The organism is Lysobacter silvisoli (assembly GCF_003382365.1).
GTDB lineage: Bacteria > Pseudomonadota > Gammaproteobacteria > Xanthomonadales > Xanthomonadaceae > Lysobacter > Lysobacter silvisoli.
Genome location: NZ_QTSU01000001.1, coordinates 2,153,491 through 2,211,161 on the forward strand (window position 1 = coordinate 2,153,491; position 57,671 = coordinate 2,211,161).

General features: G+C 69.5%; 42 protein-coding genes (2 of these 42 only partly in view). 22 read left to right on the top strand and 20 right to left on the bottom strand.

The genetic code is table 11. From position 1 onward, the window contains the following. Positions 1–24: the 5' portion of a DUF1801 domain-containing protein gene (locus tag DX914_RS09540; protein ID WP_115858743.1), read on the bottom strand. It extends 366 nt beyond the left edge of the window; only the first 24 of its 390 coding nucleotides appear in the window; it begins with the start codon at positions 22–24; its stop codon lies beyond the left edge, outside the window. Positions 25–210: 186 nt separating this feature from the next. On the opposite strand from DX914_RS09540, the gene DX914_RS09545 reads away from it, so the two are divergent. After that, complete coding sequence (locus DX914_RS09545; protein ID WP_115858744.1) at positions 211–1,506, top strand: PQQ-dependent sugar dehydrogenase; 1,296 nt, start codon at positions 211–213, stop codon at positions 1,504–1,506. A 157-nt stretch (positions 1,507–1,663) separates the two neighbouring features. Here DX914_RS09545 and DX914_RS09550 read toward each other — a convergent pair whose 3' ends face one another. Further along, positions 1,664–2,698: an NADP-dependent oxidoreductase gene (locus DX914_RS09550; protein WP_115859208.1), complete on the bottom strand. Its 1,035-nt coding sequence runs from the start codon at positions 2,696–2,698 to the stop codon at positions 1,664–1,666. A 286-nt stretch (positions 2,699–2,984) separates the two neighbouring features. On the opposite strand from DX914_RS09550, the gene DX914_RS09555 reads away from it, so the two are divergent. Both DX914_RS09555 and DX914_RS09560 read left to right on the top strand, forming a co-directional pair. Continuing rightward, positions 2,985–3,605, top strand: a complete 621-nt coding sequence (locus DX914_RS09555) for a hypothetical protein (RefSeq protein WP_115858745.1) — start codon at positions 2,985–2,987, stop codon at positions 3,603–3,605. A gap of 9 nt (positions 3,606–3,614) precedes the next feature. Then, the gene (locus DX914_RS09560) at positions 3,615–5,192 is read left to right on the top strand and encodes a hypothetical protein (RefSeq protein ID WP_147300641.1); all 1,578 of its coding nucleotides are present in this window, start codon (positions 3,615–3,617) and stop codon (positions 5,190–5,192) included. A 35-nt stretch (positions 5,193–5,227) separates the two neighbouring features. Here the strand turns inward: DX914_RS09560 and DX914_RS09565 are convergent, their stop codons facing one another. The 3 genes from DX914_RS09565 to DX914_RS09575 all read right to left on the bottom strand — a co-directional run bounded on the left by DX914_RS09565 (position 5,228) and on the right by DX914_RS09575 (position 7,436). Further along, complete coding sequence (locus DX914_RS09565; protein ID WP_115858747.1) at positions 5,228–5,698, bottom strand: hypothetical protein; 471 nt, start codon at positions 5,696–5,698, stop codon at positions 5,228–5,230. Positions 5,699–5,896: 198 nt separating this feature from the next. After that, on the bottom strand, positions 5,897–6,367 hold the full coding sequence (locus tag DX914_RS09570; RefSeq protein ID WP_115858748.1) for a hypothetical protein: 471 nt from the start codon (positions 6,365–6,367) through the stop codon (positions 5,897–5,899). Between the two features lie 784 nt (positions 6,368–7,151). Then, positions 7,152–7,436 (bottom strand): XAC0095 family protein, encoded by a 285-nt coding sequence (locus tag DX914_RS09575; RefSeq protein WP_115858749.1) that lies wholly within the window; start codon positions 7,434–7,436, stop codon positions 7,152–7,154. 404 nt (positions 7,437–7,840) lie between these two features. Here DX914_RS09575 and DX914_RS09580 point away from each other — a divergent pair, with 404 nt between their 5' ends. Further along, positions 7,841–8,011, top strand: coding sequence for a YegP family protein (locus DX914_RS09580; protein WP_115858750.1), 171 nt, complete (start codon positions 7,841–7,843; stop codon positions 8,009–8,011). On the opposite strand, the gene DX914_RS20015 is transcribed toward DX914_RS09580, so the two are convergent. The 4 genes from DX914_RS20015 to DX914_RS09595 form a co-directional block, all read right to left on the bottom strand. Continuing rightward, positions 8,001–8,249, bottom strand: coding sequence for a hypothetical protein (locus tag DX914_RS20015; protein WP_147300642.1), 249 nt, complete (start codon positions 8,247–8,249; stop codon positions 8,001–8,003). The two genes, DX914_RS09580 and DX914_RS20015, sit on opposite strands and share 11 nt — an antisense overlap. Before the next feature lie 176 nt (positions 8,250–8,425). After that, entirely contained in the window at positions 8,426–12,106 is a 3,681-nt protein-coding gene (locus DX914_RS09585) for an OmpA family protein (protein ID WP_196778857.1), read from the bottom strand. Between the two features lie 10 nt (positions 12,107–12,116). Then, the gene (locus DX914_RS09590) at positions 12,117–24,236 is read right to left on the bottom strand and encodes a CARDB domain-containing protein (RefSeq protein ID WP_115858751.1); all 12,120 of its coding nucleotides are present in this window, start codon (positions 24,234–24,236) and stop codon (positions 12,117–12,119) included. 19 nt (positions 24,237–24,255) lie between these two features. Further along, on the bottom strand, positions 24,256–25,578 hold the full coding sequence (locus DX914_RS09595; protein WP_147300643.1) for a prealbumin-like fold domain-containing protein: 1,323 nt from the start codon (positions 25,576–25,578) through the stop codon (positions 24,256–24,258). 520 nt (positions 25,579–26,098) lie between these two features. Here DX914_RS09595 and DX914_RS09600 point away from each other — a divergent pair. Beyond that, positions 26,099–27,097: a polyprenyl synthetase family protein gene (locus DX914_RS09600; RefSeq protein WP_115858753.1), complete on the top strand. Its 999-nt coding sequence runs from the start codon at positions 26,099–26,101 to the stop codon at positions 27,095–27,097. Between the two features lie 678 nt (positions 27,098–27,775). Here the strand turns inward: DX914_RS09600 and DX914_RS09605 are convergent. The 4 genes from DX914_RS09605 to DX914_RS09620 all read right to left on the bottom strand — a co-directional run bounded on the left by DX914_RS09605 (position 27,776) and on the right by DX914_RS09620 (position 33,981). Then, complete coding sequence (locus DX914_RS09605; protein ID WP_115858754.1) at positions 27,776–28,564, bottom strand: dienelactone hydrolase family protein; 789 nt, start codon at positions 28,562–28,564, stop codon at positions 27,776–27,778. A gap of 77 nt (positions 28,565–28,641) precedes the next feature. Continuing rightward, positions 28,642–30,030 carry a UDP-N-acetylmuramoyl-L-alanine--D-glutamate ligase gene (murD, locus tag DX914_RS09610; RefSeq protein WP_115858755.1) on the bottom strand — a complete coding sequence of 463 codons (1,389 nt, stop codon included), beginning with the start codon at positions 30,028–30,030 and terminating at the stop codon, positions 28,642–28,644. Further along, entirely contained in the window at positions 30,011–31,372 is a 1,362-nt protein-coding gene (gene murL / locus DX914_RS09615; protein ID WP_115858756.1) for a UDP-N-acetyl-alpha-D-muramoyl-L-alanyl-L-glutamate epimerase, read from the bottom strand. The genes murD and murL overlap by 20 nt, the downstream gene beginning before the upstream one ends. Further along, positions 31,372–33,981, bottom strand: a complete 2,610-nt coding sequence (locus tag DX914_RS09620; RefSeq protein WP_231118188.1) for a bifunctional aspartate kinase/diaminopimelate decarboxylase — start codon at positions 33,979–33,981, stop codon at positions 31,372–31,374. The genes murL and DX914_RS09620 overlap by 1 nt, the downstream gene beginning before the upstream one ends. A 263-nt stretch (positions 33,982–34,244) precedes the next feature. Here DX914_RS09620 and DX914_RS09625 point away from each other — a divergent pair, with 263 nt between their 5' ends. From DX914_RS09625 to DX914_RS09635, 3 genes are all read left to right on the top strand, one after another. Next, on the top strand, positions 34,245–35,132 hold the full coding sequence (locus DX914_RS09625; RefSeq protein WP_115858758.1) for a PhzF family phenazine biosynthesis protein: 888 nt from the start codon (positions 34,245–34,247) through the stop codon (positions 35,130–35,132). Between the two features lie 43 nt (positions 35,133–35,175). Beyond that, entirely contained in the window at positions 35,176–36,051 is an 876-nt protein-coding gene (locus DX914_RS09630) for a PhzF family phenazine biosynthesis protein (RefSeq protein ID WP_115858759.1), read from the top strand. 291 nt (positions 36,052–36,342) lie between these two features. Beyond that, a complete protein-coding gene (locus DX914_RS09635) occupies positions 36,343–37,080 on the top strand; it encodes an SRPBCC family protein (protein WP_115858760.1) in 738 nt (245 codons plus the stop codon). A gap of 63 nt (positions 37,081–37,143) precedes the next feature. On the opposite strand, the gene DX914_RS09640 is transcribed toward DX914_RS09635, so the two are convergent. The 3 genes from DX914_RS09640 to DX914_RS09650 all read right to left on the bottom strand — a co-directional run bounded on the left by DX914_RS09640 (position 37,144) and on the right by DX914_RS09650 (position 39,059). Then, positions 37,144–37,824 carry a glycine zipper 2TM domain-containing protein gene (locus tag DX914_RS09640; RefSeq protein WP_115858761.1) on the bottom strand — a complete coding sequence of 227 codons (681 nt, stop codon included), beginning with the start codon at positions 37,822–37,824 and terminating at the stop codon, positions 37,144–37,146. Positions 37,825–37,926: 102 nt separating this feature from the next. Further along, complete coding sequence (locus DX914_RS09645) at positions 37,927–38,622, bottom strand: alpha/beta fold hydrolase (protein ID WP_158549234.1); 696 nt, start codon at positions 38,620–38,622, stop codon at positions 37,927–37,929. Positions 38,623–38,627: 5 nt separating this feature from the next. Next, entirely contained in the window at positions 38,628–39,059 is a 432-nt protein-coding gene (locus tag DX914_RS09650) for an OsmC family protein (protein ID WP_115858763.1), read from the bottom strand. A 263-nt stretch (positions 39,060–39,322) separates the two neighbouring features. On the opposite strand from DX914_RS09650, the gene fusA reads away from it, so the two are divergent. From fusA to DX914_RS09710, 11 genes are all read left to right on the top strand, one after another. After that, a complete protein-coding gene (gene fusA / locus DX914_RS09655) occupies positions 39,323–41,395 on the top strand; it encodes an elongation factor G (protein ID WP_115858764.1) in 2,073 nt (690 codons plus the stop codon). A gap of 121 nt (positions 41,396–41,516) precedes the next feature. Continuing rightward, positions 41,517–42,770, top strand: a complete 1,254-nt coding sequence (locus DX914_RS09660; RefSeq protein WP_115858765.1) for a mechanosensitive ion channel family protein — start codon at positions 41,517–41,519, stop codon at positions 42,768–42,770. A gap of 76 nt (positions 42,771–42,846) precedes the next feature. Continuing rightward, positions 42,847–43,230 carry a thioredoxin family protein gene (locus tag DX914_RS09665; protein WP_115858766.1) on the top strand — a complete coding sequence of 128 codons (384 nt, stop codon included), beginning with the start codon at positions 42,847–42,849 and terminating at the stop codon, positions 43,228–43,230. A gap of 249 nt (positions 43,231–43,479) precedes the next feature. Next, positions 43,480–44,118, top strand: a complete 639-nt coding sequence (locus DX914_RS09670; RefSeq protein ID WP_115858767.1) for a LysE family translocator — start codon at positions 43,480–43,482, stop codon at positions 44,116–44,118. A gap of 94 nt (positions 44,119–44,212) precedes the next feature. After that, on the top strand, positions 44,213–44,938 hold the full coding sequence (locus DX914_RS09675; protein WP_115858768.1) for a tellurite resistance TerB family protein: 726 nt from the start codon (positions 44,213–44,215) through the stop codon (positions 44,936–44,938). Positions 44,939–45,137: 199 nt separating this feature from the next. Beyond that, on the top strand, positions 45,138–45,719 hold the full coding sequence (locus DX914_RS09680) for a DUF1439 domain-containing protein (RefSeq protein WP_115858769.1): 582 nt from the start codon (positions 45,138–45,140) through the stop codon (positions 45,717–45,719). A gap of 1 nt (position 45,720) precedes the next feature. Further along, complete coding sequence (locus tag DX914_RS09685) at positions 45,721–46,425, top strand: hypothetical protein (protein ID WP_115858770.1); 705 nt, start codon at positions 45,721–45,723, stop codon at positions 46,423–46,425. After that, a complete protein-coding gene (locus DX914_RS20020; protein WP_147300644.1) occupies positions 46,422–47,150 on the top strand; it encodes a hypothetical protein in 729 nt (242 codons plus the stop codon). Before DX914_RS09685 ends, DX914_RS20020 begins: the two co-directional genes overlap by 4 nt. Positions 47,151–47,156: 6 nt before the next feature. Continuing rightward, positions 47,157–47,621: a PIN domain-containing protein gene (locus DX914_RS09700; RefSeq protein WP_115858773.1), complete on the top strand. Its 465-nt coding sequence runs from the start codon at positions 47,157–47,159 to the stop codon at positions 47,619–47,621. 85 nt (positions 47,622–47,706) lie between these two features. Next, positions 47,707–48,531 carry an AraC family transcriptional regulator gene (locus DX914_RS09705; protein ID WP_115858774.1) on the top strand — a complete coding sequence of 275 codons (825 nt, stop codon included), beginning with the start codon at positions 47,707–47,709 and terminating at the stop codon, positions 48,529–48,531. Between the two features lie 55 nt (positions 48,532–48,586). Then, complete coding sequence (locus DX914_RS09710) at positions 48,587–49,546, top strand: DMT family transporter (protein ID WP_115858775.1); 960 nt, start codon at positions 48,587–48,589, stop codon at positions 49,544–49,546. Between the two features lie 219 nt (positions 49,547–49,765). Here DX914_RS09710 and DX914_RS09715 read toward each other — a convergent pair whose 3' ends face one another. The 4 genes from DX914_RS09715 to DX914_RS09730 all read right to left on the bottom strand — a co-directional run bounded on the left by DX914_RS09715 (position 49,766) and on the right by DX914_RS09730 (position 55,119). Beyond that, positions 49,766–52,021 carry a DUF5916 domain-containing protein gene (locus DX914_RS09715; RefSeq protein ID WP_115858776.1) on the bottom strand — a complete coding sequence of 752 codons (2,256 nt, stop codon included), beginning with the start codon at positions 52,019–52,021 and terminating at the stop codon, positions 49,766–49,768. Positions 52,022–52,271: 250 nt separating this feature from the next. Next, positions 52,272–53,459: a DUF3734 domain-containing protein gene (locus DX914_RS09720; protein ID WP_115858777.1), complete on the bottom strand. Its 1,188-nt coding sequence runs from the start codon at positions 53,457–53,459 to the stop codon at positions 52,272–52,274. A 5-nt stretch (positions 53,460–53,464) separates the two neighbouring features. After that, on the bottom strand, positions 53,465–54,250 hold the full coding sequence (locus DX914_RS09725; protein WP_115858778.1) for a 3-hydroxybutyrate dehydrogenase: 786 nt from the start codon (positions 54,248–54,250) through the stop codon (positions 53,465–53,467). 317 nt (positions 54,251–54,567) lie between these two features. Further along, positions 54,568–55,119: an SET domain-containing protein gene (locus tag DX914_RS09730; protein ID WP_115858779.1), complete on the bottom strand. Its 552-nt coding sequence runs from the start codon at positions 55,117–55,119 to the stop codon at positions 54,568–54,570. Positions 55,120–55,271: 152 nt separating this feature from the next. Between DX914_RS09730 and DX914_RS09735 the strand changes: the two genes are divergently transcribed. The 3 genes from DX914_RS09735 to sufC form a co-directional block, all read left to right on the top strand. Further along, positions 55,272–55,727 (top strand): SUF system Fe-S cluster assembly regulator, encoded by a 456-nt coding sequence (locus tag DX914_RS09735; protein WP_115858780.1) that lies wholly within the window; start codon positions 55,272–55,274, stop codon positions 55,725–55,727. Between the two features lie 15 nt (positions 55,728–55,742). Then, positions 55,743–57,227: a Fe-S cluster assembly protein SufB gene (gene sufB / locus DX914_RS09740; protein WP_231118189.1), complete on the top strand. Its 1,485-nt coding sequence runs from the start codon at positions 55,743–55,745 to the stop codon at positions 57,225–57,227. Between the two features lie 176 nt (positions 57,228–57,403). Continuing rightward, on the top strand, positions 57,404–57,671 hold the 5' end (the start) of the coding sequence (sufC, locus tag DX914_RS09745; protein WP_115858781.1) for a Fe-S cluster assembly ATPase SufC. It continues 497 nt past the right edge of the window; 268 of the gene's 765 nt are visible here — the first part of the coding sequence; the start codon lies at positions 57,404–57,406; its stop codon lies off the right edge, out of view.

Sequence of the window (57,671 nt, forward strand, 5' to 3'; positions counted from 1 at the left end):
AGCGGCCGGGACGGTCTTTTGCATGGTCTTATCCTTTGGGAGCCCTGCGAACGCCGCCCGCAACTTAACGCGGGACCGGGCGCGAGGAAAGCCGTTCGTCACCGGCCGCGGGCGCATCGGTCCGTCGCCCGCCGGAACCGCCGCCGCCGTCACGTCTATTTAGCCGCCGCTGCGCTACAACCGCGCCTAGTTCGCGACGGAGTGCCCCCCATGGTCCGTTACCCGACCGCCTTGTCCGCGCTGGCGCTGCTGCTGGCCGCCTGCAATCCGATCAGCGCCGAACTCGCGCCCGAGCGCAAGGACGATCCCGACGCGCCGGCGCGCTTCGTCGCCGTCTACGGCAACCCGCCCGCGCAGACGCCGGCCGCAACGAACCCGCAAGCGCCCGCCGCCGATCCGCAACCGCTGGCCGATACGCCGCCACAAACCGGCGGGCCCAACCAGGCCGCGGTCGAGCCCAACCCGCCGTTCCTGGCCAGCGAGTTCGCCCGCTTCAACGAACCTTGGGCGATGACCTTCCTGCCCGACGGCCGCCTGCTGGTCACCGAGAAAAACAGGCGCCTGCGCCTGTTCGATACGAACTCGCGCCAGACCAGCGAGATCACCGGCCTGCCCGGCGTGGCCTACGGCGGCCAGGGCGGCATGGGCGACGTGGTGCTGCACCCGCAGTTCGCCAGCAACCGCTACGTCTACTTCAGCTACGCCGAAGGCGGCGCCAACAACGTGCGCGGCGCGGTGGTCGCGCGCGCGGTGCTGAACCTCAACGCCGACGGCAACGGCGGCCATCTGTCGGGCATGCAGGTGCTGTGGCGGCAGACGCCCAAGGTCACCGGCGAAGGCCACTACAGCCACCGCATCGCCTTCGGCGGCGACGGCAAGCTGTGGATCACCTCCGGCGACCGGCAGAAGTTCGATCCCGCCCAGGACCTGTCGCAGAACCTGGGCAAGGTGATCCGGCTCAACGACGACGGCAGCGTGCCGGCCGACAATCCCTTCGCCAGCAGCGGCGGCGTGGCCGCGCAGGTCTGGACCCTGGGCCACCGCAACCTGCTCGGCATCGCCTTCGACAATGCCGGCCGTTTGTGGACGCACGAGATGGGCCCGCAGGGCGGCGACGAACTCAACCTGATCGAACGCGGCACCAACTACGGCTGGCCCATCGTCTCCAACGGCGACCACTACGGCGGCGCGCCCATCCCCGACCACCCCACCCGCCCGGAATTCAACGCGCCGGAAACCTGGTGGACGCCGGTGATCGCCCCGGCCGGCTTCGTGATCTACAACGGCGACCTGTTCCCTTCGTTCCGCGGCCACGGCTTCATCGGCGGCCTGGCCTCGATGGCGCTGGTGCGCATCCGCTTCGACGGCACCAGCGCGGTGGAGCATGCGCGCTATCCGATGGGCGCACGCATCCGCGAGATCGAACAGGGGCCCGACGGTGCTCTGTGGGTGCTGGAAGACAGCACCAATGCGCGGCTGTTGAAGCTGACGCCGCGGCCGTATTGACAGCGGCCCTCACCCCAACCCCTCTCCCGTGAACGGAAGAGGGGCTAAACGCAGCAAAACGGTGTTTCTGCTCCCCTCTCCCGCTTGCGGGAGAGCGGCTAGGGTGAGGGGATGAGCGCGCAGCGCGAATGCTCGTAGCTTTCGAGCCCTACAAACATCACTCCTCCCCGACCCGCACCACCACCTTGCCGAAATTGCGCCCCTGCAACAGGCCGATGAACGCCTCCGGCGCGCGCTCCAGACCTTCCACCCGATCCTCGCGCAGCTTGATCTTTCCCTGCGCCACCCAAGCCTGCATGTCGCGCTGGAACTCCTCGTAGCGCGTGCCGTAGTGGTCCAGGATCACGAAGCCCTGCATCAGGATGCGCTTCTGCACCATCGCCGTGGTCAGCAGCGGCAGGCGGTTCGGACCGGCCGGTACGTCCTGGTCGTTGTAGTGCGCGATCACGCCGCACACCGGCACGCGCGCGCCGATGTTGAGCCGCGGCAGCACCGCGTCGAACACCTCGCCGCCCACGTTCTCGAAGTACACGTCGATGCCGTCCGGACAGGCCGCGGCCAGGCGCTGCGCGAACGGCGGATCGTGCCGGTCCAGGCAGTCGTCGAAGCCCAGCTCCTCGCGCGCATAACGCACCTTGTCCGCGCCGCCGACGATGCCGACCACGCGCGCGCCGCGCAGCTTGGCGATCTGCCCGACCATGGACCCCACCGCGCCCGTGGCCGCCGCCACCACCACCGTTTCGCCGGACTGCGGCCGGCCGATGTCGAGCAAGCCCACGTAGGCGGTGAAGGCCGGCATGCCCAGCCCGCCCAGGGCCAGCGAGGGCTGCGCCATGTCGCCCAGCGGCGCCAGGCCTTCGCCGTCGGACAGCGCGTAGTCCTGCCAGCCCGCACCGGACAGCACCACCTCGCCGGCGCGGAACTGCGGATGGCGCGACTCGACCACGCGGCTGACCGTGCCGCCGGCCATCGGCTGGCCCAAGGCCACCGCGGGCGCATAGGTCGGACCGATCTCGTTCATCAGCTGGCGCATGTACGGGTCCAGCGACAGGTACAGCGTGCGCAGCAGCACCTGGCCTTCGCCGGGCGTGGGCACTTCGCCTTGTTCGATGCGGAAGTTCTGCGGCGTAGGCAGGCCCTGCGGCCGCGCGGCCAGGACCACGCGGCGGTTGACGGTATCGCTCTGCGACATGAGTTGCTCCGGTGTGGGGTACGGCCGCAGCGACGCGCCGATGCGGCGACGGGCGGTGCGGCCGGTGGGCATACGCTAGTGACCGCCGCGGCCGCGATCCAGGCGCATGGGATCAACACATCGTTGCCCGGATGCAGCGGCCGATACGGCGGCGCAGCATCGTGTATAACCGCAGCACAGGGGAAATCGAAACGCGCTGTCCCGGGATCGGGATTTCGTTGTCCATTTCCTGCGAACACCGTTGTCCACGGAACGGAACCCCGACCCACCACTCTCGGGAGCAGCGATGTCCAGCGAATCCATTGCCGCCAATGCCGTCGGTTTTCTGCGCGCGCACGACCGCCACGAACTCGAACGCATGCGCGGCGCCTACACCGGCACGGCCGAGCGCGCCTTGCTCGACGAGGAACTGGCACCGGTCTCGCCGCTGCTCAAGGCCCAACTCGAAATCACCGTCGCCGCGCTCAACGCCTTTCTGGCCACGTGGAACGAGCGCTCGGCCGCCTTGCGCGCGCGCCTGGAGCGCGCGGGCCGCTGGTCGTTCTGGGGCGCGGTGATCGCCACCTTGGGCAGCGGCTCGGCGCTGAGCCTGATGCTGGGCAAAGCCTCCGGCCTGGCGGTACCGCTGGCCGCGGCGGTCGGACTGGCCGGCGGCCTGATCGGCCTGATCGAGAAGTTCCTGCGCCGCGACCTGTACGGCGGCGACAACGCGCTCACCGACCGCATGCGCGACCTGTCCGCCGGCGCCGCGACCGCATCGGCTTACATTCGACAGTTCATGCCGCACCTGCAATCCGACGATGCCGGCGAGGATCCGGAGGCGTTGAAGGACGCGCTGCGCCGCGCCAACGAGCACATCGGCCAGATGCAGGCCCTGCTCGACGCCCTGCCCAGCCTGAGCCGCTGAGGCGCCGGCATGCGCCGCGCTGCCTGCGCCGTCGCGTTGGCGCTGCTGCTGGCGCCGTTGGCGGTGGGCGCGCAGAAGTACCGCCCTTCGCCGCACGCATCACGGCCGCCAATCCACACCGATGTTGTGCGCGAACCGCTCCGCGATCCGCATGCGGAGGCCGTAACCGGCACTGCGGCCCCCGCAACGTCCCGCTTGCGGTATATCGAGGATCTGCTGTCCTATCAGCACACCTTGGAAAGGCTGTCCGCGCAGGGCCTCAAGCCCAGCAACGCGTCTCATCAGCCTTCCGTGCAACGCCTGGCCACGCATTACGCCCAAGCCAAACGCAGCGACCGAGTCGAAGCGTTAGCGGACGATCTGGCCTGGCTCAGCATGCGCGCCACTGGCCAGCGCCAGATCGATGGCGAACTGCGCGCCCACAGCCAGGCCGTGGCCCGGCGCCTGTTCGGCCAGCCGTGGCGCCTGGACCAGGTCAAGGTGCTGGCCACCGGCCTGTCCGCTCCCACGGTAGCCAGCATCCGCCGATCGAGCCGGACAGATGCCAGGACCGACGCCGATCTGCTGGCGATAGAACGGGCACTGGGAGACGGCGCCCAGCAAGGCACCGCCTCTTGGAACCTCGCCCTGGAGCGAGCGCTCAGCCCGTTTCGCGGGCAGCTGTTGATCCTGGTCGCGCACCATCAAGCCGGCACCGGCGAGCACAACAGCCACGTCTCCATAGGCAGCGAAAACGGCCGCACCGTGCAAGTACCGGTCGACTTGCTGATGAAAGCCGCCAAGGCCAGCTCCGTGCATGTGTTCCTGCTCGGCTGCGCGACCGCGGCGTCCAGCCCGTTGGGCACCCACCGCCCGATCAAGGCCGAGCAGGCCGAAGCCGGCATCGCCGCGCTGTTCGCTCGCGACATCGCCACCTATGGCGACATCTACCAGCGCCTGTCGGGCGACCGCATCACCCTGATCTTCGATATCACCCTGGCCATGCAGGGGCTGTTCCCGGTGCTGCCGCCGAACGCAACCAGGCCCGCCGACGAATGGCGCATTCCGCTACCGCACTGGAACATCGCGCCGGCCGGCATCGCCAGCAGTCGCGATCAGGACTGCATGCGCGACCTGGACTGCGCGCCCGCCGGCTACGGCGACAGGCCGCTGATCATGGCGGACTTTCCAATGACCGCTCAGGACAGGCAGGCCACGAGCGATCCCGTCGACGACTCCGGCCCCTCGTTCTGGGACACGCTCGGGCCCTTCCTGCTCTTGCTGCCGCCGGGCTTGGCGATGCTGATCCTGTTCGAGCGCATCCATCAGGAATCCAAGAAGCCCCAGGAGCTCAACGAGAACGGCGAGGACACCCTCACCAGCAGCTTGCGCTGGTTCAAAGCGATCTGCGTGGCCACCGTGACCTACGTGGCCGCCCTGGGCGTATTCCTGTTGTATCGGGCTGTCACCGACATCAACGTCGACAGCCTGCTCGGCGCGCTGCTGGCGGCCTGGCTCACCTGGTGGTTCGCCAGGAATCTCTCGGCAGGGGTGCGCTCGTCCGAGCAGGCCATACGCAAACGGGCGCCGCGCGGATTCCTGCCCTGAATTCCGCCTCGAGCGCGAAGGCTCGCCTGCCAGGGCTACTTCACCGGAATAACGACGGAACAAGCATTGGTGACGCCACGCCGATCCAACAGCAGCACCTCCAGCTGCGCGCTGTTCGCGTCGTCTGCGTAGCTCATGCCCGTCAGGTACACCTGCGAGCGGTAACGCCGCACCGCGATATGCGGAAACGCACGCTCCTCGTTCCGGCCGCTGGCGGAGAAGACCACCTGGGCCTCGGCCAAGTCGGCGGGAAAGCGGCTGGGCGAATCGCTGCGCCACAGCACGATGCGGTCGCTGATGCCGTCGCCGTCCAGATCGACGTTGGGCACCTGCACGCTGCCTTCGCGGCTGGAATCCGGGAACTCCTCCAAGCGCTCGCCCAGGCGGCCCGCCTCGGCCGGTTTGGCGCGCAAGGCCGCGCACAGCGCCGGTTCGGCGGCCATGGCCGCGCCGGTCGCGAACCAGAGACCCAGGCCGAGAACGGCGAAGTAGGTGTCGCGGCGCATACGGTTCCATCCTGGAGGACCGACGGGTGTCGCCAGCATAGATCACGGCGCGCGCCGGGACGAAGGCTTTGATTTCGACGGTGGTCAGGTCCATGCGTGGCGTTCCAGTCGAAGCTTGTGTCGCAAGGGTAGGTTCGCGGTCGCAGCTTGCGCAGCTCCTACAGGGAGCGGGCGAAGCTTGGGCCTGGCTGGGTGGATCTACTGGCAGGGATCGAGGGCTTTCATCATGGCCTTCTGGATCAGCGGGTCGCCCGAGCCGCCGACCTCCTGCAGCTTGATGTAGGACGGCATGCTGACGATGACACGGATGCGCTCCAGTTCCTCCCGATCGAACTCGCCATGGGACGCGCCGTCGGTCCGCGAATACAGGATGTTGTCGTCGGTCCAGCGTGCGCCCAACGGGGTGCTGAAGAACGCGTCCAGCACGACCAGGTCGGCGGCGGGCACGACCCGGGCGATGATGGCCTGGTAGGCCTCGCTGTAGGCGTAGTTGCTGATCTGGTCGAGGCAGCCCTTCATGGCCGGGTGGCTCTGCGCCAGCCCATGCTTCATGCCCGCGATGCTGAGCCGGGAGAACTCGTCGGCGGTGGGGTGCCGGACCTCTTGAGCCTGTGCGGCGGAACCGAGCGCCAGCGCAAGCGCGGCGGCGATGCATGGCGCTTTGAACATGGAACCCCCTGTGGGTGTACGGCGGTCGGCCGCGAAATGGTCTGACCGGCCCCCAACCTTGTCAATGAAGCACCACAACGGCCATCCCGCCATAGCTGCGCCGGCCTGCGCGCAAGGGTCCGCAACACGCGCAAGCCTCCAATTGCGGGGCGCAAGCCGCCCTGGCTCAATCGCAAGGCAAAAAGGCGGGCCGGCCCGGGTGCGGACCTTGCGCGCAAGCCGTGGAGGCTTGCGCGTGCGCACCGTCGGGCTCGGCGCGCAACGCTTGAAGGCTCGTGCGCAAGGCAAATCGGTTCACGCCCGCCCGCCGCGGCTTGCCCGCAAGGCTCGGCAGCTCGCGAGCGCAAGCCTCGGAACGTCGCGCGCAAGGCTCGGCGCTCTGCGAGCCGCGGTTGACGCCTTGCGGCCGAGTTGCGCGACCTCGCGGGCCGGGCGAGCGGCTCGACGCTCCAGGCCATGACGTTCGCGCTTGCGGCTCCCCCCATCGCGCCCGCGTCAAACATCCCCGCGCACGGCCCTACCCCACCCGCTCCCCGGTTTCCCAGCGCCCGCGCCAGAGCACAAAGAGCGGCCCGAGCCCGCAACCGCCTTGGGGTAGGAGCGGCGTAAGCCGCGACCCGCGCAGGCGCCCCTAGCAGCGCAATCGCGGCTCACGCCGCAAAGGCCACCCACCTCCCGGGCAGGAGCGGCGCAAGCCGCGACCCGCGCAGACGGCCGCAGTGGCGCGGTCGCGGCTTACGCCGCTCCTACCCCAAAGCCCGTGCGGCGCGGGGGCGCAACCGCGCTAGTGCAGCCGCTTGCCCGCCCCAAGGCACCACTGGTCGCAGGCCGCCGGCAACCACTCGCAGGCGTCCATCACCGGGTCCAGCTGCCGGGCCATCGCGGTGAAGATCTGGTGCAGGTTCTGATGATGGCGCGTGTTGCGGTACCCGATCTGCGCCAGCACCTCCGGCTGCAGCGTGCGGACGATGCCCTGCAGTTCCTGGTGGAACCGGTACAGCTGGTGAAAGGCGTCTTCGGGGATCACCACGCCCGAGCGTGGCGCGGTCGGTGGGGTCTTGCGGGCCATACGCAGCACTCCTTCCCTTGAGCGGAATCCCCGCATTGCACGCAGCAGCACAAGCGGGATGTCGGGAGGTTCTAACCGCACACAGCCGGCGGGCTTATTTCCCTTTCGGGTGTTGTATTCACCGCCCTCCCGACGCAGAGCGCTAGCGTCGGCCATGCCCAAAGCAACGGACATGAAAAACCCGCCAAAACTCGGTGGCGGGTACCGCTGTGTGAGGAGTTAGAAGCTCCTTGGGCAGGAACTTTGCTACTCGCAACAGCGGCGCGTCAATCAGAAAAATCCTACACATATTAACGCACGCGGAGCATGCACCAAAGTGTGCCTCCGCAGGAACTAAACAACAAAAGCGCCTTGTGCTGAAGTACTCCCGCGCCGATCCGGCGCATGGACAAGGACTCCCCACCATGTACTTCAAGCTCTACAAGGACAGCCAGGGCGACTGGCGCTGGACGCTCTACGCCGCCAACCACCGGAAGATCGCCGACTCGGCGGAGGGCTACAACAAGAAGTCGGATTGCGAGGACGGCATCGCCCTCGTCAAGTCGGTGATGGCATCGACACCGGTCAAGGACTAATCACGTGTGGCGCGGAACTGAATTTTCCGCGCCACCACTCGACCAAGACTGTGAACTCTGCTTGGCCGAACGCCACGAACCGGGCAACAACATCGAGGACGTAGTCGCCGTCCGCGCCAGCCAACTTCTCTAGATGGGTCGACTTGTATTCGACCAAGCCACCTGCAGCCGCATCCAGGATTGCCTTTACTGCAACCTCGAATTCAGCCGGGCTGATATCGATACTTTCTTCATTCATAGCCCCTCCTTAGCCGAAGCAAACAAGCACCGCCAGGGCTAGCATATGTCGCATTGCATCGCCCGATCTTGGCTGTGCGTATCGCCTCCTGCGTCACCAGCCTAGCCTCTACCGCTCCTGCAAAAAAAAGACGCCGCGAGATCGCGGCGTCTTTGCATTCCAGCCAAGCAAATCGATCAGTAGTAGCCGGCCAGATTCAAGAACCAACCCTTATTGTCGTACTTCAAATCGGTCAGATCGTCGCTGAAGTCGGTGAAGTTGTAGCCCACGCCGACCTTGAAGTTGTCGCCCAGCTGGCGGTCCAGGCCGATCAGCCAGCCCTTGCGGTCGCCGCCGTCCTTGACGCTGAGCCAGCGGTACTCGGCCAGGCCTTCCCACTTGCCGATCAGGTGGTAGCGCAGCTGGCCGGCGACCAGGTCGGCGCGGCTGTCCAGCCAGGCGCCTTCGCCGCGGCCGATGCGGTAGTCGCCCCAACGGCTGGCGAGCTTGCCGCCCAGCTCCCACTTGTCGTCCAGGCGGTACACGCCTTCGAACGAGAGCACGCGCGAGCGCTGGTCGTAGGTGGCGCCGCCGTCCTGGCCGAGGGTGGCCAGGTCGTACAGGTAGGTGTACTTGCCGAACAGGCCCCAGCGGGTGTTGTCGTGCGGGCGGTAGGCGAAGCCCAGGTTGGCCTCGGCCAGTTTGGCGCCTTCGGCCGGGTTCAGGTCGTCCTGGGTGTCGGCGTAGTTGGCGCGCAGGGCCAGGCGCAGGTCTTCGTTGACCTTGTAGAACAGGCGGTTGGTGGTCACCCACTGCTCGCGCTGCTCGGCGCCGGTGTCCTTGCGGTACTCCAGCTTGCTCGCCCACTGCGCGCGCTCGTCGGTGCGGCCGCCGCTCACGCTGTAGGCGCGGCGGTCGACGCGGCCGGTGGCGGCGTCGAGTTCGCCGTCCATGACGGTGAAGCCCACGTTCCAGCCTTCGGCGGGATAGAAATCCATGCCGAAGGTGTGGACGATGCCCTGGCTGTTGTCGGTGGGGTCCTTCAGGTACTGGCTTTCGTTGAACACGTTGACCTGGTTGGTCAGACGCCAACGCTGGCCCAGGGTCCAACCGTTCTGCAGGTCGCTGTTGAACAACGGGTCCGGCTGGGTGCGGTCGGTGCTGTAGCTGTAGGCGCCGTAGATCGTGTGGTCGGGCTTGAGGCGGTACTCGGCCTCGACCCGGCCGCCGTGGCCGCGGCTGCCGCCGCTGACTTCGGCGCCCACGCTGGAGCGATCGCCGAACAGGTACTTGGCGCCCAGGGTCAGCAGGTTGTTGCGCTCGTAGGCGCCGCCGTCGTCGTCGGCCGTGATCTGGCCCACGCCGTACAGCTCCAGCGAGGAGCCGATGCGATGGCGGTAGCTCAGCGCCGCCAGCAGGGCGTCGGTGTTGCCGCTCAGGCGCTCCTCGCGCACGCGGCGCAGCTCGGCGCCCAGGCGGGCGTCGTTGGTGATGCGCCAGTCGGCGGTGAGCTGGCTCTGCTCCAGCGCGTCGCTGCCGCGTTCGGCGCGCGAGTACTTGCCGTACAGGCTGAAGGTCTCGCTGAAGTAGCCCAGGAACTCGGCGCCGTATTCCTCGATGCCCAGACCGGTGTCGAAACGCGAGACCGAGAAGCCGGCATCGACGTCGCGCCACCAGGCGCCCACGCTCCAGTCCTGCTGGGTCCAGCCCAGTTCCTTGAAGTTGGCGCGCGCTTCCACCGCGCGCGCGTCGCCGCGACGCGCGCCGGAAACCGGGTTGCGCTGGATGAAGCTCAGGCCGCCGTTGTCGGAATAGAAGATCGGCGCGACGGTGGATTCGCTGCGGGTCTGTTCCAGCTTCAGGTAGGTGCCGCGACCGGCCTGCAAGCTCAGGTCCACGCCCTTGAGGCTGTAGTCGTCGCCGCGGCGATTCTCGTCGACGTAGGTGCCGCCGATGGCCACGTGCTCGCCCAGCCACTGCTTGCCGCGGAAGCCGGCGCTGACGTCGTCGCTGTCGAAGCCCAGCGGCACGTATTCGTAGTCGACCAGCAGCAGCTGGGTGTAGCCGTCCAGCGGCGCGTCGCGGGTCAGGGTGCGCACGTTCTCGCGCGTGACCTGGGCCAGCGGACGGGTCAGGATCAGCCGGCCCTGCAGTTCGTCGATCTCGTAATCGGCGCCGCGCTGCAGGTCCACCCGGCTTTCGGTGCGGCCGGTGGTGCGGTCGCGGATCTCTAGGGTGACCTTGTCCGAGCCCGGCAGCACGTCGGTGTGCTTGAGGTAGTACAGGCTGCCGCCGGTGCCGAGGAATTCGGTGTGGCCGAACGCGCTCTGCGCCTCGGAGCCGAACGCGCGCACTTCGGTCTTGGGATCGCCGAGCCGGGTGGTGCTGCGCGAGCGCCAGGACAGCGCCGCGCCGTACAGCGAGCGGTCGTACTGGCCGTACTCGGTGCCGGTGATGCCGGTGTCGAAGTTGCCCCACAGCGCCTGGTTCTGGTCCCAGTCCACGCGCACGTACAAACGGCCCTGGGTGTCGACGTCGCGGTAGGTATTGGAGTCGTCGCCATAGACCGGGTAGTACAGATCCGGGTCCAGGCGGCGGAACACGTCCTGGGCGTCTGCATCGAGGAAGCCGTTGAACAGCTCCTTGATCTCGCGCTCGCGGGTGTCGGCCTGGGCGGTGATCAGGTACTTGCCCTTGACCTTGCCCTTCAAATAGAACGCCAGGCGGCCTTCGCTGATGAAGTCCTTGTCGTAGCGCTCGTCGCCGGCCAGCGGTTCGATGTTGCCGCTGACGTTGTTCTCCGACACGGTGACGTCGGCCAGGGCGACCAGGAACGCGTACTTGCCGGTCACGTCCACGTCCAGCTGGTGCTGCAGCGGCGCGCCGCCGCGCGGCTGGATCGCCACGTCGTAGCTGTGGCGGCCGACCGGCTCCAGGAACTCGGCGACGAACTTGCGTTCCAGGTCGACCGGGAAGGTCTCGCCGTTGATGGTCAGCTGGGTCTCGCGCGGAATGTCGCGGCCATAGATGCGCACGCGCGAGCCGTAGATCGGGATGTTCTGGATGCGCAGCGAGCTGCGGCCGTAGATCGAGTTCTCGATGTCCTGGGCCTGGGCGTCGTCGCCGCTGTCCAGCGCCTTGCCCAGCGAACGCTGGGTGTCGTCGCGCAGCACTTGCAGGCCGCGCTCGTAGTCCTCCGGGCGCACCAGCTGCACGCGCTGGCCGACGGTCTCGTCGAAGGTGCCGTCCTTGCCGTAGGCGCGGGCGACGTAGATCAGCTCGTCGCCCGGCTGCAGGTTCAGGCCGGCCGGCAGCGTGCCGTCCCATTCCTGTTCGGACACGTTGGCCACCGGCAGGTCGATGCTGGCCAGCGGCGTGACCAGATCCGCGTCGGTGCCGCGGTAGACGGTGACGGTGAGCTTGTCGATGAACGAGGCGTAGTTGGTGTAGCCGTGGAAACGCAGCGGCTTGGCGATGCGCCCGTTCTCGAACGGCACCGTGGAGCCGCCCTGCACGTTGAGGATGGGCTGGCCCAGGGTGGGGTCTTCGGTCGCCCAGATCACCCCGCCGTTGGGCAGGTCGATCGCGAAGCGGCCCGAGATGCGGGCGCTGCCGGAGCGCACGTCCTCGCGCACCACGTCGACGCGGCGGTTGCGCTGCAGCGCGTCGGCATCGTCGCCGGCGGCCACCGGCCGTTCCTCGCCGCGGGTGCGGACGCGGAACAGCAGGCCCTCGTCGCTGCGGCAGGCATCGCCGTCGCAGCGGGCGCGTTCGCCCTCGCCCGCCTGGGCGGCGTCCTGGGCGAGCGCGGGGCCGACGGCGCCGGCCGAGAGCAGGCCGATCAGGGTCATGTCCAGAAGCTTCATCTTCATCTTCATGGCCATGTCCTCAGCGGCCGCCCACGCCGACGGGGGCGTTGGTATCGTCAGTTATGTCCACGCGCACGTTCTGTCTCACCTGCGGGTCCAGTTGCGCCGAGATCGCTTCGAGCACCGCCTTGGCGCGGCGCAGGCCCAGCTTCACGTTGTAGTCGCTGGCGCCGCGCGGGTCGGCGCGGCCGACGATGCCGATCGTGCCGCGGCCTTCGCGGTTCAAGGTTTGCGCGATCTGCGCGATCAGCTCGCGGTACTGCGGGCGGATCGTGGCCTGATCGGTGTCGAACAGCAGCTCGCCCAGCTTGATGGCCTGATCCAGGCTCACCAGGGTGGCATCGCTGCCAGCGACCACGTCGATGCGCACCTTCTTGGCCAGCTCGGGATCGAGCTGCTGGCTCAGCGCGGCCTGCACCGCACGGGCGCGGGCGAAGGCCAGCGCCTCGGCTTCGGCCTGGGCGGCGATGGTCACGCTGCCGCCGTCGGCCTCGCGCAGGCGCTGGGCGATCTTGCCGAACAGCGGGGCGTAGTCGTCCTTCACCTGGTCGCTGCCGGCCTCGAACATCACCTCGCCCAGCTCCACGTCGGTCTCGCTGCGGCCGCCGCGGATCTCGCCGGCCGGCAGCTTGACGCCGAAGTCGAAGCGCACCGGCACGCCCTGGGTCACGCGGCGCACGCGCGGGTTTTCGGTGGTGAACACCGAGCCCGGCGGCAGCGTGGCCGGATCGACCTTGAGGATGAAGTTGCGTCCGCGGCCGATGTCGCCGCCGTGGATGCCCTCGAGGTGGTAACGGCCGTAGGCGTCGGTTTCCATGATCAGGCCTTCGACCGAGGCGATGCGCACGCCCGGGATGCCGCGTTCGTCGACGCCCTCGTTGCGGATGGTGTAGGTCACCTCGTAGCCGGCCGCGGTCTGGCTGACCTGACGGCTGACCTGCAGGTCCTGACCGGTGAGGCCCTTGGCCGCGTCGCCGCGACCGCGTTCCACCGTGGTCTGGCCGGCGGCGTTCATGCGCAGCGTGGTGCCCTCGCCCGTGGTCAGCACGAAGTCGTCGCTGAAGTCGGGCGAGCGCAGCGTCTGCCGCACCACCACCTGGCTCACCGGCGCCGCCGTCGAGCTGCGGCCGCCCAGATCGCCCAGGGCGATGCCGTGCAGCAGCGGCGCGCTGGCGTCGGCCTCGGGCTGCGGGCCCTGGCCGCGATCCACCGTGGTGGAGCCGGCGACGTAGGCGCCCGGAGCGAAACCGCCCTGCACGCGCACCTCGCTGGCCTTGGCCGGATCCTGCCAGCCGTCGCCGTCGCGGTCGTCGAACACCGAGCCCAGGATCAGGCTGTCTTCCAGCAGCGGGTCGCCGGCCATGTCGACGTCGGCGGTGGCCACGTTGCTGATCGAGGTGCCGTTCACGTCCAGCGCGCTGACGCTGTTGGTGTGCACGCCGTTGCCCACGCCGGCGCCCACGCGCAGGAAGTAGACGATGGTCGCGCGGCGGCCGATGCCCACGTCGATGCCGTTGATACGCAGCGGGCTAGTGCCGCCCACGCTGCCGGCGTTGTCGTCGTCGCTCACGGTCAGCGAGCCGTCGACGTAGGTGAAGCCCGCCGGCGGAGTGTCGACCAGGCTCGCGTTGCGCGCCGGCGAGTCGCCGACGTTCTCCGCGGTCACGGTGTAGCGGACCAGGTCGCCGACCTTGACCGAGCGCGTGGCCGAGACCTTGGTCAGGCGCAGCACCGGCGCGTTGGCGTTCACCGTGATGGTGACCACGGCGGTGTCGCAGACCGGGGTCGGGGTCGAGGTGTCGCAGACGCGGTAGGTGAAGGTGTCGGTACCGGCGAAGAACTGGTTCGGGGTGTAGGTGCACACGCCCGCGGCGCAGCTCACGGTGCCGTTGGCCGGCGGCACGGTCACGGTCACCGACGCCGGATCCAGCGGCGCGCCGGTTGCGGTGTCGTTGCCGACCACGGTGATGGCCACCGGCACCTGCTGGTTGGTCGCCGCGGTGTCGTCGTTGGCGACCACCGTGTTCGGCTGCACCGTGACCGTCACCATCGCCGTGGCGCAGTTGGTCGGGTTGAGCTTCTCGCAGATGGTGTAGGTGTAGCTGTCCGGGCCGCTGTAGTTGTTGCTCGGCGTGTAGGTGATCGTGCCGTTCGGGTTGACCACCACGGTGCCGTGCGCCGGGTTGCCGGCGATGGTGACGTTGACCAGCGCCGGGTCCACGGCCACGCCGTTGAGCGTGTCGTTGGTCAGCACGTTGGTGGTCACCGGGGTGTTCTGCGGGGTCACGCCCGAGCCGCCGGCCGAGTCGTCGGTGGCGGTGATCGCCGGGGCGACCACGGTCACCGTGACGACCGCGGTGTCGCAGTTGCTCGGGTTCAGGACTTCGCAGATCTGGTAGGTGGCGGTGTAGGTGCCGGCCGGAGTGTTCGGCGCGACATCGACCGTGCCGTTGGCATTCACCGTCAGCGGGCCGTTGGTGACCGGCGTCAGGGTGACGTTCGTCGTGGTCGCGGCCGAGCCGTTGAGGGTGTCGTTGCCCAGCACGTTGACCACGGCGGTGCCGCCCGTGGTGCCGTTGACCGGCGTGCCGACCACGTCGTCCACCGCGTCGATCGGCGCGGCGCTGACCGTCACGGTGACCGTGGCGGTGTCGCAGTTGGTCGGGTTGAGCACCTCGCAGATCTGGTAGGTGACCGTATAGGTGCCTGCCGGAGTGTTGGGCGCGACGTCGACCGTGCCGTTGGCGTTGACCGTCAGCGGGCCGTTGGTGACCGGCGTCAGGGTGACCGAGCCCGGAACCACGGCCGTGCCGTTGAGGGTGTCGTTGGTCAGTACGTTGACCACACCGGTGCCACCGGTGGTGCCATTAACCGGCGTGGCCACCAGGTCGTCCACCGCGTCGATCGGCGCAGCGTTCACCGTCACCGTCACCACCGCGGTATCGCAGTTGCTCGGGTTCAGGACTTCGCAGATCTGGTAGGTGGCGGTGTAGGTGCCCGCCGGGGTGTTCGGCGCGACATCGACCGTGCCGTTGGCGTTCACCGTCAGCGGGCCGTTGGTGACCGGCGTCAGGGTGACGTTCGTCGTGGTCGCGGCCGAGCCGTTGAGGGTGTCGTTGCCCAGCACGTTGGTCACGGCGGTGCCGCCGTTGGTGCCGTTGACCGGCGTGGCGACCAGGTCGTCCACCGCATCGATCGGCGCAGCGTTCACCGTCACGGTGACCGTGGCGGTATCGCAGTTGCTCGGGTTGAGCACCTCGCAGATCTGGTAGGTGACCGTGTAGGTACCCGCCGGAGTGTTCGGAGCGACATCGACCGTGCCGTTGGCGTTCACCGTCAGCGGGCCGTTGGTGACCGGGGCCAGCGTGACGTTCGTGGTGGTCGCAGCAGCACCGTTCAGGGTGTCGTTGCCCAGCACGTTGGTCACGGCGGTGCCGCCGGTGGTGCCGTTGACCGGCGTGGCGACCAGGTCGTCCACCGCGTCGATCGGCGCGGCGTTCACCGTCACCGTCACCACTGCGGTGTCGCAGTTGCTCGGGTTGAGCACCTCGCAGATCTGGTAGGTGACCGTATAGGTACCCGCCGGAGTGTTCGGAGCGACATCGACCGTGCCATTGGCGTTGACCGTCAGCGGGCCGTTGGTGACCGGCGTCAGGGTGACCGAGCCCGGAACCACGGCCGTGCCGTTGAGCGTGTCGTTGGTCAGTACGTTGACCACACCGGTGCCACCGGTGGTGCCGTTCACCGGCGTGGCCACCAGGTCGTCCACCGCGTCGATCGGCGCAGCGTTCACCGTCACGGTGACCGTGGCGGTATCGCAGTTGCTCGGGTTGAGCACCTCGCAGATCTGGTAGGTGACCGTGTAGGTACCCGCCGGAGTGTTCGGAGCGACATCGACCGTGCCGTTGGCGTTCACCGTCAGCGGGCCGTTGGTGACCGGGGCCAGCGTGACGTTCGTGGTGGTCGCAGCAGCACCGTTCAGGGTGTCGTTGGTCAGCACGTTGGTCACGGCGGTGCCACCGGTGGTGCCGTTGACCGGCGTGGCCACCAGGTCGTCCACCGCATCGATCGGCGCGGCGGCCACCAGCACGGTGATGCTGGCCGTGTCGCAGTTGCTCGGACGCGCGGTCTCGCACAGCTGGTACGGGATGACGTAGGTGCCCGCGGGGGTGCCCGCGGCGACCGAGACCGTGCCATCGGCCGCGACCGAGACGCCGTCGCCGGCATTCGGGTCGTTGACGGTCAGGGTCACGAAGGCCAGATCAACGGCGCCGCCGTTGAGGCTGTCGTTGCCCAGGATGTTGCCGACGCTGGCCGAGCCATTGGCGCCGTTGACCGGCGTGGCGCTGTAGTCGTCGTCGTTGGCCACGATCACGGCCGGCGCCACGGTGACCGTGACGGTGGCGGTGTCGCAGACCGGGGTGGGCGTGGAGGTATCGCAGACGCGGTACTCGAAGCTGTCGTTGCCGCTGAAGCCGACGTTCGGCGTGTAGGTGCACTGGCCCGCGGCGCAGGTCACGGTGCCGTTGGCCGGGTTGACGGTGACCGTCACCGAAGCCGGATCCAGCGGCGCGCCGGTCACGGTGTCGTTGCCGATCACCGGCACGGTCACCGCGGTGTTCTGCGGCGTGTTGGCGCTGTCGTCCACCGCGGTCACGGTGTTGGCGCCCACGGTGATCGACACGGTCGCGGTATCGCAGACCGTGCCGTTCGGCGCCGGCAGGCACAGGCGGTAGGTGAAGCTGTCCGGACCGCTGTAGTTGGCGTTCGGCGTGTAGGTGTAGGTGCCGTCGCCGTTCAGGACCAAGGTGCCGTTGCTGGTACCGGTGACCAGAGCGTAGGACGAGCCCACGGGCGCGCTGTCGCCGCCGGTCGCGGTGCCGTTGAGCACGGTGTTCTGCGGCGTGGTCGCGGTGTCGTCCACTGCGTCCGGACCGACCACCACCGGCACCGAAGCATCGTCGCAGGTGGCCGGAGTGGTGCCCGGCAGCGTGCAGATGCGGTAGGTGACGGTGTAGGCGCCCGGGGTGGAGCCGGCCGGCACGGTGAGGCTGCCGTCGGGGTTCGCGACCAGGCCGGTCAGACCGCCGTTGTTGACGATGGTCGGCGCGGTGGCGTTGGTGCCGATGACCACGGCGACGCCGTTGGTGGTGTCGTTGACGGTCACGTTGGGCACGGTGCCGCCGGCGAACGGCAGCACCGCCGCCGGATCGTCGACCGCGTCGATGCTGATCGACACCGGGGTGGTTTCGGTGTCGCTGTTGTTGCCGCCGCTCGGGTCGGAGGTGGTGCTGGCGACCGTGGCGGTGTTGCTGACGGTGGGCGCGCCGCCGTAGTTCGACGGCACCGACAGGGTCAGCGTGATCGTGGCGTTGCCGCCGGCGGCCAGCGTCGGACGCGAGCACTCGACGGTGCCGGCGTTGTTGGCGCAGGTCCAGCCGGTGCCGGCGGCGCTGACGAAGCCCAGGCCGGCCGGGATCACGTCGCTCACCTGCACCGCCGCGGCGTCGGACGGGCCGGCGTTGGCGACGGTCAGGGTGTAGACCACGTTGTTGCCCGGCACCACCGAAGCGCCGGCGTCGTCCTTGTCGATCGACAGGTCGGCCGAAGCCACCGGCGTCGGGGTCGAGGTGGAGGTGTTGTTGCCCGGGGTCGGGTCGCTGGTGGTCGAGGTGACCGTAGCGGTGTTGGCGTAGCTGCCCGCGGCGTTCACCAGCGCGGTGATCTGCAGCGAGGCGCTGGCGCCGTTGGCGAGGTTGCCGATGGTCCAGGCGCCGGTGCCCGGCACGTAGGCGCCGGCACCGTTATCGGACACGTAGGCATAGCCGTTGGGCAGCAAGTCGGCCACCGACACGCCCGTCGCATCGGACGGACCGTTGTTGGTGACCGTCAGGGTGAAGGTGACGTTCGTGCCCACGGTCGGCGTGTTGCTCGACGCGACCTTGGTGATAGCCAGATCGGACGAAGCCACCGGGCCCGGCGTGGCCGTGGAGGTGTTGTTGCCCGGGGTCGGGTCGTTGGTGGCAGAGGTCACCGTGGCGGTGTTGGCGTAGGTACCCGTGGCGTTCACCGTGGCGGTGATCTGCAGCGAGGTGCTGGCGCCGTTGGCCAAGGTGCCGATGGTCCAGGCGCCGGTGCCGGACACATAAGCGCCCGCGCCGTTGTCGGACACGTAGGTGTAGCCCGACGGCAGCAGGTCGGCGACCGACACGCTGGTGGCGTCGGACGGACCGTTGTTGGTGACCGTCAGGGTGAAGGTGACATTGGTGCCCACGGTCGGGCTGTTGTTCGACGCGGTCTTGACGATCGCCAGGTCGGCGGTCGGGACCGGACCCGGCGTCGAGGTCGAGGTGTTGTTGCCCGGCGTCGGATCGCTGGTGGTCGAGGTGACCGTGGCGGTGTTGGCGTAGGTGCCCGCTGCGTTCACCGTGGCGGTGATCTGCAGCGCAGTGCTGGCGCCGTTGGCCAGAGTGCCGATGGTCCAGGCACCGGTGCCAGACACGTAGGCGCCCGCACCGTCATCGGACACGTAGGTGTAGCCCGACGGCAGCAGATCGGCCACCGACACGCCCGCCGCATCCGACGGACCGTTATTGGTGACCGTCAGGGTGAAGACGACGTTGTCGCCGACGTTCGGGCTGGCGTTGGACACGGTCTTGACGATGGCCAGGTCCGAGGAGGCGACCGGCGTGGGCGTCGAGGTGGAGGTGTTGTTGCCCGGGGTCGGGTCGCTGGTGGTCGAGGTGACCGTGGCGGTATTGGCGTAGCTGCCCGCCGCGTTCACCGTCGCGGTGATCTGCAGCGAGGCCGAGGCGCCGTTGGCCAGGGTGCCGATGGTCCAGGCGCCGGTGCCCGGCACGTAAGCGCCTGCACCGTTGTCGGAGACGTAGGTGTAGCCGCTGGGCAGCAGGTCGGCGACGGAGACGCCGGTTGCGGCCGAGGGACCGTTGTTGGTCACCGTCAGGGTGAAGGTGACGTTGGTGCCCACGGTCGGGGTGTTGCTCGACGCGGTCTTGACGATGGCCAGGTCGGACGACGCCACCGGGGTCGGGGTCGACGTGGACGTGTTGTTGCCCGGCGTCGGGTCGTTAGTGGTCGAAGTCACCGTCGCCGTATTGGCGTAGGCGCCCGTCGCATTGACCGTGGCCGTGATCTGCAGCGAGACGCTGGCGCCGTTTGCCAGGTTGCCGATGGTCCACGCGCCGGTGCCCGCCACGTAGGCGCCGGCACCGTCATCGGAGACATAGGTGTAGCCGTTGGGCAGCAGATCGGAGACCGAGACGCCCGTGGCGGCCGAGGGGCCGTTGTTGGTGACGGTCAGGGTGAAGCTGACGTTGGTGCCCACGGTCGGGCTGTTGTTCGACGCGACCTTGGTGATGGCCAGATCGGACGAGGCCACCGGCGTCGGCGTCGAGGTGGAGGTGTTGTTGCCCGGGGTCGGGTCGCTGGTGGTCGAGGTGACCGTGGCGGTATTGGCGTAGCTGCCCGTCGCGTTCACCGACGCGGTGATCTGCAGCGAGGTGCTGGCGCCGTTGGCCAGGTTGCCGATGGTCCAGGCGCCGGTGCCCGGCACGTAGGCGCCGGCACCGTTGTCGGAGACGTAGGTGTAGCCGTTGGGCAGCAGATCCGCCACGGACACGCCGGTCGCCGCCGACGGGCCGTTGTTGGTGACCGTCAGGGTGAAGGTGACATTGGTACCGACCGTCGGGGTGTTGCTGGAAGCGGTCTTGACGATGGCCAGGTCGGACGAAGCGACCGGCGTCGGCGTCGACGTGGAGGTGTTGTTGCCCGGGGTCGGATCGCTGGTGGTCGAGGTCACCGTGGCCGTATTGGCGTAGGTGCCGGTCGCGTTCACCGTCGCGGTGATCTGCAGCGAAGCCGAAGCGCCGCTAGCCAGGTTGCCGATGGTCCACGCACCGGTGCCCGGCACGTAGGCGCCGGCACCGTTATCCGACACGTAGGTGTAGCCGTTGGGCAGCAAGTCGGCGACCGAAACGGCCGCGGCCGCGCTCGGACCGTTGTTCGTCACCGTCAGGGTGAAGGTGACATTCGTGCCGACGGTCGGGCTGTTGTTCGACGCGGTCTTGACGATCGCCAGGTCGGCCGAAGCCACCGGCGTCGGCGTCGAGGTCGAGGTGTTGTTGCCCGGCGTCGGGTCGTTGGTGGTGGACGACACCGTCGCGGTGTTGGCGTAGGTGCCCGTCGCGTTCACCGTGGCGGTGATCTGCAGCGAAGCGCTGGCGCCGTTGGCCAGATTTCCGATGGTCCAGGCGCCGGTGCCCGGCACGTAGGCGCCGGCACCGTTGTCGGAGACGTAGGTGTAGCCGTTGGGCAGCAGATCCGCCACGGACACGCCGGTCGCCGCCGACGGGCCATTGTTGGTGACCGTCAGGGTGAAGGTGACATTGGTACCGACCGTCGGGGTGTTGCTGGAAGCGGTCTTGACGATGGCCAGATCGGACGACGCCACCGGCGCCGGCGTCGACGTGGAGGTGTTGTTGCCCGGGGTCGGGTCGTTGCTGGTCGACGACACCGTCGCGGTGTTGGCATAGCCGCCCGTCGCGTTCACCGTCGCGGTGATCTGCAGCGAAGCGCTGGCGCCATTGGCCAGGTTGCCGATGGTCCACGCGCCGGTGCCCGGCACGTAGGCGCCGGCACCGTTATCCGACACGTAGGTATAACCGGAGGGCAGCAGGTCGGCGACGGAGACGCCGGTTGCGGCCGAGGGACCGTTGTTGGTGACCGTCAGGGTGAAGGTGACGTTGGTACCCACGGTCGGCGTGTTGTTCGACGCGACCTTGACGATGGCGACATCGGACGACACCACCGGCGTCGGGGTCGAGGTGGAGGTGTTGTTGCCCGGCGTCGGATCGTTGGTGGTGGAACTGACCGTCGCGGTGTTGGCGTAGCTGCCCGCCGCGTTCACCGTGGCGGTGATCTGCAGCGAAGCGCTGGCGCCGTTGGCCAGGCTGCCGATGGTCCACACGCCGGTGCCCGGCACATAGGCGCCGGCGCCGTTGTCGGACACGTAGGTGTAGCCCGAAGGCAGCAGGTCGGCCACCGAAACGGCCGCCGCAGCGGAGGGACCGTTGTTGGTCACCGTCAGGGTGAAGCTGACGTTGGTGCCCACGGCCGGGCTGTTGTTCGAGGCGACCTTGGTGATCGCCAGGTCGGCCGAAGCCACCGGGGCCGGGGTCGAAGTCGAGGTGTTGTTGCCCGGGGTCGGATCGTTGCTGGTCGAGCTGACCGTGGCGGTGTTGGCGTAGGTGCCGGTCGCGCGCACGGTCGCCACGATCTGCAGCGAGGTGCTCGCGCCGTTGGCCAGGTTGCCGATGGTCCACACGCCCGTGCCGGGCACGTAGGCGCCGGCACCGTTATCGGACACGTACGTATAGCCGTTCGGCAGCAGGTCGGCGACCGACACGCCGGTCGCGCCGGACGGGCCGTTGTTGGTGACCGTCAGGGTGAAGGTGACGTTGGTGCCCACGGTCGGCGTGTTGTTCGAGGCGACCTTGACGATGGCGACATCGGACGACACCACCGGCGTCGGGGTCGACGTGGAGGTGTTGTTGCCCGGCGTCGGGTCGTTGGTGGTGGAGCTGACCGTCGCGGTGTTGGCGTAGGTACCGGTCGCGCGCACGGTGGCCACGATCTGCAGCGAAGTGCTGGCGCCGTTGGCCAGGTTGCCGATGGTCCACACGCCGGTGCCGGACACGTAGGCGCCCGCGCCGTTGTCGGACACGTAGGTGTAGCCGTTGGGCAGCAGGTCGGCGACCGACACGCCCGTGGCGGCCGACGGACCGTTGTTGGTCACCGTCAGGGTGAAGGTGACGTTGGTGCCGACGGTCGGCGTGCTGTTGGACACGCCCTTGACGATGGCCAGGTCGGACGAAGCGACCGGGGTCGGCGTCGAGGTCGCGGTGTTGTTGCCCGGCGTCGGATCGCTGGTGGTCGAGCTCACCGTCGCGGTGTTGGCATAGGTGCCCGTCGCGCGCACGGTGGCCACGATCTGCAGCGAGGTGCTCGCGCCGTTGGCCAGATTGCCGATGGTCCACACGCCGGTGCCGGACACGTAGGCGCCCGCGCCGTTGTCGGACACGTAGGTGTAGCCGTTGGGCAGCAGGTCGGCGACCGACACGCCCGTGGCGGCCGACGGACCGTTGTTGGTGACCGTCAGGGTGAAGGTGACGTTGGTGCCCACCGTCGGCGTGGCGTTCGACACGCTCTTGGCCATGACCAGGTCGGCCGACGCCACCGGCGTCGGCGTGGAGGTCGAGGTGTTGTTGCCCGGGGTCGGGTCGCCGGTGGTCGAGCTGACGGTCGCGGTGTTTGCGTAGGTACCGGTCGCGCGCACGGTCGCCACGATCTGCAGCGAGGTCGAGGCGCCGTTGGCCAGGCTGCCGATGGTCCACACGCCGGTACCCGGCACGTAGGCGCCGGCCCCGTTGTCGGACACATAGGTGTAGCCGTTGGGCAGCAGGTCGGCCACCGACACGGCCGCCGCGGCCGAGGGGCCGTTGTTGGTGACCGTCAGGGTGAAGGTGACGTTGCTGCCCACGGTCGGGGTGCTGTTGGACACGCCCTTGACGATGGCCAGGTCGGCCTGCGCCGCGATGGTGGTGGCCGCCGAGCTGCTGTTGTTGCCGGCGGTCGGATCGCTGGTGCCCGCCGGCGCCGCGACGGTCGCGGTGTTGTTGATCGAGCCCGGCGTGGTCGCGGTGCCGGTCACGGTGATGGTGACGAAGCTGGTGTCGGCCGAGGTCGCCGCGCCGGTGTCGACCGGCAGGTTCGCCGTCAGGTTGATGCTGTTGCCGGTGCCGCTGGCCGCACTGCAGGTCGAGCCCGCGCCGGTGCCGGCGCAGGTCCAGCTGACCGAGGTCAGGTTGGCCGGCACGGTGTCGGCGATCGCCGCGGCGGTCACGGCGCTGGGGCCGTTGTTCCAGACGCGGATGGTGTAGGTGACGGTGCCGCCCTGGTTGACACTGGCGGTGCCGGTCTTGCTGATCGCCAGGTCGTTGAGCGCGGTGATCGTGGTGTTGGCGGTGCTGCTGTTGTTGCCCGGGGTGGGGTCGCTGCTGCCGGCCGGCGCGGTCACGCTGGCGGTGTTGGCGATGGCACCCGGCGTGGTCGCCGTGCCGGTCACGGTCACGGTGACGAAGCTGGTGTCGGCCGACGTCGCCGCGCCGGTATCGACCGGCAGGTTGGCGGTCAGGGCGATGGTGTTGCCGGTGCCGCTGGCCGCGCTGCAGGTCGAGCCCGCGCCGGTACCGGCGCAGGTCCAGCTGACCGAGGTCAGGTTGGCCGGCACGGTGTCGGCGATCGCGGCGCCGGTCACGGCGGCGGGGCCGTTGTTCCAGACGCGGATGGTGTAGGTGACGGTGCCGTTCTGGTTGACGGTGGCGGTGCCGGTCTTGCTGATCGCCAGGTCGTTGAGCGCGGTGATCGTGGTGTTGGCCGAGCTGCTGTTGTTGCCCGGGGTCGGGTCGGTGGCGCCGGCCGGCACCGCGATGTTGGCGGTGTTGGTGATCGCGCCCGGCGTGGTCGCCGTGCCGGTCACGGTGATGGTGACGAAGCTGGTGTCGGCGCTGGTGGCCGCGCCGGTGTCGACGCCCAGGTTCGCGCTCAGGCTGATGCTGTTGCCGGTGCCGCTGGCGGTGCCGCAGGTGGTGCCGGCGCCCGTGGCCGCGCAGGTCCAGCTGACCGAGGTCAGGTTGGCCGGCACGGTGTCGGTGATGGTCGCGCCCAGCGCGCTGCTCACGCCGTTGTTCCAGGCGCGGATGGTGTAGGTGACCGTGCCGCCCTGGTTGACGGTGGCGGTACCGGTCTTGCTGATCGCCAGGTCGGACGACGCCGCCAGGGTGTTGGTATCGGTGGACGAGCAGGTGCCGTTGGCGCTGTTGAACACGCGTCCGGCGCCGGTGCACGAAGCGCCGCTATTGGTCACGCCGCTGGGCGGGGTGATGGTGGCGGTGTTGTTGATCTGGGCCGGGAAGGTCTGCGCCAGCGCCAGGGGCGCGGCGGCCGCCAGCAAGGCGCTGAGCGCGATGCGCGACACCGTCCGGAACAAACGCGTACGCAGGCCTTCGTCGCTGCCGTTGCGCGGCAAGGGGGAGGACGTGCGGGGGTTGGCAGTCTTCATGCGTAAGCCCAGACAGGAATCAGTAAGCGCCGGCGTTGGCGTTGAACGCCACCGGCACGGTGATGGTGGCCGTGCCGTTGGCGAGCAGGTTCACGGTGAGGTTGATCGCGTTGCCGCCGACGGTGCCGCCGGTGGCGGCGCTGCAGCTGGAACCGGCGCTGGCCGCGCAGCTCCACTGCGCCGACAGGGTCGCGCCCGCGGGCAGCGCGTCGGCGATCTGCGCGGCCGTGATGGTCACGCTGCCGAAGTTGCGCGCGATCAGGGTGTAGCTGGTGGTGCCGCCCGGCGTGTAGCTGCTGGCGGTGTCGCTCTTGCTGATCGTCAGGTCCGACGTGGTCGCGTTGACGAAGGTGCAGGTGATGTTCTGGTTGGCGCGGTAAGCGGCGGTGGCGATGGTCAGCACGTTGCCGGCCAGCGACGAGGCCACCGTGGCGCTGGTCTGATCCACGCAACTGGCCGACTGCAGGGCGAAGCCCGCCACCGCGTTTTCGGTGATGGTGATCGGCTGGCCATGGTTGGTGATCGCGAACGCCGCCGAGGTCGACGGGTTGAGCGTGGCGGTGTTGATCGTCGGCGAACCCACGCCATTGGTGCCGGTGAACGTGAAGCTGCCGGTGTTGGCCAGGGTCTGCTTGACGATGCGCAGGTCCGAACCGGCCAGCGACCAGATCACTTCCAGGCCGTCGCCGATGCTGCCGCCGCCCGGGTCGATGGCGACCACGGAGAAGGTCAGGCTGGTGATGCCGGTGCCGTCGAAGCGGATCGAACCGCAGCCGGTGCCGTTGGCGGCCGTGGTGCTGCATTCGGTGCTGGCCGCGCCGGTACCGCCGGTGGTGCGCTGGAAGCTGTTGCCGGTGACGGTGAACACCGAATTGCCGCCGAGCCGGGTCAAACCGACCGTGCCGCCGGTGGAAACGCTGCTGGTCAGGGTCCACTGCGAGGAGTTGTTCTGGCCGCCGGACGTACCGCCGATGCGGTCCATATGCAGCACCGGGTTGTCCACCGCCTTGCTGAAGGTGACGGTGATGGTGCGATTGCCCGGCTGGAGCGTCATGTTCAGCGAGTTGGCGCCAACGACCGTGCCCGAGTACGGGTTGGTCCAGAAGTTGGTCGTGTTGAACGTATCGTTCGAATACGCATTGCCGCCGCCGAGCGCGCCCGACCAGGTCACGGTGACGCCCGCCGCCGGCGAGGTCGCGCTGTTGGTGGCAGGGGTCCAGGTACCGGTGGTCGCGGCCGTGGCGCTACCGGCGACGAACAGCAGGGCCAGCAACGCGCTGCATGCGCGTGCGGTCGATCCGTAGAGCCGGCCGTAGAGCCGGCGGTTGACTGCTGTGGTCATAAAAATCCGCGCGTCGGGTGCCGCACGAGCATTCGCACGCAGCCTCCGGCCGCGAGCGCTCGCTCTTGCGTCATCAGGTTTTGTTGGAAATCCCCATGGCCCCCAAACGGGTGCCAAATTTCACCGCCAATGCCGCACTCGATCCGTGTTCCGGGTGCTGGCTGTGCGGACGCGAGGAGTGCTCCTTCCCCCTGACCCCTTCCGCACCGCGCACATCCGTCAGCCTGGCTTCGGAGGTACGCTGCAAATAGTGTGCCATCCATCACATTCGAACGGCAACCCGGCTCACAAAAGCTTGTCCTGGGTTTTGCCGATCCTGCGATAAGTGACCCAGGGGTCAATACACGCCCTTATGCGTCACTTTGTGTGCCAGGTATATGAGTAGTTCCACCTATAAGCCACTGAATACACTTAAAAGATACGTAGAACGAACTGGATTGGATGCAGCCTCCAGGGGCTGGCCCGTTCGGCTGAACGCGACGGCGCCCTATACTTTCGTTCCCCACCGTTAGGCCGTCCCATGCCCTCCAGCGCCGCCCCCCTGTCCGTCCCCGACCTGGCGACCATCCAATCCCTGGCCCGAGACGACATGGCGGCAGTGGACGCCCTGATCCGGCGCCGGCTGGCCTCGGACGTGGTCCTGATCAACCAGGTGGCCGAGTACATCGTCGGCGCGGGCGGCAAGCGCCTGCGCCCGATGCTGCTGCTGCTCGCGGCCGGCGCCCTGGGCCGGCGCGGGCCCGACGCCCACCAGCTGGCCGCGGTGATCGAATTCATCCACACCGCCACCCTGCTCCACGACGACGTGGTCGACGAGTCCGACCTGCGCCGCGGCCGCAAGACCGCCAATGCGGTCTGGGGCAACGCCGCCAGCGTGCTGGTCGGCGACTTCCTGTATTCGCGCAGCTTCCAGCTGATGGTGGAACTGGAGCGGCTGGAGGTCATGCAGATCCTGGCCGACACCACCAACCGCATCGCCGAGGGCGAAGTGTTGCAGCTGCTGCACGTGCGCAATCCGGATACCGACGAGGCCGCCTACCTGCGTGTGATCGAGCGCAAGACCGCGGTGCTGTTCGCCGCCGCCACCCGCCTGGGCGCCTTGCTGTCGGGCGCCGACGCCGCCACCCAGCAGCGCCTGCACGACTACGGCCTGGCCCTGGGCTACGCCTTCCAGATCGCCGACGACGTGCTGGACTACGCTTCCGACGCGCAGACCCTGGGCAAGAACCTCGGCGACGACCTGGCCGAGGGCAAGGCGACGCTGCCGCTGATCCACGCCATCGCCCACGCCGACGAGACCACCCGCGCGCGCCTGCGCGCGGCGGTGGAACACGGCGACACCGACGCCCTACCCGACGTGCTCGCCGCGATCCACGCCACCGGCGGTCTGGACTACAGCCGCCGCCGCGCCCGCGATTACGCCGATGCGGCCGAGGCGGCGCTGGAAGGCCTGGAAGAGAACGACTACACCGCCGCGCTGCGGGGTTTGGCGCGGTATGCGGTGAGTCGGGATCATTGAGGTAGCGCTACGCTCCTGTGCCGGGAGCGTCGTCGCACGGGATTTCCTTCGTTCAGGAGCGGCCGTCAGAGTCATCGCGCCAGGCGAAAGGTTCGCGGGCTGCCGTGGTGGCGCGTGCCCTCACCCCAACCCCTCTCCCCGCAAGCGGGAGAGGGGCTAAAGCAGCAGGCGGCGGCGGATGCATGCCCTCTCCCGTTTACGGGAGAGGGCTAGGGTGAGGGGGTGAGCGCGCAGCGCGAATGCTCTTGCTCCTCGCTCGGGCACCGAACTCGCCGCTCCAATAGAAGACCCGAAGAGCCTGCCCCCGCGAAGGCGGGGGGCGGCGCACAGGAGGTGCGCCGTTTTTCGCAGGCACAGGATGTGCCATCGAAAAATCCCGGCGCGCGCCTTGATCTCGCAGGGGAGCTCTGGCGTAGCGTTTTTCTTTGGCTTGCGGACGGAAGCTGTTGCTGTTGCTTCCACAAACACACCCACACACCTTCGCGAGTTCGGAGCGGATCGCGGCTCACGCCGCTCCTACCCCAAGGCGCCAGAGCAGAGCCCACGCCGACCGAGGGCTTGGTCGCAACGGTGGATGCGCGGTCGCAGCTTGCGCAGCTCCTACACCGGGCGTGCGCCGCTCTCGTCGTAGGTGAGCATCCGCGGTCGCGGCTTACGCCGCTCCTACCCCAGGGCGGATCACTGCGCGCCGAAGCGCTCGGCGAAGAAGTCGCGCATCATGCGTTCGGCGCGCTTGGCCGCGCGCGGGTTGTAGACGCAGCCCGGCGGATTGTTCGCCTCCGGCTCGGCGAAGCAGTGCACCGCGCCGCTGAAGTTCACGAACTGCCAGTCCGCGCCGCCGGCATCCATTTCCTTTTCGAAACTGGCGATGTCCTCGTCGCTGATGCCGCGATCGTCGGCGCCGTTGAGGATCAGCACCGGCGTGCGCACCGAATCTTCCTTCGCCGGCAGATCGGTGGCCAGACCGCCGTGCAGCGACACCACACCGGCCAGCTCGCTGCCGCCGCGCACCAGTTCCAGCGCCGTGGTCCCGCCGAAGCAATAACCGAAGGCGCCGATGCGCTCGGCGTCCACCGGCGCCTTGCCGGCCTGCGCCTTGAGCACCTTCACCGCCTGCTCGATGCGCGCGCGCAGCTTGGGCCGGTCGGCACGCAGGGGGCCGGCGACCTTGCCGGCCGCCTTGTCGTCCTTGGGCCGCACCTTGCTGCCGTAGACGTCGGCCACCAGCACCACGTAGTCGCTGCCGGCGATGTGCTTGGCGCGCTCGATCGCCGCCGGCGACACGCCCTTCCAGTTCGGCACCATCACCAGACCCGGGCGCTTGATCGCGTTGACGTCGTCATAGACCAGCACGCCGGTGTAGGACTCCTTGCCGATCTTCCAACTCACCGGCTTGGCCTGCATGGCCGCGAACGCGGGCGACACGCACGCAGCGAGGACGATCGCGGCAACGAGGCGATGGCGCATGGCGGCGGCTCCTGGAGGTAAGCGCGCAGCCTACCCCGCAGGTATGACGCCGAGATGTGAAGGCGGTCGCGTCCGGATCAGGCCACGCCCAGACCCGGAATGGCGCTGATCGCGTCAGGGTCGAAGCCGGCCAGTTCGGCGAAGTGGCGGCCGCGGGCGACGTAGTCGCGATAGGGCCCGAAGCTGGGCGCGCCCGGCGACAGCAGCACCACGCCGTCGCCGGCCAGCACCGCGCGCGCCTGCGCGACCGCGTCGGCCAGATCGCGCGCGGCGGACAGGCGGAAATCCGACTGCGCCGCCAACGGCGCCAGCAGTTCGTGGATGCGCGGGCCGTTCTCGCCCAAGGTGACGATGGCCAGCGGCGCCTGTCGCCGCATGGCGTCGGCGAACGCGCCCCAGTCCACGCCGCGGTCGTGGCCGCCGACCAGGATGGCGATTCGGCGGCCGGCATAGCAGTCCAGCGCCGCCAGGCTGGCGTGCGGCGTGGTGCTGATCGAATCGTTGACGTAGGTCAGGCCGTCGCGCGTGCCCAGCGTCTGCAGGCGGTGCGGCAACGGCCGGAAGCCGGCGGCGTGCGCGGCCAGCGGCGCGGCGTCCAGGCCCAGCGCTTCGATCGCGGTCAGCACCGCGCACAGGTTGCCGCGATTGTGGCGGCCGGGCAGCGGCAGCGACGCGGTGTCCATCACCTGCGCGTCGCCGCGGTAGAGCAGATCGCCGCGCAGATGCCAGCCGTCCTCGCGTCCGAACCACAGCACCCGGCTGTCGGGCAGCTGCAGCGCGGCCAGGGTCGCATCGTTGGCGTTGAGCACCGCGGTGCGCGGCCTGGCATCGGTGAGCAGGCGCAGCTTGTCCTCGACATAGCGCGCGTGCGAACCATGCCAATCCAGGTGTTCGGGAAATACGTTCAAGGCCACCGCCACTTCCGGCCGCACGCCGCCGGCGGCGACATCGCCGGTCTGGTAGCTGGACAGCTCGATCGCCCAGAACTCCGGCGGCGGCGACGGCGCCATCAGCTCCAGCAGCGGCAGGCCGATATTGCCGGCCAGCGCGGTGCGGTGGCCGCCCGCACGCAGTAGGTGCGCCAGCAGCGAGGTGGTGGTGCTCTTGCCCTTGGTACCGGTCACGCAGACCGTGCGCGCGTCGGCGTGTTCGCCGAACCACAGCGCGGTGCCGCCCAACAGGCGCGCGCCCTGCTCCACCGCGGCCACGGCCTCGGCGCGATAGGGGCTGATGCCCGGCGACTTGATCACGAATTCGAACGCGCCCAGGCGCTCGGCGCTGGCCGCGGTCTCGATCAGCAGGCGCGCATCGCCCAGGCCGCGCGCGTCGGCGGCCTCGTCGTGCGAGCAGAACAGGGTCAGGGTCTGTTCGGGCAGCGCCGCGCGCAGCGCGCGGTAGGCGGCGCGGCCTTCGCGGCCCCAGCCCCAGAGCGCTACGCGGCGGCCGTCAAGCTGCGAGATACGCACGCAGGCGCTCCCACAGCTGCGGCGGAATGCGGTGTTCCTCGTCGATCTGCAGCAGCGGTTCGATGCGCAGCTCGCCGGCATCCAGTTGCGGACGGATCTCGCGGGCGTAGCGCTCGACCAGGGTGTCCTCGCGCCATTCCGGGCGCTCGGCCAGCGCGGCCATGGCCGCGCGCGATTCGCGGCCCTCGCCCACGCATTCGAACGGCTTGTGGTCCTGGTACTCCAGCAACGCGTCGTAGCCGCCGATCTGGCCGGCGTCGTCGAGCAGGTTGCGGCCGAAGATGCCGACCAGGCGCGGCTTGGGCATGAACGGCGCCAGCGCCAGGAACACGAAATGGCATTTCGGGCACACGCCGCACCAGCGGTTGGCCGGGCGCTCGCCGAGGATGTGGAAGTTGCGGTTGCAGCTGCTGAAATGCGCGTCGTAACGGTCGCTGCGCGCGAACTGCCGCGCCACCGCCAACTCGCTGAGCGGGCGCAGCAACGAGTAGTAGCGCAGGTCGGCGGCGACGTGGCGCTGCAGGTAATCGCCGAACGCCTGCTCGCAGGCCCAGCCCTTGGACCACTGGTGGTTCACCTCGCCGGTGCCCTCGATCAGGCTGCCGTAGCTGGCCGAGCGCTCGTTGGAGAACACCACCTGGTCGACGCCGTGCAGCAGCGCGGCCAGCGCCATGATCGCCGAGTTCACCACGGTCACCGGGATGTGGCCGTTCCAGGCGCCCTCGCGGTTGTAGTCGAACAGCTGCGGCGCCAGCGCGCGGCCCAGGTTCAAGGTGGCCAGGCCGGTGCGCTGGGCGCAGGCGGCGATCAGCTGCGAGCCGCCGATCCAGGTCACCGTCTGCTCCACGCCCAGCGCGCGCAGGGCCTCGATGCTGACCAGCGAATCCTTGCCGCCGCCGATGGCGACCAGGGCGTGTTCGCGCAGGCCTAGCGCGGGCGCGGCGGGATCGGCCTCGGCGGCCACCGGGAAGTGGATCTTGCCGTGCAGGTTCAAGCCGTTGCGGTAGGCGAACTCGCCCAGGCCGTTGACGTAGATCAGCTCCAGCAGCGCCGCGGTGTCGGCATCGATCGCGTAGCTGTCGATGTCGATCCGCTCGGGCACCGCCGCCTTGTAGTAGCTCACGCCGGCGATCAGGTGCAGCAGGCGCAGCGCGCGTTCGACCGCCGCCGCGCGCGCCTCGTCCAGGGCGAACGGCGCGCCCGGCACGGCGATCGTCTCGATCAGCTCCGGGCCGTCGTCGAACGCGTACACCAGCTGCGCCACGCCGCTCGCCGCGTCGAAACCGCAACGCACGAACCGGAACGCGCGGATCGCATCGCGCTGGAAACGCCACTGAGTCATTACAGATCACCTTCTTGCAGGATTTGCTCGGCGGGCAGCGCCCGCTGGTTGTAGGTATGCGCCATGACCATGCCGTAGGCGCCGGCATCGGCCACCAGCAGCACGTCGCCTTCGGCGGTGGCGCGCGGCAGCGGGCGGCCGCGTCCGAGCACGTCGCTGCTCTCGCAGATCGGGCCCACCACTTCGAACGCAACCGTATCGGCATCGTCCAAACGGCTGAGGTTGTGGATGCCGTGGTAGGCCTCGTACATGGCCGGACGCATCAGCGCGTTCATGCCGCCGTCGCCGCCGACCCGGCGGATGCCGTCCTTCTCCACCACCTGGGTGGTGCTGAGCAGCAGCACGCCGCTCTCGGCCACCAGGTAGCGGCCGGGCTCCACGATCAGGCCGTAACGCGGGTAGGCGGCCTTGATCTCGGCCAGGCCCGCGCGCCAGGCGGCCAGGTCGAACTCCGCCGCCTCCGGGGTGTAGGCGATGGGCAGGCCGCCGCCGATGTCGATGGTCTCCACCGTGCCGATGCCATCGGCCAGGCCGGCCAGCTGCGCATACACGCCGCGCCAGTGCTGCGGATCGTCGATGCCGCTGCCCAGGTGCGCGTGCAGGCCGACGATGCGCACGCCCAGGCGCCGGGCCTGTTCGACGAAGGCGTCGAAGCGCGACATCGGCAGGCCGAACTTGGCCGCCGCGCCGCCGGTGCGCACCTTCTCGTGATGGCCTTCGCCGTGGCCCAGGTCGATGCGCAACCAGATCGGGCGGTCGCGGAACACCTCGGGCCAGCGCTGCAGGGCTTCGATGTTGTCCAGGGTCACGGTGACGCCGCGCTCGAACGCGGCCACGTACTCGCGCTTGGGCGCGAAGCTGGGCGTGAACAGCACCCGCGCCGGTTCGAACTGCGGCAGCGCGGCGAACACGCGCTCGATCTCGCCCAGCGACACGCATTCCAGGCCGAAGCCCTCGGCGGCGATCGCCCGCAGGATCTGCGGATGCGCATTGGCCTTGATCGCGTAGTAACAGCGGTCGATGGACTCGGTCTGGCGCAGCGAACGCGCGCGTTCGCGCACCGTGTCCAGGTCGTAGACGTAACGCGGCGTGCCGGCGGCCGCGGCGTCGAGCAGGCGCTCGCGCGCGCCGCGCCACCAGGCCGGCGCGCGCACCGGCCTGCCGTGCGCGATCTCGCGCCAGCTCGGGCCGAACACGCTGTCGTCGCGCACCGGCATGGCGCCGCCGCGGATCAGCTCGTGATGCAGGTGCGGCAGCAGCCCGTCGGCATCGGCCTCGTCGATGACGAAGGTCAGGTTGAGGTCGTTGGACGACTGCGAGATCAGGTGCACGCGCTCGCGCCCGAACGCGGCCCAGATGTCCGACAGCCGGTGCAGCAGCGAGCGCATGCCGCGGCCGACCAGGGTCACCGCCGCGCAGGGCGCGATCACCTTGACCCGGCACACCTCGGCCAGGTCGGCCGACAGCGCTTCGAGCACGTTGCTGTTGACCAGGTTCTCGCTGGGGTCCAGCGACACGGTCACGTTGGTTTCCGACGAGCCGATCAAATCGATCGACAGGCCGTGGCGCTTGAAGCGTTCGAACACGTCGGCCAGGAAGCCGACCTGCTGCCACATGCCGATGCTTTCCATCGACACCAGCACGATGCCGTTGCGGCGGCTGATCGCCTTGACCCCCGGTACGGTGGCCGCGCTGGCATCGATGCGCGTGCCCGGCAAATCGAAGCGCTCGGTGTCCAGGATCGCCATCGGCACGCCCGCGTCGCGGCAGGGCGCGATCGAGCGCGGGTGCAGCACCTTGGCGCCGGTGGTCGCGATTTCCTGCGCTTCGGCGTAGTCCAGGCGGGTGAGCAGGCGCGCCTCGGGCACTTCGCGCGGGTTGGCGCTGAACATGCCCGGCACGTCGGTCCAGATTTCCACGCGCTGCGCCTTCAGCAGCGCGCCGAAGTACGCGGCCGAGGTGTCCGAGCCGCCGCGGCCGAGGATGGCGGTGCCGCCGTCCTCATGGCGCGAGATGAAGCCCTGGGTGAGCAGCATGGGCGCGGCCTGGCCGGAGAAGCGTTCGGCCAGCGCCGCATCGGGCTGGTGCCGGCAGTTCACCGACAAGCGCTTGGCCCAGGGGCTCTGGTTGGGCAGCGACACCGCGTCCAGCCAGTCGCGCGCGTCGCACCAGCCGAAGTCCAGGCCCTGCGCGCGCAGGTACGCCGCGCCCAGCGTGGACGACAGCAGCTCGCCCTGCGCCAGCACCTCGGCCTGCCAGTCCAGCGCGCGTTGCGCGGCGCGCGGATCGCGGCCCAGCGCCTGCAGCGCGGCCAGGCGTTCGCCCAGCACCGCATCGGCGTCCAGATCCAGTTCAGCGCAGAAACCGCGGTGGCGTTCGACCAGGGCGGCGATGCGCGCGTGGATGCCGGCATCGTCGCCGGGCGCCGCGCTGGCGATGGCCTGCAATTCGTTGGTGACGCCCGACAGCGCGGACACGACTACGAGTACGCGCACGCCGTCTTCGTGCATGCGTTTGGCGGCCAGACGTCCGATAGTGTCCCAACGGTTGCGGCGGGACACCGAAGTGCCGCCGAACTTGAGTACTACCCAACGAGTTGCTTCCGACACCGCCTCTGTCCTCTGGTTGTCTATCGCGCTCTGGTCTAAGCCCGGACGTGCCGGGCCCGTGGTTTGCGGCTGTGCCCGGACGGCGGGCGCGACGGCCGGGCCCGCGGCGGAGCCGGGGCCGGGATCGGAGGTCGCGCACGCCCATGGCGCGGGCATGAAACCTCGATTCTAAACGGGTTTGCGGCGGCGCAGCAGGGCCGTCGCGGGCGCTGGAACTGACACGCCGGAACGGGTCTACTGGCCCGCCCTAGGCGAGAACCGCGATGACCCTGCGCCGCTACCTGCAAGTGGACGTGTTCGCCGACCGCCCCGGCGCCGGCAACCCCCTGGGCGTGGTCCTCAACGGCGACGGCCTGGACAGCGCCGCCATGCAGGCCTTCGCCGCCTGGACCAACCTGTCGGAGACCATCTTCCTGCTGCCACCGGTGGAAGGCGCCGACTACCGCGTGCGCATCTTCACCCCGCGCCAGGAACTGGCCTTCGCCGGCCACCCCAGCGTGGGCGCGGCCTGGGCCGCGATCGACGCCGGCCTGGCCAAACCGCGCGACGGCGCCCTGGTCCAGGACTGCGCCGCCGGCCTGCTGCCGGTGCGGGTCGCCGGCGAAGGCGCGCGCGCCACCGTGTCGGTGCGCGCGCCGCGCTCGACCCGCATCGACACCGCCGCGCGCGAGGACGCCGCCGCCATCGACGCCCTGCTGGCCGCGGTGACCGCGCCGCTGCGCCTGAGCGAGCGCCCGCCGGCGCTATGGGACAACGGCGCGCGCTGGTGGTTGCTGGAACTGTCCGACGCCGCCCAGGTGCGCGCGCTGCAGCCGGACCTGGTCGCCATCGCCGCCCTGACCCGCGCCTGCGGCGCGGTCGGTCTGGCCGTGTACGCCTATGCCGACGCCACCGATCACCAACTGGCGGTGCGCGCGTTCTGCCCCGCCGACAACATCCCCGAAGACCCGGTCACCGGCAGCGCCAATGCCAGCATCGCCGCGCAGCTGGCGCAGGCCGGCGCCCTGCCCAGCGGCGGCTCGGGCTACGTCGCCAGCCAGGGCCGCGAGCTGGGCCGCGACGGCCGGATCGAGGTGCGCGTGGACGAGGACGGCGAGGTCTGGATCGGCGGCCGGGTGCAGGCGGTTATCCGCGGCCGCGCCGATTGGTAAGCTGCGCGACCCAGCGGACCCCACGCCGCGCCTCGATCCGACGATGAAACGCCGCTACCTGCAACTGGACGTATTCGCCGACCGCCCCGGCGCCGGCAACCCGCTGGCCGTGGTACTGGACGCCGAAGGACTGGACGATGCGGCCATGCAGGCCATCGCCCGCTGGACCCGCCTGCCCGAGACCACCTTCGTGTTCGCGCCCACCGCGCCGGGCGCCAGCTACCGCATCCGCATGTTCAGCCCGCGCCGCGAGGTGCCCTTCGCCGGCCACCCCAGCGTGGGCACTGCGCACGTGGTGCTCAGCGCCGGCCTGGCCGCGCCGGTCGACGGCCGGCTGCTGCAGGAAGGCGTGGCCGGCCTGCTGCCGCTGGCGGTGGACGGCGACGGTGCGCAGCGCACCATCGCCGTGCGCACGCCGCGCGCGCGCGTGGTCGAAACCGCCGACGCCGCCGACCCGCGCCTGGCCGCGGCCCTGCGGGACCTGCCGCTGGGCGCGCTGCCGCCGGCGCTGATGGACGGCGGCCGCCGCTGGTGGCTGGCCGAACTGCGCGACGAAGCCGCGCTGCGCGCCGCGCAGCCGGACTGGGCCGCGATCGGCGCCCTGGCCGAACGCACCGAGAGCATGGGCCTGTGCGCCTTCGCCCGCGCCGACGCCGGCCGCGACTACGACCTGGTGGTGCGCGCCTTCGTCGGCGCCCCCGCCCAGTTCGAAGATGCCGCCTCCGGCGCCGCCAACGCCACCCTGGCCGCCTGGCTGCAGCACAACGGCGCCCTGCCCGGCCACGGCGGCCGCTACACCGTCAGCCAGGGCCGCGAAGTCGGCTTCGACGCGCGCCTGCAACTGCGCGTGGACGCCGACGGCGAAGTCTGGTCCGGCGGCCGCGTGCACCCTATCGTCAGCGGGCATATCGACTGGTAACGCGGTGGCGATCGCTTCGGTCCTCGAGCGCGAAACACGATGCTTACGACGGTTCCGAACAAAGCGTCCGACAGCGCGATGCATAGCGTTCGCGTTTCGCGCTACTAGCCGGTCTTGCGACGTGGCCGGGATTCGCGGTCGCAGCTCACGCAGCTCCTACAGGGGAACGTGTGGCTTTCGTCGTAAGCGCGGCCGCGACCCGGGTTCCGAAGCACTTGCGCGCGCACCGATTCGCACATCCAATCCAGGCTCCGGCCGCCCCGGCCCCGCGATCGCCGCAAGGACCGCCCCATGAGCGAAACGCCGCAGCAAACCGTCGTCGACCTGCGCATCGCCGCGCCCGTCGAAACCGTGTGGAGCGCGCTGCGCGATCCGGCGCAGATCCTGTCCTGGTTCGGCTGGGACGCGCCCACGCTGGCCGAGGAGATCAAATTCATCTTCGCCGACCATGCGACCGGCGACGAAGCCCATCACCGCGTGCAATTCGGCGAATGGGAGGGCGTATCCGATGCGATCGAACTGGCGGCCGAAGCCGGCGGCACGCGCCTGCGCCTGATGCGCAGCGGCGCGCCGCCGCTGGACGACAGCGTGTACGACGATATCGATCAGGGCTGGGTGACCTTCTTCCAGCAGCTGCGGCTGGCGCTGGAGCGGCATCGCGGCCAGCAGCGGCGCACGATCTTCCTGTCGGGGCCGGCCAAGGCCGGCATCGGCGAACCCTCGATCGCGCTCGGGCTGGAAGCCACGAGCGCGCTGCCGCCCGGGACCGCGTATACCGCGACGCTCGCCGGCGGCGAAACAACCTCGGGCGAGGTCTGGCATCGCAACCGCTTCCAAACCGGCGTGACCGTCGATGCCTGGGGCCCCGGCCTGCTGGTCGTCACCGACAAGGGCCACTCGCCCGAGCGGCCGCACGGCGGCGGCGCGGCGCTGTTGACGACCTATGGCTTGTCCGACGCCGATTTCGCCGCACTCGAAGCGCGCTGGAAGGACTGGTGGTCGTCGCGCTATCCCAAGCCCGCCGAGTGATCGGATAAAAAAGGGCCGGCTTTCGCCGGCCCTTCTGTTTACCCAAGCGCAAGACCTGCCGCCTTACTCCGGCCGCACGTCCACGCGCACACGGATCTTGTCGCCGGGGTGGTAGGCGGTGCGGGTGCGGTAGCTGCGGCCGGCGTATTCGTAGGTCACGTCATAGGCGTTGACCGCGCGGTCGTCGCCGTAGCCGGTGTTGCGCACCGGGTCGCAGACGCGCACCGAACCCACGCGGTCCTGGCGCACGCGCTTGTTCTGCTCGTAGATGCTGCGGCCGGCCATGCCGCCGACCATCGAGCCGATCGCCGAGGTGGCGTAGCGGGCGCTGCCGCCGCCGACCTGGCTGCCGACCGCGGCGCCGACGATGCCGCCGATCACGGTGGCCACGGTGCGGCCGGTCTCGGTGCCGCCGGTGTTGCGGCGGTAGCTGCCGTACTGGTCGTAGTAGCCGTCGTCGCGGCGCGCGTAACCGTCGTTGTAGCCATCGTCGTAGTAGCCGTCGTTGCGGCCGTCGACATAGGTCGGGCGCTCGTAGCAGCGCTCGCCCTGGTACTGGCTGTAGTTGTCGAACACCGGGTCCACGCGCAGCACGCGCGCGTAGTCGTACTGCGAGCCCGACGAGGCGGGGTACGAATTCGGATAGCCCGAACCGTAGCCGTCGTTCGAATAGGACTGCGCCGAGGCGACGCCGGTGACGGCGGCCAGGACCAGGCTCAGGGCGGTGACGGACAGGCGCTTCATGGCAGGGCTCCCACGCCGGGATTGGCGTGGGCGCATCGTCGGGCCGGGGCGGTCAACGCCGGCTGAATCCGGACGCCTGCGCAGGGCCGCGGCCCGCGGCGTTTACCTGGCCGACAGCCATCGCGCGACCTGCGCCGCGGTTCGCGCCGCGTCGCGGCCGAGCAAAGGCCCGACGTGGCTGGGAGTAAGCGTTTGCAGCGGCGTCGCGCCCCAGGCCTGCGCCAGTTCCAGCGTCAACGCGGGCGGCACGTCCTCGTCCTGCGCCGACGCCACGCACAGCACCGCACAGGCGGGCGCCGCGATCCCCAGACCGGCATGCGCCGCCCGCAACACCGCGCCGGATTCGTCGCGCCAGCGCCGGAACGCGTACAGCGCCGCGGCTTCGTCGGCATCGGCCAAGGCGCGACGGGTAGAAGCCAGACGCGCGTCGCAACGCCAAGGCACCACGTCCGGCCAATCGCGCTGCGGCAACCGCGTCGCCCACGGCGCCGGCGGCAACGGATTGACCACCACCAGCGCATCGGCGGCCTCCGCGCAGGCCGCGGCCAGCAAACCGCCCAGGCTGGCGCCGATCAACGCGCGCGGGCGCGGCGCTGCCGCGATCCAGTCGCGCACCTGATCCAGGTAATCGTCCAGCGTGGTCGCCGCCAGCCCGGCCGCCGCCGGCTGCAGATCGGGCGCGCGCACGTCGATGCCGTGGGCGCGCAGCGCGGCCGCCCACAGCTCCCACTCCCAACCGCCGCCGCCCGCGCCATGCACCAGCACGGCATGGCGCGGCGGCGCGGCGCGCGCCGGCACCCGGCTCAGGCCAGGCTCGCTTCCAGGCTGATCGGCACCGCGCTCAGCGCCTTCGACACCGGGCAATTGGCCTTGGCGTCCTCGGCGATGGCCTGGAACTTGGCCGCGTCGATGCCGGGCACGTCGGCGCTGACCTTGAGCCGGATCTGCGACAGCGAGGGGCCGCCTTCCATCGACAGATCGACGTCGGCGCGCGTGTCCAGCCGCGCCGGCGGGTGGCCGGCCTCGGTGAGCTTGGCCGACAGCGCCATGGTGAAGCAGCCGGCATGGGCGGCGGCGATCAGTTCTTCGGGGTTGGTGCCCTTCTCGTCGCCGAAGCGGCTGTTGAAGGCGTAGCGGGTGTTCTCCATCAGGCCGCTCTGCGGCGTGCTCAGCCGGCCCTGGCCGGTTTTGAGATCGCCTTCCCAATGCGCGGTGGCGTGGCGCGAAATGCCCATAGCGTGACTCCGTGACCGAAACGGGGCGGCCAGGGTAACCGCGCGAACGTTAGTTCCGTATTGCGGTACGGCGACGCCGGCGCTTCATGCTGCAACGCAACCTGCGCCGGGCTTGACCCGCCCGCGCGCCTGCGGGAGGCTGGCGGTCCGGCCCCCGATGCCGGCACCCGCCATGACCGCCCGCCGAGCGCTCCACGCTCGGGCGCGCAGCGCGGACAGCCATGACGGCCTTCCCACCCTGACCGCTAGGGAGAAGTCCGCTCATGTCCTACAGCACATCCTCCATCCGCAACGTGGCCTTGGCAGGCCACCCCGGCGCCGGCAAAACCACGCTCTTCGAAGCCCTGCTGCAGGCCGGCGGCGCGATACAGACGGCAGGCAGCATCGAACGCGGCAGCACCGTCTCCGACTTCGATCCGATCGAAAAACAGCGCGGCCATTCGCTGGACGCGGCCATCGCCAGCATCGACCACCACAGCGCGGCCGGCCCGGTCCACCTCAATCTCATCGACACCCCCGGCTATCCCGATTTCCGCGGCCCGACGTTGTCCGCGCTGGCGGCGGTGGAAACCCTGGCCGTGGTGGTGGACGCCGACAGCGGCGTGGAATACGGCACCCGCCGGATGATGGAACACGCCAAGGCGCGCGGCCTGTGCCGGGTGCTGGTGGTCAACAAGATCGATCACGACGGCGCCAACCCGGCGCGCGTGCTCGAATCGCTGCGCGAGGCCTTCGGCCCCGAATGCCTGCCGCTGAACCTGCCCGCCGACGGCGGCAAGCGCGTGCTCGACTGCTACGCCGCCGCGGCCGCCGGCAGCGGCGAGCAAAGCGACCTGGGCGCGGTGGCCGACTGGCACCAGAAGATCCTCGATCAGGTGGTGGAGATCAACGAGACGGTGATGGAGCACTACCTGGACCTGGGCGAAGACGGCCTGTCCAGCGACGAACTGCACGACGCCTTCGAGCAATGCCTGCGCGAAGGCCACCTGGTGCCGGTGCTGTTCTGCTCGGCGCGCAGCGGCGTGGGCATCGCCGAACTGCTGGACACCGCCGAGCGCCTGTTCCCGAACCCGGCCGAAGGCAACCCGCCGCCGTTCGAGAAGGGCCAGGGCGACGCCGTCGAGGCGATCCAGGCCAGCCCCGATCCGCAGGCGCATGTGATCGCCGACGTGTTCAAGATCGTCAACGATCCCTTCGTCGGCAAGCTCGGCGTGTTCCGCGTCTACCAGGGCACGGTCAAGCGCGACACCCAGCTGTTCGTGGACGACGGCCGCAAGCCGTTCAAGGTCGGCCATCTGTTCAAGCTCAAGGGCAAGGACCACGTCGAGATCGACCAGGCCATACCCGGCGATATCGCCGCGGTGGCCAAGGTCGAAGACCTGCACTTCGACGCGGTGCTGCACGACAGCCACGACGAGGACCAGATCCACCTGCGCCCGCTGGACTTCCCCAAGCCCATGTTCGGCCTGGCGGTGGAAGCGGCCAGCAAGGGCCAGGAGCAGAAGCTCTCGACCGCGCTGCACAAGCTGTCCGAGGAAGACCCCTGCTTCCAGGTCGAGCACGAGACCGAGACCAACGAGACCGTGATCCGCGGCCTGTCCGACCTGCACCTGCGCATCAACCTGGAGCGGCTCAAGGACAAGTACGGCGTGGAAGTGAAATCGCGCCCGCCGCGCATCGCCTATCGCGAGACCGTGGCCGGCAAGGCCGAGGGCCACCACCGCCACAAGAAGCAGACCGGCGGCGCCGGTCAGTTCGGCGAGGTGTTCCTGCGCGTCGAACCGCTGCCGCGCGGCGGCGGCTTCGAGTTCGTCGACGAGGTCAAGGGCGGCACCATCCCCGGCCAGTTCCTGCCGGCGGTGGAAAAAGGCGTGCGCCAGGTGCTGCACGACGGCGCGGTCGCCGGCTACCCGATCCAGGACGTGCGCGTGGTGGTCTACGACGGCAAGCACCACCCGGTGGACAGTAAGGAAGTGGCCTTCGTCGCCGCCGGCAAGAAGGCGTTCCTGGACGCGATCGGCAAGGCCCGGCCGCAGGTGCTGGAACCGATCGTGGACCTGGAGGTGAACGCGCCCGAGCAGCACATGGGCGACATCAGCGGAGGCCTGGCCAGCAAGCGCGCGCGCATCAACGGTACCGACTCGGTGCGCAACAACGAGATCGTGGTCAAGGCGCAGGTGCCGCTGTCGGAGCTGGAAGGCTATGCGGCGGAGCTGAAATCGGTCACCGCCGGCCGCGGCCGCTATTCGCTGGACTTCAGCCACTACGAGCCGGTGCCGGCCAACGTGCAGCAGAAGCTGGTGGACGCGTACAAGCCGCGCGCCGAAGACGACTGAGCGCCCGCGCGCGCCTGCACGGCGGTTCCGCGCGCTGGCGCGGAGCCGCCGCGCTGGCCACAATCGCGGCTAGCGCCGCCGCGGACACGCGCGCGCATTCCGTCCCCCGCCGAGTCCCCGCATGAAGCCAGCCGCCCCCGATCCGGTCGTCGATCCGCAACTGGAGCAGACCCTGGACACCGTGAGTTCGGTGTCCGCGCATCCGGTGCAGGCGATCGTGGTGCTGGCGCTGGTGGCCGCCGCGCTGGCGTTGGCCTATTACCTCAAGCGCCGGCTGCGGCCGCGGCTGAGCGCGCGGCCGCGCCTGCGCATCGTCTTCGACTACCTGTTCGCGCCGGTGCTGGCGCTGCTGTTGCTGCTGATCCCGCAGGCCCTGAACCTGATCGGCGAGTTCGGCAGCGCCGCCCTGGCGGTGGTGCTGCTGGCGCTGTGGCTGTTCGTGCTGCTGCGCATTCCCGGCGTGCTGATCGAGCTGCTGTTCCGGCCCACGCCGCTGCTAAAAGTGCTGATGCGCACGGCCACGGTGCTGGCCTGGGCCATGACGGTGCTGACCATCTTCGGCGACCGTTACCCCAGGATCGGCAAGCTGTTCGCCTCCGAACTGAAGGTCGGCAGCATCGCCCTGAACACCGAGGACGCGGTCGCCGGCCTGGTCATGGGCGTGGTCATCGTGATCGTCTCGTACTGGGCCACGCGCACCCTGGACAAGGCGATCCAGCACAGCCCGCACCTGGCGCCCAACCACATCCTGGCGCTGTCGCGCATCGCCGCGGTGCTGATCTGGGTGGTGGCGCTGATCCTGATCTTCACCGCCAGCGGCATCAACCTGACCGCACTGGCGGCTTTCAGCGGCGCGCTCGGCATCGGCCTGGGCCTGGGCCTGCAGAAGCTCGCGGCCAGCTACATCAGCGGCCTGATCGTGCTGTTCGAGCAGTCGGTGCGGGTGGGCGACAACATTTCGGTCGGCGGCTTCAGCGGCCGGGTCACGCGCATGAGCGTGCGCTACACCATGATCCGCACGCGCGAAGGCATCGAGGCCATCGTGCCCAACGACAGCCTGACCGCCGGCACCATCGTCAACCAGTCCTGGTCCGACCGTAACGTGCGCCTGGCGGCCAGCGTGCTGGTCAAATCCGGCAGCGACACCCAGGCAGCGCGCACCATCCTGCTGCGCGCCGTGGCCGCGCAGCCGCGCGCGCTGCGCAGCCCGGAACCGCATGCCTACGTCACCGGCGTGACCGACAAGGGCATCGTGCTGGAGGCGCACTTCTGGGTCGCCGACATCGAAAACGGTCAGCACAACGTGATCTCGGACATCTACGACGCGGCCCTGGCCGAGTTCCATGCGCAAGGCATCGAACTGGCCGCACCCTGACCGGCCCTGCCCGACCGCCGACGGACGGCGCGCGCCGCGCCCTTGCCGGCCGGCGCGCCAAGGGTAGGATGCGGCCATGGGCGACACCACGATCCCGCGCTTCTTCTGGACCTTCCCCATGCAGTTGGTGCGCGAGGCGCGGCTGGACGAGGCGCTGATCGACGACGGCCGATTGCGCATCCTGTTCCTGTGGGGCAAGGACTGCCCGAACTGCGACATCGCCAAGGGCCAGATCCTGCTCGCGCCGGAACGCTTCCGCTGGCCGGACGTGAGTTGGCTGCACGACAACGTCTACGAAGACCCGCGGATGGGCACGCGCTTCGGCCTGCACGGCATCCCCGCGTTCCTGGTGTTCCGCGGCGCCAGGAAGCTCGGCCGCATCGGCCAATGGCCCGGGCCGGATGCGTTCGTCGCCACGATCGAGAAATTGCGCATCCCCGAGGCCGCGATCGCCGGCTGAAGCCTCGCTCCGCCCGGCCTTGGGGTAGGAGCGGCGTGAGCCGCGACCGGCGCCACCAAGCACTGCGGAACTGCGATGGTCTGCGCAGCTTCGGGTCGCGGCTCACGCCGCTCCTACCCCAAAGCCGAAGCCAGAAAACCAAAGCTAGAGCCGAAGCCAAAGCTGGGCTTATGGCGAATCGCCAGAAACCGACTTGGCTAGGCCGCGACCACGGCGCAGACTGCAAAGCCCCCGCCGCAAAACGCCGCCATGTTCGACGCCGCCACCCTTGCCGCCTTCCTGCTCGCCGCCCTGGTGCTGGTGCTGATCCCCGGCCCCGGCACGGCCTGGATCCTGAGTCAGGCCATGGCCGGCGGCGCCTCGCGCGGCGTGCGCGCCGCGTTCGGCCTGGAAACGGCGACCCTGATCCACGCCCTGGCCGCGGGCCTGGGCCTGTCGGCACTGCTGGCGACCTCGGCGCTGGCGTTCGAAATGCTCAAGTACGCCGGCGCGGTCTACCTGATCTGGCTGGGCATCAAGACCTGGCGCAGCGGCGACGACGCGGCGCCGGCCGGCGCGGACACAGCCGTCGCACCGGCCGCGGTCTCGACCTCGTCGATCTACCTGCGTTCGGTGCTGACCGGCGTGCTCAACCCCAAGGTGGCGCTGTTCTTCCTGGCGTTCCTGCCGCAGTTCGTGCACCCCGAGCGCGGCCACGTCTGGCTGCAGTTCCTGGCCCTGGGCGCGCTGCTGTCGGTGATCGGTTTCTGCCACAGCGTGATGCTGAGCTTCGCCGCCGGCCACGTCGGCCGCCGCTTCGCCGCCAGCACCGGGCGCTGGAAGCAGCGCGTGACCGGCGGCGTGTTCATCGCCCTGGGCCTGCGCCTGGCCGTGCAGCAGCGCGGCTGAACCGTACCGGCGCCGGCCCGGCCGGCGCGCTTGAAGCCGCGCCCGTGCGCCCTCAGGTCGGGAGTTCCTACGACCTCACTCCACGGAGTTGCGCATGAAGACCCAGGGCTTCCTCGACCAGTTGCTCAAGACCGCACAGAACAGCCTGGGCAACGGCGGACTGGACAGCCTGCTGGGCGGCAGCAAGCCGCCGGCGCGCTACGAGGCCAAGCAGGCCAAACAGGAAGAAAAGCGCGGCCTGCTCAACGCCGACTTCGGCAAGGGCGCATTGGCCGGCGGCGCGCTGGGCCTGCTGCTGGGCAACAAGAAATTCCGCAAGATGGGCGGCAAGCTCGCCCTGTACGGCGGCGTGGCCGCGGTCGGCGTGCTGGCCTACAAGGCCTACGGCGACTACCGCAGGCAGCAGGACGGCAGCAACGCGCCCGAGCCGCAGACCGTGGACCGCCTGCCGCCGCCGCAGGCCGAACTGCACAACCAGGCCATCCTCAAGGCGCTGGTGGCCGCGGCCAAGGCCGACGGCCACATCGACGAGCGCGAGCGCGAAGTGATCGAAGGCGAGTTCGTGCGCATCGACAACGACGCCGGCCTGCGCCAGTGGCTGCACACCGAACTGGAAAAGCCGCTGGACCCGGCCGAAGTCGCGCGCGCCGCCACCACCCCGGAAATGGCCTCGGAGATGTACCTGGCCAGCCTGCTGGCCGCCGACGAGCAAAGCTTCATGGAACGCGCCTACCTGGACGAGCTGGCGCGCCAACTGAAGATCGACGACGCGCTGAAGGCCAAGCTCGAAGCGCAGCTACGCGAGGCGCAGGGCGGCTGAAGCCCCCAAAACGAGTTCCCCCCTTTGTTGAGGGGGCCAGGGGGGATTTGCTGTTGCCGTTGCTCGACGCGAAAAGCAAATCCCCCTCAAACCCCCTCAGACAAGGGGGAAGCCAACAGCAAAGGGCCAAGCCACAGCCCCCTGTGTCGCCATTCATCCGCTCCAGGTATCGTGCGCCCATCGCCCACGGAACCCGACGATGCCCGCCCGTCCGCCGTCTCGCCTGATCCAGGCCCTGCTGCTGGCCGCTGCGCTGTTCGCGCTGGCCGCCTGTTCCACCATGAACGCCGTCAGCGCCTATCTGGGCAACGAGGTCAGCTTCACCGCGCCGCAGTTGCAGCAGTCGCTGAGCCGCAACTTTCCCAAGCGCTACGAAAAACTCGGCGGGCTGGTCGCGGTGACGCTGATGAATCCGCGTCTGTCGATTCCCGACGACGGCAACCGCCTGCGCCTGGATTTCGACCTGGGCCTGAGCGCGCTCGGCGCCGGCTCCTCGCGCGAGCCCAACGGCCGCTTCACCCTGACCAGCGCGCTGCGCTACGACCCCGCCACCCAGGGCCTGCACCTGCTCGACCCGCGCGTGGACTACGTGGACGTGCCGCAGCTCGGCGGCACCCTGACCGGCGCATCGCGCGAACTGCTCAACGCCTGGCTGAGCGATTACGCACGCCAGGAACCGGTGTACCGTTTCGACAACAGCCTGCTCGACACGCTGGGTTCGCGCCGCATCGGCCGCACCGAAATCGAGCACGGCCGCATCGTCGTCCACCTCGACCGCTGACATGCGCCCCTATCGCACCGCCATCGCCCTGCTCGCCGCCGCCCTCGTGCTCAGCGCTTGCGGCAAAGACGAAGACCCGCAGACCCGCGCCGCCAACGGCGAGGCCGGCGAACTGCTGCCCGCGCCGCAAGGCGCGCAGGGCGGCGTCACCGGCATGCCCTCGCAGCCCGGACCCGGCCAGATCGGCCCGCCCAGCGGCGAGCTGCCGCCGGGGACGCTGCTGGACGAGAACGGCAACCCGATCCTGCCGGCCACGCCGGAAGACGGCACCGTGGCGGCCGGTGAAGACGACGTCGCACCGGTGGACGCGGTCGACCCGGCCTCGGCCGACGAACCCACGCCGCAGGACGCGGTGACGGTGGTGCGCGACTACTACGCCGCGATCAACGCGCGCGCCTACGCCCGCGCCTACGCGCTGTGGTCCGACGGCGGCCGCGCCAGCGGACAGACGCCGCAGCAGTTCGCCGACGGTTTCGCCGACACCAACGGCGTGTCGGCGGAGATCCTGCCGCCGGGTCGCGTCGATGCCGCCGCCGGCTCGCGCTACATCGAAGTGCCGGTGGCGCTGACCGCGACCCAGCGCGACGGCAGCCAGCGCAAATACATCGGCGCCTATGTGCTGCGCCGCGCCGTGGTCGACGGCGCCACGCCCGAGCAGCGCGCCTGGCATATCGGCTCGGCCGACATTCGTGAGGTGAAGCCATGAACGCAGCGCGTGCTTGGTTGACGGCAACGGTGTTGACGGTAGCCCTGGCCGCCTGCGAGCGCGCGGCACCCCAGGCCGCTCCAGCCGCTGCGCCCGCACCCGCCACGCCCGCCGCCGTGGCGACACCCGCCGCCCCGCCGCCGGCCGCCGCCACCGCGTCCGCCGACTTCGTCCTGCCCGGCGACTTCGCGCCCGACACCACGCTGGAGCAGCTGCGCCAGCGCTACGGCGCCGGCAACGTGCAGGCGGGCAAGGTGCCCGGCGCCGAGGGCGAGGAATTCGACGGCGCAATCCTGTTCGCCGACGATCCCAAACGCCGCGCCTATCTGTATTTCCAGGACGAAGCGCAGCGCCGAGGTCTTAGCCTGATCCGCGTGTTCGAACCCGAGTCCACCTGGACCCTGGACAACGGCGTGCGCATGGGCCAACCGCTGTCCGAACTGGTCGCGCTCAACGGCAAGCCGATTTCCTACTACGGCCTGGAATGGGACTACGGCGGCACCGTGGTCGACTACCACGGCGGCCGCCTGGAGCGGCAGGACGAGCAGATCGGCCGTGCGCTGCGCCTGGGCCTGCGCGACAACGGCGATCAGGGCGTGCCGGACCAGGCCACGCCGGTGGGCGAAGGCACCTACCGCAGCGACGATCCCAAGTACCCCGAACAGGGCCGCTGGGTGGTGGTGTCCGAACTGCTGGTGTCCTTCCCCGGCGAAGACGACCTGTAAGCGGCGATGAGCGCACCGCCGCGTTTGGTGCTGGACACCAACGTCTGCCTGGACCTGTTCGTGTTCCGCGACCCGCGCCTGGCCGCGCTCAGCGCCGCGCTTGCGTCCGGCGCGACCACCGCGGTCAGCGACGAACGCTGCCGCGAGGAATGGCAGCGGGTGCTGGCTTATCCGCAACTGCGTCTGGACGCCGCCGCGCAAGGGCAGGCCTTGTCGGACTACGACGCGCGGCTGCCGCTGTGGCCCGCATCGCAACGGCGCCCCGAACCCGCCGCGCCGCTGCCGCGCTGCTTCGATCCGGACGACCAGAAATTCCTGGAACTCGCGCACGCCGCGAGCGCCGACTGCGTGCTAAGCCGGGATCACGCCCTGACCAGCCTGGGCCGGCGCTGCGCGCGCGAGGGCCTGTTCGAGGTGATGACGCCGCTGGCCTGGATCGGCCTGCAGACCTGGCGCCAAGCCGCGCGCTAGCGGCCTCCGCCGCGGCCCGACATGGCCGCCACGTACGTCTTTGGTCTACACGGGTGCCTGTACCCCTGCGTGCCATACTCGCCGCATGCAAGGCGTGCCCGCGCAGTCCGACCATCTCCAGGATGCGGCCGAGTTCCGCCAGCCTGCGCACCGCCATGGCGTCGAGCTCTACCGCGCCCACATCGTGCGCCATACCTTCGACCCGCACACCCACGAGGCCTACGGCCTGGGCGCGATCGAGGCCGGCGTGGAGCGCTTCCGCTACCGCGGCAGCGACCATCTGGCGCCGCCGGATTCGCTGGTGCTGATGAATCCCGACGTGCTGCACACCGGCCGCGCCGAAACCGCCGAGGGCTGGCGTTACCGCATGGTCTATGTGGACCCGGACGTGGCCGCCGAGATCACCGGCGAGCCGGGCTGGTGGTTCGACCAGGCCGTGCGCCACGACCCGCTGCGCGCGCGCCGGGTGGGCGCGCGCCTGGACGCGCTGTGGCATACGCGCGAACCGCTGGCCTTCGACAGCCAGTTGGCCGCGCTGCTCGACGAATTCCGCGATCACGCGCGCGTGTCCGTGCGTACGCGCAGCGACGCGGCTCCGCGCTTCGCGCCGGTACTGGACTACCTGCGCGCGCACCTGGCGGACAAGCTCACCCTGGAACAGTTGGCCGCGGTCGCCGACCTCAGCCCGTTCCACTTCCTGCGCAGCTTCCGCGACCACTACCACGTAACCCCGCAGCAGATGCTGATGGCGCTGCGTCTGCACCGCGCCAAGCAGCGCCTGGCCGCAGGCGCCATGCCGGCGCAGGTGGCGGCCGACACCGGCCTGGCCGACCAGGCCCACCTGACCCGCGCCTTCCAGCGCCGCTACGGCGTCACCCCCGCGCGCTACCGCAAACAGCTGCGCGGCTGAACGCCGCCGCAATCTGGTACAAGACCGGCGCGCGCCGGCGCGGCAGGCTGGCGCCATGCTGATCGGAACCCTCTACGCCCTGCTCGCCGGCCTGATCTGGGGCCTGGTCTTCGTCGGCCCGCTGCTGCTGCCCGAATACCCGGCCGCGTTGCAGTCGGTCGGCCGCTACCTGGCCTTCGGCCTGATCGCCCTGCCGCTGGCCTGGCTGGACCGCGCCGCGCTGCGCCAGCTCAGCCGCGCCGACTGGATCGAAGCGCTGAAGCTGTCGGCGGTGGGCAACCTGCTCTACTACCTGTGCCTGGCCGGCGCGATCCAGCGCGCGGGCGGCCCGCTGCCGACCATGATCATCGGCACCCTGCCGGTGCTGATCGCGATCGCCGCCAACCGCCGCAACGCCCAGCGCGACGGCCGCCTGCCGTGGGCGCGGCTGCTGCCGTCGCTGCTGCTGATCGGTGCCGGCATCGCCTGCGTGAACCAGGTGGAGCTGCAGGCGCTGCTGCACGAAGGCAGCGGCGACCTGCGCCGCTACGCCAGCGGCGGCCTGCTGGCCCTGGGCGCGCTGGCCTGCTGGACCTGGTACCCGCTGCGCAACGCCGACTGGCTGCGCGCGCACCCCGGACGCAACCCGCGCACCTGGGCCACCGCACAGGGCCTGGCCACGCTGCCGTTGGCGCTGGTCGGCTATGCGGTGCTGTGGAGCGCGCTGGGCCTGAGCGGCAGCGATTTCCCCATGCCCTTCGGCCCGCGCCCCTGGTTCTTCGTCGGCCTGATGGCGGCGATCGGCCTGCTCGCGTCCTGGGTTGGCACGCTGTGCTGGAACGAAGCCAGCCAGCGCCTGCCCACCGCCTTGGCCGGCCAGCTGATCGTGTTCGAAACCGTGTTCGCGCTGGCCTACGCCTTCGTCCTGCGCGGCAGCCTGCCGCCGCTACTGATCCTGGTCGGCATCGCGCTGTTGATCGGCGGGGTGGTGTGGGCGTTGCGGATACGGCCGGAGCCGGTGGAGGCGGCGCATTGAAGGCGACGCCCTTGGTGCGTTGCGCCTCCCCAGTCCGTCATTCCCGCGAAGGCGGGAATCCAGAGCGCTAACGAAACCTCACGCTAAAGTCACTGGATTCCCGCCTTCGCGGGAATGACGGTGTGAGAGAACGCTATCTCCGGCGGAAATTACGGCACGAGATAACGTTAGCTTTCGCGGGGATGACGGCAACAAAGCCGCGCTGGCCGTCGCCAGCGGCTAAATCTCGAACCGATACGACAGCTTCACCAGCAACTGCTCGCTATCGCGCAGATCGAAGGCATCGCTGAACTCGCGCCCCGCGCTGCCCTGACGGTCCAGGCCTTCCTCGAACAGGCTGCCGCCGCGCACGTAAGCGATGTACAGGTAAGACAGCGGCGCCAGCTCGTAGCGGTAGCGCACCTGGAAGCCCAGGTTGCGCAGGCCGAAGTCCTGCAGCGTATCGGCCGAGCGCAGCGCGCGACCGTCCGTGCCCACGCGGTAGGCCTGGCGCGCGGTCGCGTCCAATCCGATCGCTTCCAGCCGCACGCGCAGCTCCTGCTTGTCGTCGATCAGCCAGATCGAGCCGGCGTTGAGCACGATCATGTCGGCGCGATAGCTGCCCAGCAGGTTGCCGCCGCGCCACAGCAGCCAATCCGGATTGTGCGAAATCTCCATGCCGCTGAAGAAGCTCAGCCGGTCGTTGACGTGATAGGACGGCTCGAAGTACAGCCGCGACTTGCCCTCGCGCATGCCGCCCAGGCCTTCGGCCGCGTACTGCGCCTCGCCGTACAGCGTCCACGGCCCGCCGTTCTGGCGCGGGCGGAAACGCTCGTAGTACAGGAACAGCTTGGACGGCACATCGACGATGCCGTTGCCGCGGGTGATCAGGTCGTCGTGGCCGGCCGACCAGGCCGCCACTTCCACGAACTCGTTGCCGCCGTCGCGCAGTTCGCTGCGGCGGTTGATCGCGCCGGCGTCGGCGATGTGCACGCCCTGGTCGTTGTAGCGGCGCGAGATCGCGTAGTGCCAGTCGTGGCCGGCGTAGATCGAATCGGCCGGCAGGTCGGTGACCCGGCGCGCCAGGTCGTAGCGCGCGTAGTTGAAGTTGTTGCGCTCCAGGTAGCCGAAGTCGTTGAGCTGCAGGTCGCGGCCCAGGTGCAGCAGGTACAGCTGCTGGCGCCAGCGGTTGCCCATGTCGTAGTCGATGCGCACCTGGGCGCCGCTGTCGCGCGCGCTGCGGCCGGCCTCGTCCACGTCGGAGGCGACCACGGTGCTGCGGATCGCCCATTGCGAAGTCGGGTTCCAGCGGTGGTCGAATTCGTAGACGTTGGCTTCGCGGTCCAGGAACGGCCGCTCGACCCGGGTCACCATCGCGCCCACGCCCTGGGTGGCGAAGTCGCGGGTGGCGCGCACGGCGTAGAAATCGCGGCCGACCTCGTCGGCCTCGTTGGCCGCGAACACACCGTAGTTGAAGCCGCCGGCGCTGCCGTTGACCTTGATCGCCGCGGTCACGTCGCCCGAGCCCACGCCGTCGTCGTTCTGGCCGCCCACGCGGCGGGTATAGATCAGCCGGCTGTTGTTGTTGAGCGAGCCGAAGGGCACGTCGAAGAAGCCCTGGTTCTCGGTGAAGAACGGGCGCTTGTCGCTGAAGAAGGTCTCGGTGGCGCTGAAGTTGACGGTGAGCTCGTCGCTCTCGACCTGGCCGAAGTCCGGATTGACCGTGGCGCTGAGCTGGAAGCGTCCGTTGGGCTTCCAGAACAGGTCCACGCCGCCGTCGAAATCGCTGCCCTTGCCGACCGCGTCGTACACGCCCGAGGCATAGGGCGTGATCGCCAGCAGCGCCTGGCTGTAGGCCGGCACCTGCATGCGCTCGAACGCGGTCAGGAAACGGCTCTCGGTATAGCCCACCGCCGGCCACGAGGCACGCTCGCCGGTGGCGCCGATCACCCGGTCCAGCGAAATACCCAGGGTGCGCTGGCCGTCGGCGCCCGTGCGCATGGGCGCGATGTGCCAGGGGATCAGGATCTCGGCGTACCAGCCCTGCTCGTCCTCGCTGGTGGCGTGGCGCCAGTCGCCGTCCCAGTCGTCGTTGAACTGGTTTTCGTTGGTGATCGTGGTGTCGATGATGCTGTTGGACAGCAGCACGGTGAAGTTGTAGCCGATGCGGCCGTCTCCGTCGAAGTCCACGTACAGGTTGACCCGGTCCATCGGCCCGCCCTTGTCGCGCTGGGCGAACTGGCGGGTGCGCGGAATGCTGGCGGGCTGGGTGTTGCGGAAGCCGATCGCCAGGCCTTGCGGCGTGGCCAGCACCAGCGCCTCGGTGGGCTGCGGCGCGGGCGCGCGCGACAGCGGCTGGGTCAGGCGGAAATCGGTGATGCGCTGGGCGCCTTCCCATTCGGCCGGGTCGATACGGCCGTCGATCTCGACCGCGCTCGCGAGCGGCGCGACGCCGGCTAGCGCGGCGAGGAGGGCCAGGGTCAGGGGTGCGCGCATCTTGTTGCCTCGGTACTGATGGGGTGGGCCGCCACGCACCGCATCGGGGACGTTGCGCACCGGTGGGATGCGAAGGCCCGCATAAAGGTTGCATGTGTCGCGCGCTCCGGCGGTCGCGCGCCCGAGCGAGGCGAAGCCTAGACGCAGCGCCCTCCGTCACCGACTGGCGAAAGTCATGCAAACCAATTGCCTATTCCGCGCATCGGCGATGGCACGGAACCTGCCGCGCCGCCGCCCGGCGGCGCCGGATTCAGGAAGCGGTGGCGTCGTGCGAGACGAAGGCGGCTTCGCCGGTCGGCAGTTCCAGCCACTCCGGGTGCGCCAGCGCGCGGGCGATGTCGGCCTGGCCGGACAGCCAGTGCTCGCGCATGGCCACGCGGCCGAACTGGTAGTCCTTGAAATGGCCGATGCGGGCGCGCTCGCGGTAGATCAGATGGATCACGCTGTAGCGGCGGTCGCAGGCCAGTTCGGCCGCATGCTGGGCCCAGGGGTTGTGCCGGCGCACGTCCTCGGGGATTTCCTCCAGCAGCTCGCGCAGCAGCCGGCGGTAGTGCTGGAACACGCGCTGGGTGTCGGTGATCAGGCGGGTGCGGCTGGAGTACTGGATCTCCTTCTGCCGCTCGGCCACGTCCAGCAGGTTCTGCGGCAGCTCGCCCTGCGCGCTCCACAGGTCGACCTGGAACACCAGGGTGTCGCGCCGGGGCTCGCTGGCCAGCACCTGCGACAGCGGCGTGTTCGAGACCAGACCGCCGTCCCAGTAGAACTCGCCGTCGATCTCCACCGCCGGGAACGCCGGCGGCAGCGCGCCGGAGGCCAGGATGTGGCGCGCGTCCAGGCGCATGCGGCTGTTGTCGAAGTACTCCAGGTTGCCGGTGCGCACGTTGACCGCGCCCACGCTGACACGGATGCCGCCCTCGTTGAGCCGGTCGAAATCGACCATGCGCTCCAGCGTGGCGATCATCGGCGCGGTGTCGTACCAACTGGCGCCCTGCGGGCCCGGCGCGGCCATCGGGTCCCACGCGCGCGGCCGGTAGAAGCCGCGCTGGCCTTCGATCAGGGCGCGCCAGGCTTCCCAGGTGTCCAGCCAGGCGCGCGGCTCCTCGCCCAGGCCGGCCCAGCGCGCCTCCTGCCCCAGCGTGGTCGCCGGCAGCAGGGTCGGCTGCGAAATCGTGTCCCAGAATTCGCGCAAGGCCTCGACCCGGCGCTGCGGCGGGTTGCCGGCGATGATCGCGGTGTTGAACGCGCCGATGGAGATGCCGGCCAGCCAGTCCGGGGCGATGCCGGCCTCGTCCAGACCCTGGTAGACGCCGGCCTGGTACGCGCCCAGCGCGCCGCCGCCCTGCAGCACCAGAGCGGTGCGTTCGGGGCGGCGCGACGGCGGCGGCAGCGGCTGCGCTGCCGGCTTGGCGCGCTTGGCGGGCGGACGGCGGGCGGCCATGCCGCTTACTGCATGTACCAGCCGTGGCTGACCACGATGCTCTGACCGGTCAGCGCGGCGCTGGGGAATTCGGCCAGGAAGCGCACGGTCTGGGCCACGTCCTCCACCGTGGTGAACACGCCGTCCACGGTGTTGCCGAGCATCACCTTGCGCACCACTTCGTCCTCGCTGATGCCCAGTTCCTTGGCCTGCTCGGGAATCTGCTTGTCCACCAGCGGCGTGCGCACGAAGCCCGGGCAGACCACGTGGCTGCGCACGCCGTGCTTGGCGCCTTCCTTGGCCAGCACCCGCGACAGGCCCAGCAGGCCGTGCTTGGCGGTCACGTAGGCGGATTTCAGCGGCGAGGCCTCGTGCGAATGCACCGAGCCCATGTAGATCACCACGCCGCCTTTGTTGTCCTTGTACATGTGCGGCAGCGCCGCCTTGGTGGTCAGGAAGGCGCCGTCCAGGTGGATGGCCAGCATCTTCTTCCAGTCGGCGTAGGCGTAGTTCTCGATCGGGTTGACGATCTGGATGCCGGCGTTGGACACCAGGATGTCGATGCGGCCCAGCTCGGCCGCCACGCGCTCGATGCCGGCGTTGACCGCGGCCTCGTCGGTCACGTCCATGGCCACGCCGATGGCGCGTCCGCCGGCGGCGGCGATCTCGTCGGCCACGGCCTGGGCCCCGGCCTGGTTGAGGTCGGCGATGGCCACCGCGGCGCCCGCGCGGGCCAGCACGAAGGCGATTTCCTTGCCGATGCCGCTGGCGGCTCCGGTGACGACGGCGACCTGGCCTTGGATCGAACGCATGGGGGCTCCTGGAACTGCATGGGGTGGGGGCGCCCGCGGGGGGCGGCGGCCATTGTCGCCGCCGCGCGTTATCCCGGTGTTGCGGCGCGGGACCGCAGTGTCCCGCCAGGGGGGCGGAGCGGCCATCGGACCTTCGTACGGTCGGTCCTTGCCCCCCCTGTTTTTCCTCCCCCTTTGAAGAAGGGGGATCGAGGGGGATTTGCTCTTCAAGCTCCTGGCGAGCAGTAACAGCAACAGCAAATCCCCTAGCCCCCTTTTTCAATAGGGGGAACAACTAAGGGGGAGTAGGAACAAGGGGGAACAGGTGCAATAGGGACTCAGTCCTTCTTGCTCTTCTTATCCTTCTTTTTCTTCTTGTCCTTGTCCTTCTTCTTTTTCTTCTTGTCCTTCTTGTCTTTCTTGTCCTTCTTCGGCTGCAGCATGGTGCCGGTGCAGTTCTCGGCGCCGCAGCGGCATTCCCAGATCTGCTTCAGCCGCTTGGTGTGCTTCTCTTCCAGGGTGATGCCGTAGTTGTAGGACAGCTCCTCGCCCGGGGCGATGTCGCGGATGGCCTCGATGAAGACCCGGTCCTTGCGGCGGTCGTCGCCCTCGTCCTCGTCCAGCACCGCCTCGCAGTTGGGCGCGCAGCTGTGATTGATCCAGCGCGCGGTGTTGCCCTCGAAGTTGGCGTCGATCACGTACTCGTCGTTGAGCGTGAACAGGAAGGTATGGCCGGAGTCGGTGTCGCCGCTGTCCCCGGCGTCCACCTCCTCGTGGGTGCGGCGGCGGCCGCGGTACTCGACGATGCGCTCGCCCTTGGGGATGGCGGCGGCGGCGAACACGCCGTTGCCGTGGATGGCGGAGCGGCGGGCGACGATCTTGCGCGGCATGCGGGATTCCTTTGGGTACTCCCCGCATTCTGACCGCAAGCCCTGCCCCGGTCACGCCGGGCCCGGGCTGAACCGCCGCGGACCCGGGCCTGGCCCCGGCGCCGCGGAAACCGTACAATATCGGTACGGATTGAACCGCCACCGCCCGGACCATGCTCCGCGTCACCAAACTCACCGATTACGCCACGGTCGTCCTGACCGTGCTCGCCGCCCATTCCGACGCTGTGCTCAGCGCCACGGAACTGGCCGAGCGCGCCGGTCTGGAAACGCCCACGGTCAGCAAGCTGCTCAAGCCGCTGGCGCAGGCCGGCCTGGTCGAAGGCTTCCGCGGCGCCAACGGCGGCTACCGGCTGGCGCGGCCGGCCGGCGAAATCGGCCTGATCGAGATCGTCGAGGCCATGGAGGGTCCGCTCGGCATGACCGAGTGCAGCGTGCACGCCGGCAACTGCGGCATCGAGCACCAGTGCGGGGTGCGCGCCAACTGGCGCCGCATCAACGACGTGGTGGTCGAAGCCCTGCGCAGCGTGACCCTGGCGCAGATGCTGGCGCCGCCGCCCCCACCCGAACACGACGCCAGGCGCATCGCCCTGCACCTGGCCAACGCATAGACAGTAGGCAGCCCCATGGCCACCGACATCCTCGACAAGACCGCCACCGCCGCCCCGGCCGCGGACCTCGCCAACCGCGAGATCCATGAGCAGCTGGGCCGCCGCTACGAGGCCGGCTTCGTCACCGACATCGAATCCGACAGCCTGCCGCCCGGGCTGAACGAAGACATCATCCGCGCGCTCTCGGCCAAGAAGGACGAGCCGCAGTGGATGACCGACTGGCGCCTGGCCGCCTACCGGCATTGGCTGACCATGCCCGTGCCGCACTGGGCCAAGCTCAAGATCGACCCGATCGATTTCCAGGCGGTGAGCTACTACTCCGCGCCCAAGGCCAAGTACGCCTCGCTGGACGAGGTGCCGCAGGAGCTCATCGACACCTACGACAAGCTCGGCGTGCCGCTGCACGAGCGCGCGCGCCTGGCCGGCGTGGCGGTGGACGCGGTGTTCGACTCGGTCTCGGTGGGCACCACCTACCGCAAGGAACTGGCCGAGAAGGGCATCGTGTTCTGCTCCATGTCCGAGGCCATCCGCGAGCATCCCGAGCTGGTGCAGAAATACCTGGGCAGCGTGGTGCCCACGCACGACAACTACTTCGCCGCGCTCAACTCGGCGGTGTTCTCCGACGGCAGCTTCGTCTACATCCCCAAGGGCGTGCGCTGCCCGATGGAGCTGAGCACCTATTTCCGCATCAACGCCATGGGCACCGGCCAGTTCGAGCGCACCCTGATCGTGGCCGAGGACAGGAGCTACGTCAGCTACCTGGAAGGCTGCACCGCGCCCATGCGCGACGAGAACCAGCTGCACGCGGCGGTGGTGGAGCTGGTCGCGCTGGAAGACGCCGAGATCAAGTACTCGACCGTGCAGAACTGGTACCCGGGCGACGAGGAAGGCCGCGGCGGCATCTACAACTTCGTCACCAAGCGCGGCGAATGCCGCGGCGCGCGCAGCAAGATCAGCTGGACCCAGGTGGAAACCGGCTCGGCCATCACCTGGAAGTACCCGTCCTGCGTGCTGCTGGGCGACGACTCGGTGGGCGAGTTCTATTCCGTGGCCCTCACTCACCACCGCCAGCAGGCCGACACCGGCACCAAGATGGTCCACGTGGGCCAGCGCACCAAGAGCAAGATCGTCAGCAAGGGCATCAGCGCCGGCCGCGGCCAGAACACCTACCGCGGCCTGGTCAAGGTCGAGCGCTCGGCCGCGGGCGCGCGCAACCACACCCAGTGCGACAGCCTGCTGATCGGCAAGCAATGCGGCGCCCACACCTTCCCCTACATCGAGGTCAAGCGCCCCGACGCCACAGTCGAGCACGAGGCCACCACCTCCAAGATCAGCGAGGACCAGCTGTTCTATTGCCGCAGCCGCGGCATCGGCGAGGAAGACGCGGTGTCGATGATCGTCGACGGCTTCTGCAAGTCGGTGTTCAGGGAACTGCCGATGGAGTTCGCGGTGGAGGCGAAGAAGTTGCTGGAAGTGAGCCTGGAAGGGTCGGTGGGATGAGGTTTGCCCTTCTCCCGCAGGGCGGGAGAAGGTGGCCCGAAGGGCCGGATGAGGGCCGCTTGCGCCGATGCCGCATCGCGCCGCCCTCACCCCAACCCCTCTCCCGCAAGCGGGAGAGGGGCTAACAGCGGCGGCGGACGGTTCCGAAGCCAGCGCGAATTATGGATAAACGAAAAATGCTCAAGATCGAAAACCTCCACGTCCAAGTCGCCGGCAAGGACATCCTCAAGGGCTTGAGCCTGGACCTGCAGCCGGGTCAAGTGCATGCGGTGATGGGGCCCAACGGCGCCGGCAAGTCCACCCTGGGCAACGTGCTGGCCGGGCGCGAGGGCTACGACGTGGTGCAGGGCTCGATCGAGTTCGAAGGCCGCGACCTGCTCGCGCTGGAACCGGAAGAGCGCGCCGCCGCCGGCGTGTTCCTGGCCTTCCAGTACCCGGTGGAAA

What these genes read in the sequence shown, in the direction of transcription:
- DX914_RS09545 (WP_115858744.1), top strand. Translation starts at nt 211, where the DNA reads ATGGTCCGTTACCCGACCGCCTTGTCCGCGCTGGCGCTGCTGCTGGCC.
- DX914_RS09550 (WP_115859208.1), bottom strand. Translation starts at nt 2,698, where the DNA reads ATGTCGCAGAGCGATACCGTCAACCGCCGCGTGGTCCTGGCCGCGCGG.
- DX914_RS09555 (WP_115858745.1), top strand. Translation starts at nt 2,985, where the DNA reads ATGTCCAGCGAATCCATTGCCGCCAATGCCGTCGGTTTTCTGCGCGCG.
- DX914_RS09560 (WP_147300641.1), top strand. Translation starts at nt 3,615, where the DNA reads ATGCGCCGCGCTGCCTGCGCCGTCGCGTTGGCGCTGCTGCTGGCGCCG.
- DX914_RS09565 (WP_115858747.1), bottom strand. Translation starts at nt 5,698, where the DNA reads ATGCGCCGCGACACCTACTTCGCCGTTCTCGGCCTGGGTCTCTGGTTC.
- DX914_RS09570 (WP_115858748.1), bottom strand. Translation starts at nt 6,367, where the DNA reads ATGTTCAAAGCGCCATGCATCGCCGCCGCGCTTGCGCTGGCGCTCGGT.
- DX914_RS09575 (WP_115858749.1), bottom strand. Translation starts at nt 7,436, where the DNA reads ATGGCCCGCAAGACCCCACCGACCGCGCCACGCTCGGGCGTGGTGATC.
- DX914_RS09580 (WP_115858750.1), top strand. Translation starts at nt 7,841, where the DNA reads ATGTACTTCAAGCTCTACAAGGACAGCCAGGGCGACTGGCGCTGGACG.
- DX914_RS20015 (WP_147300642.1), bottom strand. Translation starts at nt 8,249, where the DNA reads ATGAATGAAGAAAGTATCGATATCAGCCCGGCTGAATTCGAGGTTGCA.
- DX914_RS09585 (WP_196778857.1), bottom strand. Translation starts at nt 12,106, where the DNA reads ATGAAGATGAAGATGAAGCTTCTGGACATGACCCTGATCGGCCTGCTC.
- DX914_RS09590 (WP_115858751.1), bottom strand. Translation starts at nt 24,236, where the DNA reads ATGAAGACTGCCAACCCCCGCACGTCCTCCCCCTTGCCGCGCAACGGC.
- DX914_RS09595 (WP_147300643.1), bottom strand. Translation starts at nt 25,578, where the DNA reads ATGACCACAGCAGTCAACCGCCGGCTCTACGGCCGGCTCTACGGATCG.
- DX914_RS09600 (WP_115858753.1), top strand. Translation starts at nt 26,099, where the DNA reads ATGCCCTCCAGCGCCGCCCCCCTGTCCGTCCCCGACCTGGCGACCATC.
- DX914_RS09605 (WP_115858754.1), bottom strand. Translation starts at nt 28,564, where the DNA reads ATGCGCCATCGCCTCGTTGCCGCGATCGTCCTCGCTGCGTGCGTGTCG.
- murL (WP_115858756.1), bottom strand. Translation starts at nt 31,372, where the DNA reads ATGACTCAGTGGCGTTTCCAGCGCGATGCGATCCGCGCGTTCCGGTTC.
- DX914_RS09625 (WP_115858758.1), top strand. Translation starts at nt 34,245, where the DNA reads ATGACCCTGCGCCGCTACCTGCAAGTGGACGTGTTCGCCGACCGCCCC.
- DX914_RS09630 (WP_115858759.1), top strand. Translation starts at nt 35,176, where the DNA reads ATGAAACGCCGCTACCTGCAACTGGACGTATTCGCCGACCGCCCCGGC.
- DX914_RS09635 (WP_115858760.1), top strand. Translation starts at nt 36,343, where the DNA reads ATGAGCGAAACGCCGCAGCAAACCGTCGTCGACCTGCGCATCGCCGCG.
- DX914_RS09640 (WP_115858761.1), bottom strand. Translation starts at nt 37,824, where the DNA reads ATGAAGCGCCTGTCCGTCACCGCCCTGAGCCTGGTCCTGGCCGCCGTC.
- DX914_RS09650 (WP_115858763.1), bottom strand. Translation starts at nt 39,059, where the DNA reads ATGGGCATTTCGCGCCACGCCACCGCGCATTGGGAAGGCGATCTCAAA.
- fusA (WP_115858764.1), top strand. Translation starts at nt 39,323, where the DNA reads ATGTCCTACAGCACATCCTCCATCCGCAACGTGGCCTTGGCAGGCCAC.
- DX914_RS09660 (WP_115858765.1), top strand. Translation starts at nt 41,517, where the DNA reads ATGAAGCCAGCCGCCCCCGATCCGGTCGTCGATCCGCAACTGGAGCAG.
- DX914_RS09665 (WP_115858766.1), top strand. Translation starts at nt 42,847, where the DNA reads ATGGGCGACACCACGATCCCGCGCTTCTTCTGGACCTTCCCCATGCAG.
- DX914_RS09670 (WP_115858767.1), top strand. Translation starts at nt 43,480, where the DNA reads ATGTTCGACGCCGCCACCCTTGCCGCCTTCCTGCTCGCCGCCCTGGTG.
- DX914_RS09675 (WP_115858768.1), top strand. Translation starts at nt 44,213, where the DNA reads ATGAAGACCCAGGGCTTCCTCGACCAGTTGCTCAAGACCGCACAGAAC.
- DX914_RS09680 (WP_115858769.1), top strand. Translation starts at nt 45,138, where the DNA reads ATGCCCGCCCGTCCGCCGTCTCGCCTGATCCAGGCCCTGCTGCTGGCC.
- DX914_RS09685 (WP_115858770.1), top strand. Translation starts at nt 45,721, where the DNA reads ATGCGCCCCTATCGCACCGCCATCGCCCTGCTCGCCGCCGCCCTCGTG.
- DX914_RS20020 (WP_147300644.1), top strand. Translation starts at nt 46,422, where the DNA reads ATGAACGCAGCGCGTGCTTGGTTGACGGCAACGGTGTTGACGGTAGCC.
- DX914_RS09700 (WP_115858773.1), top strand. Translation starts at nt 47,157, where the DNA reads ATGAGCGCACCGCCGCGTTTGGTGCTGGACACCAACGTCTGCCTGGAC.
- DX914_RS09705 (WP_115858774.1), top strand. Translation starts at nt 47,707, where the DNA reads ATGCAAGGCGTGCCCGCGCAGTCCGACCATCTCCAGGATGCGGCCGAG.
- DX914_RS09710 (WP_115858775.1), top strand. Translation starts at nt 48,587, where the DNA reads ATGCTGATCGGAACCCTCTACGCCCTGCTCGCCGGCCTGATCTGGGGC.
- DX914_RS09715 (WP_115858776.1), bottom strand. Translation starts at nt 52,021, where the DNA reads ATGCGCGCACCCCTGACCCTGGCCCTCCTCGCCGCGCTAGCCGGCGTC.
- DX914_RS09720 (WP_115858777.1), bottom strand. Translation starts at nt 53,459, where the DNA reads ATGGCCGCCCGCCGTCCGCCCGCCAAGCGCGCCAAGCCGGCAGCGCAG.
- DX914_RS09725 (WP_115858778.1), bottom strand. Translation starts at nt 54,250, where the DNA reads ATGCGTTCGATCCAAGGCCAGGTCGCCGTCGTCACCGGAGCCGCCAGC.
- DX914_RS09730 (WP_115858779.1), bottom strand. Translation starts at nt 55,119, where the DNA reads ATGCCGCGCAAGATCGTCGCCCGCCGCTCCGCCATCCACGGCAACGGC.
- DX914_RS09735 (WP_115858780.1), top strand. Translation starts at nt 55,272, where the DNA reads ATGCTCCGCGTCACCAAACTCACCGATTACGCCACGGTCGTCCTGACC.
- sufB (WP_231118189.1), top strand. Translation starts at nt 55,743, where the DNA reads ATGGCCACCGACATCCTCGACAAGACCGCCACCGCCGCCCCGGCCGCG.